A 57,671-nucleotide genomic window follows, 5' to 3' on the forward strand; every position below is an offset into this window, starting at 1 on the left:
CCGCAAATTCACAGTGGCTTGGGAATCCTGCGCCTAAAGTCCATCAAATTGAATCATGCAGGGAAAATATTCCAGATAATACGCTGCATTTCTAGCCGTTAAACTCGATTGCCCGGACCACACTTTTAAATTCAGCGAATTTTGGAAGAGTATGACGAATAAAAGGTCTGGCAATATGTGGAGTCACGGATTCAGGTATGTGACTTTGCATTACGTTAATGAAACCTATGATCACTGGTTGCTGGACTCGGCTAGTTCATTGGCCCAGGAAATCAAGATTAGGGATGCGAATGTTTTGATTGAATTACCAAATTCCACGCTGGAAATCGTTAGATGGGACGAACAAGATAAAACCTTTTTTAAAATTTTTTCGAAAAAAAGGGGGCTGTTGGCGGGTGATGTTTTCGTCCCCGAGTCTAGTGGGGGTAATGATTTTTCGAAACCCTTTTTTTATGAATCTTATATTGATCAAGAACCGGTTCGAGTAGTCTTACTGCGCGTACAAAGGGCCGATATTCAAGATACTTTTTATATTCACGTCGCTGAAACACTCAACAAGCGTCATGCGATGATGATCGACATTTTATTGGCTGACCTGATTCCACAGTTTTTAATGGTGATGTTTGCCAGTTGCTTTTTGGTATCGGGATTAACCAAAGGCCTACATCCATTGAAAGTCTTGGCCGATGAGATCACAAAACGTTCACCCCTTGATTTAAGCCCAATTGCCGATGCCAATGTTTTAGTCGAGGTCAAGACGCTAATCGATACTATCAACGGGCTGTTAGCCAGGTTATCCGCAGCCATCGTCGGCCAGCAAAGGTTTGTTGCCAATGCCGCGCATCAACTTCGTACACCGCTTGCGGGGTTTTCTGTGCAAGTCGAGCGCGCATTGAGAGAGGAAAACATCGCTGATATTAAACCTGCCCTGAGTCAAATGCGAAACTGCACGGAACGTCTATCGCATACGGTCAATCAACTCTTGGTGCTTGCAAAGACTGAACCGGTAGACGGGATGAACGAATTTCAGCCAATAGATTTATGCGACTTGGTCAGAAGTACCTGCATGGAATGGGCGCCGAGAGCGTCTTCCCATCATATGGAGCTCGGTTTTGAGAGCAGCGCGCCAGACAAGATGATTAGTGGAAACGAAACATTGCTACGGGAAATGCTGAGTAATCTATTGGACAATGCCATTTCTTATCGTAATCCGGACACCTACGGCCATATCACTGTAGAGTTAACCAATATCCCTTATCCGGTCTTAACAATCGAAGACGATGGGCTAGGAATTCCGGCGCATGAAATCGACAAGGTTTTTGAACGTTTTTATCGCATTCCGGGTAGTGGCGGGAATGGTTGCGGCTTAGGTCTGGCGATAGTAAAAGAAATCGCCGATATGCATGGCATCAGGCTAAAACTGACTGGCGCGACCGCATCGTCCGGTACTCGCGTAACGTTAAGCTTTCCTGAGCGTCAAGTGCAATCTGTTTATGCAGATCAAGCTTGACGCGGCTCAGGCTAACAATGACTTCCCGATTTCGAATGTGTAGAGATGGATCATCTAACAAGACGGGCCCTGATCCGGTGCATGCGGCTAACGGCCTTATCCACCCTACCGAATGCCCGCTGCAGGATAGGCTCGCTCGAGAGGCCTTTTGCTTTCGCTCGCGCCATATCCCCAAGAAGAATTCCCATCAACCCCAGTTTCCAAATTAGATTGCCTGTCCCGTTGCAGGAATGCAGCGCGACAAATTGTCGCAATTTTTCTGGACAGGACGAAATTTATCCCATAGAATGCGCCAACTTTGAAAAGGTAGCTCGATTTGCAAGAATCGTCATCTTTCAATGGGGAGGGAGGAAAGCGACCAGTCATCTGGTATAAAAACAGCAACAATCGCACAACATTCAAACTGTCATTTCTAATGACAGCGTCCAAACAATAAAAACAATATCAAACAGGACGAAGCCCGCATCCGCGGGCTTTTTTATATCCCTTGATTACGGTGACGGCGCCTCTCGCATTCATAGCAAATGCGTTATCCCCAAGCACTCCTCCTCGGTCAACTCAAACTCGAAAATCGCCAAATCCTCCGTCATATGCTGCGCGGAAGTGGTGCCAGTCAATGGCACGATGCCGATTTGGGTCAAATAGCGAAAAAAGATTTGAGCCGGACTGCGCCGATATTCCGCGGCCAAGTCCTCGATCGTTGCCGAGGCCAAAATCCGGGGATTGGCCGTTAGCGTCCAAAAGCTCTGATAGATAATGCCCTGCTGCCGGCAAAACTCACGGATGCCGGCATCAAAGCCAGTGTCCCGATAAAACCTGTTTTGAATAATGGCCGGCTTGACCGCGGCTTCGGCATAGAGGAATTTGAACAGGCCAAGGTCATAACAATTACTGATACCCAAATCCTTGGCGTTGCCTTCCAGAAATATGCCTTCCATCGCATGCCAAACCTCAAGCAATTGCTGCCGGTCCGGCAGCGGCGAATGCAAGATCAGACCGTCCAGATAATCAGTTTGCAAGTTTTTTAACGAAACCTGAAACGATTGCAACACTTGTTCCGCCAGTGGGGCTTTGGGATCGTAAGGAATCCGTTGCGGAGAATGGCCGTCCACGGGCGTGAATTTGGTCTGCAGATAAATCTGATCGCGGCTCAAGCCTCCCCGCGCAAAGCTGGCCTGCAATGCTTCGCCGACCCCGGCTTCATGATAATGCTTGGGCTGACATGCAGTATCGACACCCCGGAAGCCTAGCGCCAGCGCCTGCTCAACCAGTTGGGCGGTACGTTCTTTCTTCCAGGCCGTACCGTATAAAATCCTGGGTACCCTTACCCCATAATTGGAGGTGACATAGTCGATGTGAGTCATGGCTATTCCTCGAAACGAAATATCTGAAATATTGGAAAACCCTCCGAAAAATACCCACTGGAATACTGTCGTAACGGACAGGCTGGACTGAATGCAAAGAAACCCAATTCTGACTTTGCTGGATTATGCTGCGCCAACCAGGTTACAAGACAGCCTCCCGAGGGAAAAGGAGGTTATATTTACGGCATGACTCGGTCCTTGGCGATCGATTATGCGGGTAGCCCACGACAGCACCTCCAAGCAACTTGAGTCACTTTTGTTTAACAGTCAACGAAACATGAAAACCAACAAAGCAGGCTATCTCCAGCACTATGGTGCCTCGGTGGCCCCGCAAACCTTGGACGACTCACCCGCACGGCGAGAGTCTATCAGCGCCTCACAACGTAAACCAATGTCGTTGGCCTGTCTAGCGGGTGAAAACCCGGCGTATTTTTCTGCCAACGCCCCAGCCGCCTGTTTGCATGCAAAATTGGACAAAAGTTCGGAAATAGCGGCCCGATAGTTTGGCTTTTTGGTTTCGCTGGCAATGCATTTTCCAAAGCCCAAGGCCTCGACCTTCATCGCACTCAACCACTGCTCTAGTTGCATGGGCAATACCAGAACCGGTTTGCCGGATAACAGAAAACTTGAAAGGGTTGATACTCCGCCGTGACTGATTGCCAGGTCGCACTGTTGGCAAATGTCGGAAATTTTATAGGGATGCGGTGAAATATGCAGATTGGCGCTGTTATGTTTTTGAATGAACGCCGGCGTAACGCCGGGGATATGAATCAACACCGAGCAAGCCGTCGTGCGGAGCTGCTGCAGCAAGGTTTCTAAATTGGCATAATCCGTTCTTACATAGGCAAAAATTTTGCCGTCGCCAACCGATGGCCAGCGCGGCTCTAAACCTTCGCTTTGATACAGTGCAGGCCCCCAGTGACATGCATTGCTACGTTGCGGGTAATGATCCAGCTCAGGAAAGGTAAGCAAAAAATCCTCGTCCACGCTAAACAAATCCGCCAGCATTCCCAGTGTCGGACAGTTGAGTCTTTGCAGTACGCTATTGGCCGCCTGCAGCACCTCTGCCTCGGTTTTTATCAACTCTTTTTCCGGCACTTTCAGCATGGGGTGCAAGCCGGGCAATGGACTGAGCCGAGGAGGCGAAAAAAAACCATTGCCGAACAAGACTTTGGGGATGCTCAGCATCCGCGCCGCCAGCAAGGCCGTGGGCGCATGGTCGAATACGATCAAATCCGGTTGCAGGTATCGATATAGGGATAGCCAGGCGCGGGTACGGCCAAACAAGCCCGCCTCATCATTGAATCCTGCATTTTTCAGAATTCCAGGATAACTGCTGGCCGGCGGCATGGTTTGCATGCCCGGCCAGCGGATAGGTGCCTGCAGATAATCGAACCCATCCTTGCCCAACAAACTATCGGCATATTCAAGGTTTTTCAGCACAAAAATCACCTGATGTCCGCGCCGTTTCAACCACTGCGCAACCGCATGAAAGGCGGCGATGTGACCATACCCTGCGCCCAATTCCCAAACATAAAGTATTCTACTCATTCGCAATATTCGTCTCGGTGCCCGGAAACGTTGAAAAGCACGCATGCTTCGAAGCGAAAGCATTTGGGATTCAAGGCATTTTGGTTTGAACTGTTAATCGGTTCTCACTATACTCAATCTAAAATTGACTTCGCAATTATCGCGATTCGACATCCTTTCGCCGGCCGACACGCCCTTTCGATTCAGATTATGAAGCACACCTTTGCGTTTGACACCCTTGCCATGCCGCCGTTTTCAAAACGCCGCGACCAGGCCGAGGTGTTTTCACCACGGCTGCACGCCTCGAAACCTTTGTTATTGGCGGCTATCAGCCTGATGTCGATGACCCCGTTCGCGGTTGAGGCCTGGACGCTGGATTTTTCTCCGAACAGCTATAGCGTCAATGAAGCGGACGGCACGGCCACGGTAAATGTTCGCGTTGCCTCTGTCACCGGAGACTATGGCAGCTGTACCATTAGCGGTACTGTCGTCGCCACTGGCGGCTCGGCCTCTTCTGGCGAGGACTATACTATTTCGGGAGGAACGTTTTCGTTTAATGTACCTTTCGCTATTTACAACACATCGGAATATGTCGCTACGGCTCCCATCGGTATCAATATCGTCGACGATGCCTTGGTCGAAGGGGCGGAGACGATTAACTTGTCCATTCAATCCCCAACTATTATTTGCTCGGACTCCAACGATACAGTCTCCGTTGCAGGATCAGCCATAGTCAACATCAACGACAATGATACAGCGCCGCCACCAGAGCCGACTCCGCCGAACCCGACCCCCAATTTATTCGACAACCCCAATTTCACACCCAATCAACGCTCGGTGTACGAAGGCTTGCTCAGCGCCTGCGAAAATGCCACCGGTGAATTATTGGCGCGTTGCAATGAGGTGAGCAATGCCGATCTCGATAGTATCATCCCGGACGAAGTGGCGGCGCAGGGCACGATGGCGACGGATTTTGGCTTCAAACAGTTCTCGATCATTCATGGCCGTATCGTCAACCTGCGTAACAGCCAGCAACAAAACTCCACCCTGCTCGGCTACTCGACCATCAACATCAACGGCGAAAATATTCCGGTCGGCAAGGCCTTGATGACGGCCTTGGGGCCGGCGCTGGGCGGAGCCGCCGGTGATGATTCCTCAGCAGAACCCTTTAGGGACAGCCCTTTGGGTTTTTTCATCAAAGGCCAATTCAATGTCGGTGATAAAAAAGCCAGCCGAAATGAACAAGGCTTCGATGTAGAACGAAAGTCGATGACCGTCGGTCTCGATTACAGCCTTACCGACGACCTGGTGCTGGGCGCGGCGTTCGGCTACGGCGGCACCGAAAACACTTACTTCAACAATAACGGCCGCATGGAAACCGACGCCTTCGAGTTTTCCACCTACGGCAGTTATTTCCTGCCCAGCGATTTTTATGTCGACTGGGTTTTGAGCTATGCCCTGCATAATTTCGATACCAAGCGCCGCATTCAGTTGAATGGCTTGGACACGACGGCGGACAGCTCGCCGGACGGCGATCAGTACGGCGTCAGCCTGGGATTTGGCAAGGATATTGCGATACAGGACGTGATCATCAATCCTTATATCCGCCTGGAATACCTCAATACTCAAGTCGATGCTTATCGGGAAAATGGCGGCGCTGGACTGGGCCTGGAATTCGACAGCCAGGAAATAGAATCGACTTCCTCGACCGTCGGCGGACAAGCCAGCAAAGCGATTAGCCTGTCGTGGGGGATTTTATCTCCCAGCATTCGGTTTGAATGGGTCCATCAATACATGGATGATAGCCGCTTGATTCAGGCCAGATTCGCCAACGCCTCGGCAGGCGCGGGGAAATTTACCGTTCTGACCGACAATCCCGACCGCGACTATTTCAACATCGGCAGTTCCCTGGCCGTAAACCTGCCCGAGGGCCGGGCAGGATTTCTGCGTTACGAATACCGCTTGGGCCAATCGGACATCACCGACCATACGGTGGAATTGGGCGCCAGAATCCCGTTTTAAGGCAAAACGCACCACGGCTGATGCCAGGAAGACGCGGCCTCACTCACCATCTGTATTGCCGAAATGATATTGATAATCGGCCATCGAGCGCCTGATCACCTCATGCGCCTCTTCCCGGCCGTAGACGTTGGTGATTTCGCAGATGCTTTTTTCGCTCGGCAAATGTTTGTAGGTCAAGAAATAATGTTTCAAGCGGTTGATGTAGGATTCCGGGCAATCCGACACATCGCGCCATTGCCGGTAAAACTCGTCGCCCTTCATCACCGCGATGATCTTGTCGTCGGCCTCGCCGCCGTCCAGCAGGCGGAATCCGCCGATAGGAATGGCCTGAACCAGAATATCGCCATGGGTGACGCTACGCTCGCTCAGCACGCAGATATCCAACGGATCGCCATCGCCCTTGCTGACGGTTTTACCCGACATCAATTCCGCATATTCGGCGGTTCTTTCCGCGCAATAGGTTTGCGGAATGAATCCGTACAAGGTTGGGATCATGCTGGAAAACTTTTGCGGCCGATCGATCTTTAAGTAACCGGTGGCTTTGTCGATTTCGTATTTGACGGTATCTGAAGGAACGATTTCGATGAAGGCCGTGACGATATCCGGCGCGCTCTCGCCGGGTTGGATGCCATGCCAAGGATGAGCTTTGTGTTGAATATTCATGTGCAAGCGTTGATGACTAACGATGCGGCTAATTTACCACGGTTTCCGCGCCTGGTGACCGTAAAGTCTGTAAGCCGGGACTATCGCCGAGGATTTATTTAACCGCTGACCAGGACTTCCTTCATGATGCGGTTCCCCGGGAATGATTAATTCAATATCGAGCTAGCCTTGATCTGGACATAAACCGGCATGCCGATGCGTAAATCCAGCAACAGTTTGGATTTGCGGGTGATATACGCCAACAGCGGCGAATCGGCTACCTGATCCACGCTGCTTAGGCCCGACGGTGCTTCAGCATAACCAGACAGCCGCAACCGCACCACACAATGACCGCTGTCATCATCGGCGATACCGGTGATGACGGCCGGCAACACGTTCAGAATGCTGGTCGCGGTCGGCTGTTGCAGCGTGATGCTGACGTCGCGGGCATAGACTTGCAGCCGCAGCGTCGTGCCTGGATTGGCGGCCAGCCTCGGCAGGCTGAGTTCGCCGCCCGTGCAAGCCACCCGCGTCAATTGATAGTCCGCTTCATGTTCGACTACTTGTACTTGCCAAACCGTCGAGGCCTCCCTGTCCTGCGCCATAGACACATCCAGCCGGCTCAGGGTGTCCGACAAGGCGCCAGAAGCCAGCACCTTGCCTTCGTCCATGATTACCAGATGATCGGCCAGTTGCGCGACTTCCTGCCGAGAATGAGTCACGTACAGCACCGGAATCTGCAATTCACCATGCAGACGACTCAAAAACGGCAGGATGTCCTGCTTGCGCTTGAAATCCAGCGAAGCCAAGGGTTCATCCATCAACAGTATCTTCGGATTCAAGGCCAACGCGCGGGCAATCGCGACCCGCTGGCGTTCGCCGCCGGACAAATGCGCCGGCATTCTGTCCAATAAATGCTCGATGCCCAATAACGCCAGAATATGCGGCAAATCGGCTTGCGGGGCGGTTTTGACCATGCGTTTCAAGCCAAAGCGCAGATTGCCGGCGACGGTCAGGTGTGGAAACAAATTGGCTTCCTGAAACACATAGCCCAGTTCCCGTTTATGGGTCGGCAAAAATAGGCCTTGCTCACTGTCCTGCCAGACGTCGCCATTGATGCACAAAAATCCAGCAGAGGCTTTTTGCAGACCAGCGACGCAACGCAGCAAAGTGGTCTTGCCGGAGCCGGAGGGACCGAACAACACCGTGATGCCGCTGCCAGGCAAACGCAAATCCACGTTCAGCCGAAACTCGCCGTAGTCGAGATCGAATTTTGCGTTTATTGAAGTCGTCATTTTAGTTGATGGGCCACGGGATGGGTTTTCAGCGTGCTGTACAGCACCAGCAACACAGTAAAGGAAAACGCCAGCAGGCTGCCGGCCAGCCAATGCGCTTGTTCATAGTCCAAAGCTTCGACGTGATTGTAGATTTGCACTGACACCACACGCGTCCTATCCGGAATGTTGCCCCCCACCATCAACACCACGCCGAATTCGCCAACAGTATGCGCAAAGCCCAGGATCGTGGCGGTCAGGAAACCCGGCTTGGCCAGCGGCAGCACCACGTTAAAAAAGGTATCCAAGGGCCCCGCGCGCAAGGTAGCGGCGGCTTCCAGGGGTTGCTGACCAATTGCCGCAAACGACGCCTGCAAGGGTTGCACGACAAAAGGCAGGGAATAAAACACCGAGGCGACGACCAGGCCGCTAAAGGTAAACGGCAAGGTGCCCCAACCCAGTTCACTGGTCAGCCGGCCGATAGGGCCTTTTGGCCCCAGCACTACCAGCAGATAGAAACCCAACACCGTCGGTGGCAACACCAGCGGCAAGGCCACCAATGCATTGCAGATACCTTTGAAACGCGAGGTCGTGCGCGCCAGCCACCACGCCAGCGGCGTACCCAGCATCAGCATGATCACGGTGGCCAAACTGGCGACCTTGAATGTCAGCCACAGGGTGGCGATATCGGCTTCGTTCAACATGATGTCATCGCCCTACTCGGGTGAGCCGAAGCCGTATTTTCGGATGATGGCCCGCGCCGCCTCCGATTTCAGAAAAGCCACCAGAGCCCGCGCCGCCGGATTTTCGGCGCCGGTTTTAAGCAACACCGCTGTCTGGTTGAATGGCCCGTGCAGCTCGTCCGGTATCAGCCAGCCAGAACCGCTGCCGATCTTGCCAGTATTCAGATCGATCACCTGGGCCAGCGCCACGAAACCCAGTTCGGCATTGCCGGTAGTGACGAACTGGAAAGTTTGCGAGATGTTTTCACCCATCACACACAAAGGCCGCAGCTTGTCCAGCACGCCCAGGCTGGTCATGACTTCTTCCGCGACCACGCCGTAGGGTGCGTGAGAGGGATCGGCCAATGCAATGTGTTTGAAGCCGCCGGTTTTCAGGATTTCGCCTTTGTCATCTACCAAGCCCTGCGTCGCCGACCATAGAACCAGTTTGCCGATGGCATAGACAAAACGGCTTCCGGGCACGACCAGACCGGACTTTTCCAGTTCCTGCGGGTATTTTTCGCTGGCGGACAAATACACCTCGAACGGCGCGCCGCTCTCGATCTGGGCGAAGGCCTTGCCGGACGAACCGAACGAAAGCTTGGCCTCGTGGCCAGTGACTTTTTGGAATTCAGCGGCAATTTCGGTCATCGGCTTTGTGAAGTCAGCGGCGACGGCGACCAGCGTGGTTTCGGCGCACGCAATAGACGTCAGACAAAGCCCCTGGACGGCAAGCAGTAAAGTAAAAAGTGTTTTGATGCGCATGATGATCTCCCGATCCGGTGTTTAAAATCGCAGCTGGCTTTGGACGTAGAAATAATCCACATCTTGCGGATTTGGTGCGTTTTGGGTTTCCTTGGCAAACGCGCCCTTGAATAGATGCGCCCAAGCGGCCTCGAAATTCAAACTGCTGTTGAAGTCCCAGCGCGCGGTCATGTCCAATTGCTGACCGATGAAACTGTCGGTTTTACCGCTGATGTCGCGCAAGCTTGCCGTAGTCCAACTGTCCTTGTCTTCAGCCAGCCAATAAAACCGGTGTGCCAAGCCCAGTTGTACATCGTTACGCGGCGCGGCGGTGACCCGCAACCCTGGCGTATTGATATTGCTGCGGGCAAACGCACCATAAATACCGGTGGGGCCAAACTCGAATCGGCGGGCACCGTACAGCGTATCGAAGCGCTGATCCTTTTTGTCGTTGGGATCGTGGTCGCCGCTGGCGAAATCATATTCCAAATTCACATGCGGCGACCAAGGCATATCAATGGTATAGCCCACATCCAGGTGCTGATACCAGGCGGAATGGTCCAAATCCGCGCCATTGCCGGCATTGGTGTTCGAGCGCACCGTACCGAACTGGCCTATGGTTTCCGTGGAGAAATCAAACGCCCCCTTGGCCGGTTTCATGTAAAAACGCATACCGGGCGTGAAATAACGGCGATTGCGCGTCTGATTGCGTTGGCTATCGCCTTCGTCAAGATGATACAGATACAGTTCGCTGTTGATGCCCCAAGCCAGATCATAGACTTCCAAAAAACCGCCGGAGAACCAGGTATGGGTATCTTCCTCGTCGAATTCATGGGTTTCATCGAGAATATCCGCCGACGCGGTGGGGTAACGATTGACCGGCATCGTAATAAAGCCGTTGAATTGCCAATGGTTGTAATCCAATAAGCGAATCTTCACGCCGGTAAAGCTGTTGATAGTGTTACGCATCGCGTTTCTGGCTACCAAACGCCGGCTACCCAGATTGAGGGTTTGCCGGCCGGCCACGACTTCCGCGCCCAAACCGCTGTAAAACAGGTTTTGATCGGCCCACGCAGCATAACCTTGAATGAAATCGGCCTCGTCCGCATGGGTGTTATTGACACCGGAACCGCTATCGGCGCCTAGCGCCCGGGCATCCAGGAATTCCGCGCCGACTCGAAAGGCGCCCAAATTGGCTTGCAACCAAAAGTCGGTTTGCAACGGGATTTGCTGATCGCCGCCCTTACCGCTGGCCTTGAACTGCCCATCCTGCGATTCATAACGCGTGCGTTGTTCGACCGACATGGACAACCATTTCGGCAAGCCCAGCGCATCGTGCAGATTCCACACCGGTTTTTGGTATTTGTCGCCGCCCAGCAAAGCATCTTGCATCTGGCTTTCAAAGGCAGCGATGGGCGGCTTGGTATAGGTTTTGACTTCCGCGGCCAGTCCACTCGAAGCGCCCAGGGTAATCAAACCCGAAATGAACCATGTTAACGCGTGCGCGCCTTGCGGCTGTTTTGTTCGCATCGTTTTACCTTAATCAATGAGGAAACAAAGTCTATCGACGGTTTGCGTTGTGCCACCGATTCCAAGCACAGTTTAGTTCGTTATGAATCTTTGTAAATAACGATATGAGAACTGAGTTGTTTCCTTATGAAAGACAATCCCAAGAAAATCAGCCTATTTGCTGCTATTTATCCCGCCTTGACCAGCGCAGCCGACGCAGATTCATAATCAAGCCGGGGCGGATAAATCTCATTACGCTTTAGCAGATAATCGAGCGCTCGCGCCATGAAAGCCTGGTTGACTTCATAATTGATGGCGGGAACACAACGCACTGGTATCGGGTTTGCGTAAATCGTTGCGCGGAGAGTTCATTTGGGCCTTGGCTCAATAACACGTCTATCCCCTTGGCGGTAATTTCCTGCATCAGATTATTCCCTGGCCAGGAATGGCTATTCTTGGCTGAACGCTGGTTTACGTCCAATCGTTTGCAAATATGGCCGCAATAGCCTGCGGTCATCAAAGCGTAGCAATTTGGGGTTTGTAATCGGGTAGGCAGGATTTGCTGAGTAACGTTCATGAAGGCTAGGCATCGCCCCGGCAAATGAAAGATACTGCGCGGGAGGCGGCGGGTAGAGGTCGATCAAATTCTTAGCGACTTGATCCTGAACCAGTAACGTGACCCGTCAGACTAACTCGTACCCCGGCATAAATCGTAATAGATCGCAGAGTAATAAGACCTCGGACTGTTCAAGCCTGAAGGTGAATTTAGCCTGACATCCGCCGCCTCCCTGCACATCAAGTTTACACCCTGGGAGGCCATGATGGAATTAACGGCAGTCTATCGTTGTGTGGCGGCGCTGGATGTACACCAAGCCAAGCTGACCGTCTGTGTCTTGTATGAAAACGACCTGGGCGAGGTCGCCACCGAAGTGCGCGAGTTTGGTGGTTTCAAACGGGATCGGCGCGAAATGGCTGCGTGGGTAGCGTCCTTTCATCCGGAGCTCGTGGTGATGGAAAGCACGGGCATTTATTGGAAGAGTCCCTATGCGGCATTGGAGTGGTATGGCTTGAATTTGGCCGTGGTCAATGCTCGCCATGTCAAGCAAGTCCCTGGGCGCAAGACGGATATCAACGACGCGCAATGGCTGGCTATTCTGGCCCGAAGCGGTTTGTTGCGTGGCGGCTTCGTACCGCCTCAGCATTTCCGCGACTATCGCCTGATCGCCCGGCAACTGCAAAAGCTGACCGGCATCGCCGCCGGCGAGAAAACCCGTTTGCACAAATTGTTGACCGACGCCGGTATTCGCCTGTCCGTCGTGATCAGCGATTTGTCCGGCAAATCGGCCAAAGCCATGATCCAAGGCTTGCTGGACGGCGAAACACCCGAGCAATTAGTAGCCCATGCCGATCCACGCCTGAAAGCCACGCCCGATGAATTACGCGAAGCCTTGGCGGGGGAACTGTCGGACAGTCACCGCTTCGTCATTCGCGAACTCATGGCGCATCTCGACGAATTGGAAGCGCGTATCCTGCGGTTTCGCCAAACCTTGCTGAGCCATTTGCGTGACTATCAAGGGATACTGCAAAATCTGCAAACGATACCGGGGATCGACGAACTGAGCGCCGCGATGTTATTGGTCGAAATCGGCGACGACATGAGTGCCTTTGGCTCAGCCGACAAACTGGCTTCTTGGGCCGGCGTCTGCCCCGGCCAAAACGAGTCGGCCGGCAAACGAAAATCGGCCAGGACCCGCAAAGGCAATCCTTATCTGCGCCGCATTTTGTGCGAAGCTGCCAATGCCGCCAGTCGAACCCGATGCCGCTTACAAGACAAGTTCAAGGCTTTGCTGATACGACGCGGGCGTAAACGTGCCATTTTTGCCATCGCCCATAAGTTACTGAAAATCGTGTTTTTGTTGATCCAGCGCGGCGATTATTACCGGGATGCCGATACGGACTACGAAGCACTGGCTGTCCAGCGCAACGCGCCGCGTTGGATCAAAAAGCTCATTCAATACGGCTATATCACACCCTAACTGGCGTGTGACCCAACATCATTTTTTTCGGCCTGTTTAGGTCAGGCTCGCGCTCGCCTCCCGCGCTGGGTATCTTTCAGAGTAACCTGGCCTGAGTCTTCAGCGTATCAGGCGTTTAATCGATAGGGCTTGTCTCACCTTTGATTGGCTCAGTTCGGCCAATTCAAGACACTCAAGCTATCACAAAATCCCATATTTGAACGTCCGGTTTAACGTCCTGACTTGTCATTAGCAATATGCATCATTCTGCTTTTAACTATTCAACTATTGTTGTATAGTTGATTACATGAATAAAGAAATTGCCACCACATTGTTTGAATCACTAGCATCTGGCGTTCGGCTAGACGTGTTCCGTCTGCTGGTCAAACACGCACCGACCGGTCTGGTTGCAGGGGAAATCGCCACTGAATTGGCTTTGCCGCCGACTAATTTATCGTTTCATCTGAAAGCGATGACACATGCGGGCTTGGTCAACGTGACGCAAGAAGGACGCTATCAGCGTTACCGAGCCAATTTAACCGTGATGCAGGCGTTGATCGATTATCTGACGGCGGAGTGCTGCACAGGGCAACCCGAGCTGTGTCTTGATGCCGGCGGGGCATCGGCATGTTGCGACAGCGACTGATTTTTTTCATCCCTACCTTAAGAACTATCCACTATGAATATTTTATTTCTATGCACCGGCAATTCCTGCCGCTCTCTGATGGGCGAAGCGGTTTTCAACCACTTGGCCCCGGAAGGTTGGCATGCGATCAGTGCGGGCAGCAAACCCATCGGTCGCCTGAACAGCGGCGCCGTGGCGTTGTTGCAAGAGAAAGGTATCTCCACCGAAGGTTATTACAGCAAATCCTGGAACGACCTGCCGGTCACGCCGGACATCGTCATCAGCGTTTGCGGTAACGCCGCCAACGAAACCTGTCCTGCCTATCTTGGCCCGGTCATGCGCGCCCATTGGGGCGTGGAAGACCCTGCGCATGCCGAAGGCACGGAAGCAGAAATCAAAGCCGCTTTCGAGACCGCTTATGGCATTTTGCGTCATCGCATCGAAACCTTCCTGGCCCTACCGCTGGATGACTTGAAGAACGATCCGGCGCGCCTGAAAGCCGAACTGGACCGTATCGGCACCTTGTTACCTTGATTTTGGGAGTTTAGCCATGAGCACTATTCAAATTTTCGATCCTGCCTTGTGTTGCAGCACCGGTGTCTGCGGTGTGGACGTCGATCAACAATTGGTGGATGTTTCCGCGGATGTGGATTGGGCCAAGCAAAATGGCGCGCAAATCGAGCGCTTCAATCTGGCGCAGCAACCGATGGCCTTTGCGGAAAACCCGATTGTCAAAGGTTTTTTGGAGCGTTCCGGCGCAGAAGCCCTGCCGTTGATTCTGGTCGATGGCGAAGTGGCGCTGGCCGGTCGTTATCCAAACCGAACAGAACTGGCACGCTGGGCAGCCATCGATGCCGTTGCGGAAAAGCCAGCGTCCAGCTGTTGCAGCGGCAGCAAGTGCTGCTAAGGCTTAATCCATGAAATTCCTCGATCGACCGCCGCGCTTTTTGTTCTTTACCGGCAAGGGCGGTGTCGGCAAGACATCCATCGCCTGCGCCACGGCCATTCGTTTGGCCGATGCCGGCCGCAAGGTGCTGCTGGTCAGCACCGACCCTGCTTCCAATGTCGGCCAGGTGTTCGGCATAGCCATCGGCAACCGGATCACCGAAATGCCTTCGGTGGCGGGCTTATCGGCACTGGAGATCGATCCACAAGCCGCCGCTCAAGCCTATCGCGACCGCATCGTCGGCCCGGTGCGAGGCCTGTTGCCTGATACCGTCGTCAAAGGCATAGAAGAGCAATTGTCCGGCGCCTGCACCACTGAAATCGCCGCCTTCGACGAATTCACCGCACTATTGACCGATAGCGCGCTGACGGCGGGTTACGATCACATCGTCTTCGATACCGCGCCGACCGGTCATACGATACGTTTATTGCAACTGCCCGGTGCCTGGAGTGGTTTCCTGGAAGCCGGCAAGGGTGATGCGTCCTGCCTGGGGCCGTTGGCCGGATTGGAAAAGCAGCGCGAACAATACAGAGCCGCCGTCGACGCCTTGGCTGGTTCTCAGCGCACGCGCTTGATTCTGGTCGCGCGCGCCCAGCAAGCCACCTTGCGCGAAGTCGCCCGCACCCATGAAGAACTGGCGGCGATAGGACTGTTGCAACAACATCTGGTCATCAATGGCATCCTGCCACAGAACGAAACGGAGTCCGATCCCTTGGCCGCGGCGATTCACGAACGCGAACAAGACGCGCTGCAAAACTTGCCCGCCGTTTTGCAACCGCTGCCGTGCGATCGGTTGATGCTCAAGCCTTTCAATATGGTCGGTCTAACCGCATTGCGGCAATTATTCGACGGCACGACCACAACGACCGAAGTCGCCGTCGATTCGCCGCTGGAGCTGGACGAACCGAACCTGTCCGAACTGATTGATGAAATCGCCAAAGACGAACACGGTTTGATCATGTTGATGGGCAAAGGCGGCGTCGGCAAGACCACCCTGGCCGCCGCCATTGCGGTGGAACTGGCGCGTCGAGGATTGCCGGTGCACCTGACCACGTCAGACCCGGCGGCCCATTTGAGCGAGACATTGAATGGCACGCTGGACAATCTAGCCGTCAGCCGCATCGATCCGCAACTGGAAACCGAACGTTATCGCCAACACGTATTAGAAACCAAGGGCGCCAAGCTGGATGAACAAGGCCGCGCCTTACTGGAAGAAGATCTGCGCTCGCCTTGCACCGAAGAAATCGCGGTGTTTCAGGCCTTTTCCGCCATCATCCGCGAATCAGGCAGCAAGTTTGTGGTGATGGACACCGCGCCCACCGGCCATACCTTGCTGCTGCTGGATGCGACCGGCGCCTATCACCGCGAAATCAGCCGGCAAATGGACACGACTGGCATGCACTACACCACGCCGTTGATGCGACTGCAAGACCCGAAACGCACCAAGGTTCTGATCGTGACCCTGGCGGAAACCACGCCAGTGCTGGAAGCCGCCAGCCTCCAAGCCGACCTGAAACGCGCCGGCATCGAAGCCTGGGCCTGGATCATCAACACCAGCGTGGCAGCCACTTCAGCCAAGTCGCCTTTGCTGCGGCAAAGAGCCGCCAATGAACTGCGGGAAATCACTGCCGTCGCCACGCAACATGCCCAGCGCTATGCCGTTGTGCCTTTGCTGCAACAAGAGCCGATAGGCGTCGAGCGCTTGCAGGCTCTGGTCGGCGAGCAGCGGCTGCCAACCTGACGTTTTTCGATACCTGCCATTTCAATTTAAGGGAACTCATGACATGAAACGCCTGCATATCCATATCGCCGTCGACGATCTCGAGCAAAACATCCGCTTTTACAGTGCCTTGTTTCAAAGCCAACCGACGGTGTTGGAAAACGATTACGCCAAATGGCTGCTGGATGATCCGCGCATCAATTTTGCAATTTCCCAGCGTGGACGCAAGGCTGGACTGGATCATTTAGGTATCCAAGTGGAATCGGCCAGTGAATTGGAAGCCGTACAACAAGGACTGTCTCATGCCTCACTACCTGTTGCGGAACAAAAACAGGCGGCTTGCTGCTATGCCCAATCGGATAAATATTGGACCGTCGATCCACAAGGCATCGCCTGGGAAGCGTTTCATTCTTTGAGTAGCATTCCGATGTTTGGTGAAGATGATGTTATCCAATTACAGCCTGCATCGCCTTGCTGTAACCCGAAACAGGTCGGCTCTGACTGACGCGGCGCAGCCACTGCCTAATTTATAGGAGATTACCCATGAATACCCCGCTTTGTCCGCATCCACGCCTATCGTTCCTAGATCGATTTTTGACGCTATGGATATTTATCGCTATGGCAATTGGCGTTGCCATCGGTTTTGTATGGCCGGGCCAGGTCAATCAACTCAATGCCTTGGTGTCAGTCGGTACAACCAATATTCCCATTGCCATTGGTCTAATCCTGATGATGTACCCACCGCTGGCCAAGGTGCATTACGAAGAGCTGGGCGACGTATTCCGCAACTGGCGGGTATTGGGTTTATCGCTGATTCAGAATTGGCTGATTGGGCCGGTGCTGATGTTTGCGTTGGCCATTGTGTTTTTGCGCGATTATCCCGAATACATGACTGGATTGATCATGATCGGCTTGGCTCGCTGCATTGCCATGGTAATCGTTTGGAACGAACTGGCGCGTGGCGACAATCAATATTGTGCCGCTCTGGTCGCCTTCAACAGCGTGTTTCAAGTGCTGTTTTTCAGTGTCTATGCTTGGGTATTCATCACTGTGCTGCCTCCGATATTCGGGCTGCAAGGTAGCCTGGTCGCCATCACCATAGGCGAAATCGCCAAAACCGTGTTCATCTACTTGGGTATTCCCTTCATCGCCGGTTTCACCACGCGCTTACTGCTGGTTAAAGCCAAAGGCAAGGATTGGTATCAGCAGACCTTTGTGCCGAAAATCAGCCCGCTGACGCTGATTGCCTTGCTGTTCACCATCGTGGTGATGTTTTCCCTAAAAGGCGAGTTGATCGTGCAGTTGCCGTTGGATGTGCTGCGAATTGCCATGCCGCTGTTGATCTACTTTGTTGTCATGTTCTTGGTCAGCTTCGTGATGGGTAAGGTGGTCGGCGCTGATTACGGTCAAACCACTACATTGGCTTTTACCGCAGCCAGCAACAATTTCGAACTGGCGATTGCCGTTGCGGTGGCGGTGTTCGGCATCAATAGTGGTGCAGCTTTTGCGGCGGTGATTGGACCCTTAATCGAAGTGCCGGTGATGGTTGCACTGGTGAATGTGGCATTTTTATTCAGGAAACGCCTTTATGCGGAGAGGTAATGCACTACGGGGCTGATACCCGCTATGCGTTAGCTCAACACTTGGAAACAGCAATGAACCAGAGCGAAAAAGTCATCCGGGTTTTTCAACATGACGGTTGCGGCGGCATGGGCTATCTGGCGAGCTTTCTCGATGCTCGGCGCGTGTCCTACGAGATGATTCGTATCGATCAACAACAAGCGCTACCACAGGACATACTGGACAGTGCCGGCTTGATTTTTTTGGGGAGTAACCTCAGCGTGAATAGTGATCATCCCTGGATCGCCGATGAAATTGAACTGATACGGCAAGCTGCTGAAATCGATTTGCCGGTGTTGGGCATTTGTTTTGGTGGACAACTTATTAGCAAAGCCTTGGGCGGCCACATCAGCAAAGCTCCGGCCATGCAAATCGGCTGGTTTCGGGTAGAGAGCACAGCAGAAGCCTCGACGTTGATCGACGCCCAACTACCTTCCAGTTTTGAGGCGTTTGAATGGCATGAAGACACGTTCTCGGTGCCGACCGGCGGTATCCCGCTGTTTTATGGCGAATGCGTTAAACAGCAGGGCTTTCTGCACGGCCGCTGCCTGGCCTTACAGTTTCATTTGGAAATCACCCGACACAAGATACAAGACTGTTTGCTTCAGGCCCGCAAGCGTGTCGCCGACAGCTCGGCCTGTGTCCACCCCAGCGAGCAAATGCTGCACGATTTGGATGACAGGATCACGCGCTTACATGCCGTTTCCGACAGCTTGTTTCAATGGTGGCTGAAATTAGGGGGTGAGGAGAAAAATGACTCATCAAGCCATGAATACCAGCCTCCACAGTGAGAATGCAAAAACCAAAGCCCCGATGGCCTGCAACGCCACCGAATTTGCTTCTGCCTGCCCAGGCTATCAAATAACGCCCAAGAACTTCCTGATGCATCTGTATGCACTTAAATTAAAAGGCTTTTTATGAATGACAGAGTTTATAACGTTCTAATTTTATGTACTGGCAACTCGGCCCGTAGCATCATGGCGGAAGCGGCATTTAATAAGCTAGGCGCTGGAAGATTCAAAGCTTACAGTGCCGGCAGCCATCCTACCGGCACTGTTCATCCTTTGGCCATCGAACAAATTAAAACCCTGAATTATCCAGTCGAGGAATTGCGCAGTAAAAGCTGGGATGAATTTGCCGCACCGGATGCTCCCGTCATGGATTTTGTGATCACTGTCTGCGATAAAGCAGCTGGCGAGGTCTGTCCGGTATGGCCTGGAAGACCGATTACCGCCTATTGGGGATTTGAAGACCCAGCAGCAGTACAAGGTAACGCAGAAGAGCAGCGCCGCGCTTTTAAAAGTGTTTTCAATTTTATCCTGGCTCGCATCAGATATTTTTTAGTCCTGCCACTGGAAAAGCTTGATGCTCTTGCGATCAAGCGCGAGATGGACATTATTGGCCAACTTAAAAACGACTAGCCGCGTAGCATTAAAGATGCCGTCTATTTTCAACTCACCGTAAAACGAAAATTCGAGGACCGATTACGATGAACCCACACCAGGAAGCAAAGACCAAAGCCGCGATGACTTACAATGCCGCCGCCGATCATTTCGACCATCCGGTCAGTTCGTTCTGGCACCGCTTTGGCCGGCGCACTATCGAACGGCTCGATCTACAAGCGGGTGAGCGGGTGCTGGACGTTTGTTCCGGCAGCGGCGGCTCGGCACTGCCAGCAGCGGATAGGGTTGGCGCGGACGGCTATGTGGTGGCGACCGATCTTGCCGGACGCCTGATCGACTTAGCCAGAGCCAAGGCCGAAGCTCAGGGCTTGGCCAACATCGAATTTCGCATCGACGACATGCTGGCCTTGGGCTATCCGGATCACAGCTTCGACGCGGTGGTTTGCGTCTTCGGTATTTTCTTCGTGCCGGACATGAGCGAGGCGGCCAGGGAATTATGGCGCATGGTCAAACCGGGCGGCCGGCTGGCCATCACCACCTGGGGACCGAATCTGTTCGAACCGGCCAACGGCGCATTCTGGGATTCCATCGAGCGAGAACGCCCCGATCTGCATCGGGCATTCAATCCCTGGGACCGCATCTCGGAACCGGAGGGCTTAAGACAGATGCTGGCGGAAGCTGGTGTACACAATGTCGATATCCTGGCCGAATCCGACACACATCCTTTGAACGAGCCGGAAGACTGGTGGAAGATCGCGATGGGCAGCGGCTATCGGGGTACCTTGGAACAACTGAACATCGATGCTTTCGAGCAAGTGCGGCAGAGCAACTTGTCGCGTCTTTTTGAAAAGCGCGTGACGGCGATCGAGACCAACGTCATTTACGCAATCGCCACGAAGAAATGAGCCCATGAATCCGCAAGCGCTCGAGCAATACCTACATGAGCATATTCCGCTGTCAAAAGCCATGCAGGTCTGCGTGCTCGAAGCCGTGCCAGAAAGGGTTATTGTGAGTGCACCGTTGGCGCCCAACATCAATCACACAGAATCCGTGTTCGGTGGTAGCGCCTCGGCAGTCGCCACCCTGGCGGCATGGTCACTGGTGCATGTCCGCCTGAAAAGCGCAGGTATCGCCAGTGGCATCGTGATTCAAAACAATACCATGAGCTATGAGCAGCCGATTCATGGATCATTTACGGCACGTTCGTTCATCAAGCAGCCGGAAGCGTGGGATGTTTTCATGCGGACGCTCTCCCGTAGAGGCCGCGCCCGAATTGCGGTTTCAGCCATCCTTGACTACGAGGGGCAGCCGGCAGGCAATTTTGAAGGAAATTTCGTGGCAATCGTAAAAGAGCCAGGCATCCGATAATTTGCAAAGCACCACACCAGAGAATGCATTTAAACCCAAACACCCGACAGCGTGTTTTTTAACCAATCAAAGGAGATAGGACATGACCGACACAGTGAAAATCGAGATTCTTGGAATGGGCTGCAATAAATGCCATCAACTAGAGGCCAACGCGCGGGAAGCCATAGCGTCACTTAACTTGACCGCCGAAGTTGAGCACATCACCGACATGATGCAAATCGTCGAACGCGGCGTGATGGCGACACCGGCCTTGGTCGTCAACGACGAGGTAGTCAGCCAGGGCAAGGTCATTACAGCCGAAGAAATCGCGCGACATTTGCGATGAAAACCAATCGGCCGAGTTGAAATCGGCTGGCTTGAATTCGTTTCTGACTTCGCCCTTAGTCCGTCGTTATTCCGGACATACCCAATGCCCCTTCAACAGGTAGGAGAAACACCATGAACAACCCTTCATTTTGGCATAACGAATGGAAGGCGCTATTACTAATTGTCGCCGGATTCTTGGTCTGTTTTTACCTGCCGGTGGAAGCCTTGCAAAGCTGGGAGCGCTTGCACAATGCTTTCTGGGAAGCCTTGTATCTGGTGCGCTGGTACGCCGAAGAACATGTATTGCTGTGTTTGATTCCGGCCTTCTTCATTGCCGGTGCCATCGCGGTCTTCGTTAGTCAGGGCGCGGTGATGAAATATCTCGGTGCGACTGCGCCCAAGGGTTTGGCCTATGCGGTGGCGTCGGTATCGGGCACCATCCTGGCAGTGTGTTCCTGTACCGTGTTGCCGTTGTTCGCCGGCATTTACCGGATGGGCGCGGGGCTGGGTCCGGCGATAGCCTTTTTGTATTCCGGGCCTGCCATCAATGTGTTGGCGATCATTTTGACGGCAAGAATTCTCGGCATGGAAATGGGCATTGCTCGCGCAGTTGGGGCTGTACTTTTCAGCGTGGTGATCGGCCTGATGATGGCCTATTTGTTCCGTAAGGAAGAACTGGAAAAGATCAAAAAACAAGCGGCATTGCCGGAAGAAGAACCCAAACGGCCGCTCTGGCAAAACAGCTTGTTTTTGGCCACGCTGGTATTGATTCTGGTGTTTGCCAACTGGGCTAAATCGGATAACACCGAAGGCCTGTGGCATGCGATTTATGAGGGCAAATGGTGGCTAACCGGATTATTCGGCGTCGCCTTGGCGGTCATCTTGAGTCGCTGGTTTCAACTGCCGTCTGGTCGTTTGGCATTGGTGGCCGTGCTGACTGCCGCGGCGGCGCTGCTGTTCGGCAGCCAACCCTTGCTGCCTTTTGCAGTGGCCGTCATCGGCCTGTCCTGGATCACCAGCAACGACGCAGCCGAAGGCGGCGCGTGGTTTGCCGCCGCCTGGGATTATGCCAAACAGATTTTGCCGTTGCTGTTGATCGGCGTGTTGATCGCCGGCGCCCTCCTCGGCCGCCCGGGCCACGAGGGTCTGATTCCGTCGGCATGGGTATCGTCGGCGGTGGGCGGCAACTCCATCGGCGCCAACTTCTTTGCCGCTTTTGCCGGCGCCTTCATGTATTTTGCCACCCTGACCGAAGTCCCCATCGTGCAAGGCCTGACCGGCAGCGGCATGGGCGAAGGCCCGGCGCTGGCCTTATTACTGGCCGGGCCGGCTTTGTCGCTGCCCAACATGCTGGTGATTCGCAGTATTTTGGGCACCACTAAAACCGTGGCGTTTGTCTCTCTGGTGGTAGTAATGGCGACTGGGTGCGGGTTGATGTATGGTGCGCTGATCACTTCTTGATCGTTTCAAATCACTTTCGATTTAAAGCGCGCATGATCTGGAAATCGTCATAAAAAACCATTTCTCCACCTAGAAGACCTTCAAGTTGAATGTATCAAGTTAAAACACATGAGCAACAGCCACATAGAGGCCAATACCTAGCCATGTCGTTATCAATAATGTCCACGGCAGCCAGTGCTGGCGATATACGATGATTTCACGTACTTCTTCGTCATCCTGCTCCCTGAGTGGCGCCTGCTGATTCGCCAACTTTTTCCGTTGTTTGTTCAGCTCACGGGCTTTTTCTTTCTGCTGTCGTTTGTAAAGATCTATGCCCTGCTGGATGCCTTGGGTAATCAGTTTGGTCTGTTCTTTGGTTTGAGCGGGACGCTGAATACGCTTAGCGATTTTTAACGCCTCGTCTTGTGTCTGCGGGGAGGGCTTTTGGTAACTGTTTTTGCTCATGATCGCGCGTTAATCGTTATAGTGATTGCGTTTGCTATGTAAGGAGTCAGTATGTCTAAATCGAGGATCATTGTCATCACCGGTGTAACACGCGGCCTAGGGCGAGCCATGGCCATTACGTTTGCCAGTTTGGGTCACACAGTGATTGGCTGCGGCCGCTCGCAAGCGGCGATAGATGTTCTCAAGACCGAGTTGGGCACGCCGCATCGGTTTGATGTCGTTGACGTGACCGTAGACAATGACGTGGCGATATGGGCAACATCGGTCATCCAGGATTTTGGACCACCTGACCTGCTGCTCAATAATGCCGCGATGATCAACGAGGTCAAACCTCTTTGGCAAATTTCGGCACGAGATTTCGATGCGGTCATCGATGTGAATATCAAAGGCGTGGCCCATGTGCTTCGTCACCTTGTCCCTGCCATGATCGAACGGCAAGAAGGTGTTATCGTCAATTTCAGCTCGGGTTGGGGTAGAAGTACGGATGCTGGCGTCGCGCCCTATTGCGCGTCGAAATGGGCCATCGAAGGCCTGACACGCGCATTGGCCCAGGAAGTCCCGAAATCCATGGCCGCCATTCCGTTAAATCCCGGCATTATCGATACCGATATGCTGAAAATCTGCTTTGGTGATGAGGCCAAGCAGTACCCCACTGCAGCACGCTGGGCCGAAACGGCTGTACCTTTTCTGCTTGCGTTGAGTGCTCGTGATAACGGCAAACCGCTATCGGTGCCGGGTTATTAGGCGTTAAGATAGGTTTTATTTCAGATGCATTCTTTAAACCTTACCGAACAAGCTCCTTTGGTCAATGTCGTCATTGAGACGCCTCGCGGCAGTTTTTTAAAGCGGGGCACGGCTGGAAAACTGGACTTTATCTCGCCGTTGCCCTGTCCATTCAACTATGGTTCGATTCCGGCCTATATCGGTTCGGATGGCGATTTTTTGGATGCGGTCGTGCTGGGGCCGCGGCTTCCTTTAGGAGCATCGGTTTCAGTTTATGCGTGGGGTTCAATCGGAATGATCGACGGCGGCGTGTATGAAGACAAGCTGATATGCGCCCCAACCCCCCTTTCCGAGAAACAGCAACGGCTGATTTTGTGGTTTTTCATAATTTATGCCAAGGCCAAATATCTGCTGAATTTAATCAAGGGGCGCAAAGGACACAACAACTGCGAAGGCTGGCACGATGCGGCCAGTGCGCTGGCCAGAGCAATACCCTGTAGTTCTGAGGATAAGAATGCAGGTTAAACCTGTCGGAAGGGGCATTTGCTAGCTTAAGCAGGTTTGGTCTCTGTTCCAGGCGCATTTCGCCATTAAGCCAGGCTTGCTTCGTCAATGATCGTGACAGCCGCCCCAATTGAGGCTGCTAACGAACATGGACAAGATTACCTCAAGCGGGTACGGCCAAAATTACCGCGCCAGCCTTGAATGTGGCCGTGACGGCCTGCCCTTTGCGCAGCCCCAGGGTTTCGACGCTGTCGTTGGTCACCGTCGCCGCGACTTTGTCGCCGCCGGCCAGCTCGATGTCGATTTCGGAATTGACCGCGCCGGGTTTGACCTCGGTGACCGTGCCCGGCAGTTGGTTACGCGCCGAAATCTTGTAACCGCCAAAATCGGTGATGATGATGACTTGCGGCGCCTTGACCAGAGCCACGACCTCCAGCCCGGCCTTGATGCCGAGTTTTTCCACCGACTCCTTGGTGACCGAGGCGACGAGGGTTTCGCCGCCTTTCAAACCGACATGCACTTCGGCATTGACGGCCCCGATGATGACTTCGCTGACGGTGCCGCTAAATTGGTTACGCGCGCTTGCTTGCATGACTATACCTCTCGGATTGGCTTATTAGGGATTGGGATTTGCCGGTTCGCATGCCCCGAAGCGGGCCGCTAAACGGCAACCCAGTTTATACCGCTATTCCCCAAATTAAATAACGTTTTTCCGAAATGCAGCATTGCGCTTGGCGAAACAAGCACGTCACAGCGAGCGTAAAAACGCCAGTAATGCCTCGCGTTTGGCGGATGGCAAATCAATGAAGACTTGCCGGCTGGCTGCCGCTTCGCCGCCATGCCAAAGCACCGCCTCGGTCAGATTTCTGGCTCTGCCGTCGTGCAAGAATTGACTGTGTTCGTTGATCGCTTCGATCAGCCCGATGCCCCACAGCGGCGGCGTGCGCCAATCGCGGCCGCCGGCTTCATAATCCGGCCGGCCATCCGCCAAGCCTTCGCCCATGTCGTGCAGCAATAAATCGCTGTAGGGATGAATGGTTTGCCCCGCCAACACCGGCATTTGCGGAAAATCGCCGGTGGTCAGGGTTGGAACGTGGCATACGGCACAACCAATTTCAGCGAAGATCTTTTCTCCGGTTTGCACTACAGGATCGTCGCTACGGCGCCTAGCGGGTACTTGCAACAGGCGCAGATAGGTCAGCACGGATTCCAATCGTTCGTTGTTCAGTTCCGGCTGCTGTAACGTTGGCGCTTGCCGGCAAGCGACTTGGACAGTGGTGCAATTTTCCTGCGGATGCAGCGGCGAGGTGATGCCCATATCGCCAATGAAGGCGCCGGCGGCTTGCTGTTTCAATGTCGCGACGTTGGCCTTGAGGCCGAAACGGCCGACGACGGTCGCGCGTTTTTCCGCGTCCCAAACTCGATTCGGCCGGCCCTGGATGCCAAACGGCTTGGCTTTGCCCGCCAAATCGATCAGGGTTTGTTCGTCCACCGCCTCCAGCAATCCCATCCCGAATACCGGTGGACCAACGCGCGGAGAAAACAGCGCATCGGCCGGCATCGGATCGTAATGCAAATCGGTAAATCGATACGCCGGCATACGCAGCTTTACGCTTTCGCCTCCCGCCAATTTAATTTCGCTTTCGCTATAGCTAACCGACACTCTGCCTTCGCCCGGCACGCCGGGAATGCCTTGTTCGTTCAGTTGATCGCCGTAAGCCGTCACCGGCAGCGGGCCACCGTGAGGCCCCTTGCCCGGCGCGCTCAGACGCACCAGCATCGAGCGCATGGCTTGCTCCGGCGTATCCGGGGCTTTGCCGCGGCCGTTTTTCGGATGGCAGGAAAGGCAGGACAGTTGGTTGTAAATCGGCCCGAGTCCGACAATGTCGCTGTCTGCGGCGGGCGGAATCACCCAACTGGCGCGGAACAAACCACGCCCCCGCAGCGCTTGCTCGCGAATCGATGGCGAAACGCCGGCATACAGGCGGGAAAACGCCTCGCGACTGGCGTCGGCGATTTCAAAACCACTGGCATCGGCTGCCACGGCCTCGAACGCGCCCAAAAACAGCAATGCACCGGCGAGCGTTCTCATAGCTGCGCGGCGGCATTCAGCAACTGTTCGGCTTCGTCGTAGCGCTTGCGCATCGCTTCAAACCACTGCCTGTCTTTTGCTTCCGTGTTGGCATCGCCGCCGCGCTTGGCGAACAGGGCTTGCAAATCTTGTTCATGCGCCTGTTCGGCGCTGATCGGCGCGCCGGTCAACAGTGCCCGAATACGCTGGGCCTTAGCCACGTCGCCGCCCCGCGCTTCCCATTGGCGTAAGCGATCAAATAATGCCTGAACACGGGGCCAATGTTCGGTAAACATCGCGTCGAATACCGCATTGTTCAAACCCAGGCGCGGCAAGGCCGTTTCCGGGTCATAAATGACGGGATGGGCCAGCGACGCGGCAAACGGATCGAAATAGTCCGCCGGTTTGGCACCGTAGACATCGGACCGTACCGGCAATTTACGAATATCGGCATGAAACAGCAGCTTTTGTCCCGCCTCCGATAACACGAAGGCCAAGAATTGTCTGGCCGCATCGCTATGTTTGCTGGCTCGGGTAATGGCGATATGGGCCGGCGAATACGCCACCGGTTGCGCGTAACTGAATTGCAACGGCGCACCGTTGGCAATCGCCGACGCGGTGAAAAAATCGATGGTCGGCGCGATGCCGCGCTCGCCTGCCCCGAGAATGTCGGTGACGAAGGTCGAGCCGGCTTCGACCGGCCTGGCATTGGCGACAATCTCCGCCAGCAGCGCCCAACCCTGGTCCCAACCGTATTGTTGCAACACGCTGTCTATCATCATCGGTGCAAAACCCACCTTGGACGGCACCGGCAAAGCCAGATGGCCTTGGTAGCGTTTATCGGCCAGATCTTGCCAGGTGCCGGGAAGCGGCAAACCGTGCATTTTGAGATACCTCGGATTGACAGCGAAGCCGTAGCCGGCCATCTCCGTGGCCCGATAGAAACCGTCCCGGTCCGCTAACGGCAGCGCGCCCAAATGCGTGGGCAGGCCCTGATCGGCCAAGACCAGCTTCTGCCAGGCGCCTTGCCGCTTGAGCGCTTGAAAAGTGCGCATCGTCGCTGACCAATACACATCGACACCGCCTTGTTCCGGCTGGCTTAGATACGGTAAGGCATCGTGCGGCATGCGCCAAAGGATTTGTACGTCGATATCAGGGTGCGCCTGTTCGAAAGCGGTTTCGAAACGGGATACCACCTCTTCCGGATAAGCCGTCAGCACGGTCAAGCTTTCCTTGGCTTGCGCAACAACGCTCCACAGCGCGACGATCAAAACATAGGCTAAGCGCATTTTCTCTCTCCTTGGGCTCAATAGCGCAGATTCAGGTTGGCAAAATAATTGCGGCCTTGCTCGGGAAAGCCTTCCTGATAGGCATAGTTTTCGTCGGCCACGTTATTGACGCCAAATTCCGCATTGAAGTCATCGCGCACTGGAAATGTCGCTTTCAGGTTGGCCACGACGAAATCGCCCGCCACCCGCGCGCCAATGGTGTCGCTGAAGCGCGCCGAATTGTATTCCGCGCTGGCCAGCAGCCTCAGGTATTTCAACGGCTGGTACTCGACCGAGGCGAAGACTTTGTGCTTGATGGTATCCAGCGGCAGGATGTCCGGGTTGGTAATGTTGTTGCGGTCCAGCCAGGTGTAATTGGCATGCAGGCGCCATTGTTCGTCGATGCTGGCCGTGGCGAATAGTTCGATGCCCAGGTTTTCCTGCTCGCCAATGTTTTGTTGCTGAAAACAGCGCGCATTGAGCCCTTGCGACTGACAGAAATTGCTATCCAGCGTGACCTCTTCGATTGCGCTGTCGATTTGGTTGAAGAACAAGGCACTACCGTAATCGAGCATGCCCCATGCCTTGCCGTCGAAACCGATTTCATAGTTCAAGGCTTTTTCCGCTTGCAAATCGGGACTTGGTAACGCGGTGCCCAAACGAAACGAGTAGCGGTCCTTGATGGTAGGGAAACGGGTCTTGTGAGCCAGGCTGGCGTGTATGACAAAATCCTTGAACCATTCGTAATACGCGGCGCCCTGGGCGTTGTAAGCATCCTTGTTGCTGAGCGGAAAAGTCTGCATCGAAGTACCGGTCCAGTTTTCGGCTTGCAGCCTGTGCTGACGTTCGTAACTGGCGCCCACTACGAAACGCAAGGCGTCGGTCGGCGTGTAGCTGTCCTCGATGGCATAGGAAAAGTATTCGTCGGCGGAACGTTCTTCCGGCGATTTGGGCCGGGTGTTGACGTAATCCGGCGTATTCCGGTTGTCGAACTCGCGGTGTACATCCTGCTTATAACTGAATCCCAGCTTTAGCTCGTGCTGGTCGAACCAGGTGTTGATGTATTCGAGGCCGGCGCCGAAGGTGTAATCGTTGTATTGGCTGTCGAACGCATACGGCCGGGTGATGCTGTTGTAATTTGGGTTATCGAAAGACATCAGGCCGTTCTTGAAGGTATCGTGATACGCGCGCAGTTTGACCGTATGCACATCTGCGAATTGCGTGCGCGAGACGAAGAACACGCTTTCTTTGTCCCAATAAGGCCAGCGCCAATAGCGGGTTTGTACGCTTCTATCCGTGCCGGTGTAGGGCGGCGTGTCTTTTTCCCCTTTTTGGGTATTGAAACCGACCGCGTATTCGTCTGTGTCGTTGGGGGTAATGCCTACCTTGACGCTGCCCTTGTAATCGGTGTTTCCGGAATTTTCCCGAATGCCTCCGTCTTCGTAAGCCGTGAGACTGAAATCCTCGGATAAACGCCAAAACTGTCTGTCCAGGAAAGAAAAACCACCTTGAATGTAGCCCCAGCCTTGGTTCGAGCCGATATTCAGCGCGGTTTGGTAATAGTTGTCGTCGAAGCGGGAATCCATACCCATGCCAACCTTCAAATCGGCTTCCAACACTTTGGTCGGACGCCGGCTGATCAAATTGATGCTGCCGCCCAAGGTATTCGGGCCATACATGACCGAGGCGTTACCCTTGCTGACGTCGATTTGCCCGATGTCGAAGGTCGTGAATCGATTCAAGTCGACATTGCCGTCGTAAGGCACGTAAACCGGTATGCCGTCCATGAACAACGGCACCTGCCGGGAATTGAAGCCGCGAATGAAAATCAGGCGCTCGTTGCGTTGACCGAGATTTTGAATGGATACGCCCGGCAAAAGATTCAACGCCGAAGCCACGTCGTTGCGGTTGTAGCGGCTGATGTCCTCGGCGGAGATGACTTCCTTATCGACGTCAAGCGTCTGATTGGCGCCGCCATTGACTTCGACGATACCTAATTGAAAACTGTCTTCTTCGGCCACGGCAAAGGGCGGCAAGGTTGCCAGCGTGAAAAATAGCAAAGGGATACGCATGAATTTACCTGCTAATCGGTTTCGATGCGGATGCGCTGTTGCCAAGGTCGCTCGGACATAAATGCCCTATAATCCTGAACGGCTTCCGTATCAAAGGTTCCGGGTTGAATGAACAGGACTGGACAGCCTTGCCCTGTGACAGAAGGGATTTTAATTTCGTTATGTATTCGTGTAAATAACGATACAGGAAACAGCTTATTCACTGATCGAGCACTAAATTATCCAGGAGCGCCGTGCTTATTACTGACCGCATCACTCAACACACTGCCCCCATGGCCTTGGTCGAAGCGGAATTGCGCCTGGCAGGCGTGCTGGACACTCGCATGATCGGCTTATTGCAAGCCATAGACCAAACGGGCTCGATCAACCAGGCGGCGAAACAGATGGGCTTGAGTTACAAGGGCGCCTGGCAAATCATCGAGCGCGCCAACAACCTGGCGCCGAAAGTGTTGATTGCCACCGCGATTGGCGGCAGCAAGGGCGGCGGCACCTGCCTGACCGAAGCCGGCAAATCCTTGGTGCATTTGTTTGCCCAACTGGAACAACAACATCAGCAGTTTCTGGCGGAACTGAATCGCAGCCTGGCTGCCGACCCCGATACTTTATTGTTGTTGCAGCGTTTGGTCGTAAAAACCAGCGCCCGCAACCAGTTGTTCGGCACCGTGACGGCCATCGAAACCGGCGCGGTTTACGCCAAAGTGATCGTCGAGCTCAAAGGCGGCGAACACGTTGTCGTCAATATCGGCATGACGGACTTACAAGCGATGGGATTGCGGGTAGATGCCGATGCGGTAATTTTGCTGAATCCTGCCGATATTTTATTAATCACTGACGCCGAACAGCATTACCTCGTCAGTAACCGCTTGCCCGGCCGCGTCGTTCGGATACGGCAGGATGAAGTCAGCGCCGAGGTGATGTTGGCGTTAAGCGGCGGCGAGATGCTGAGCGTCTCCCTCACGGCACAAAGCCTAAAAAACATGTCCATAACAGAAGGACTAAACCTGTGGGCGATATTCAACAGCCAGGCCCCTATAGTAGGAATCGATCAATAAGGATAGGGGCAAAAATACCGTCCCTGTTTATCCCTGCATCCCCGCCCGTGAAGCGAAAGGGCTTTTACGCCCTCTACAGAGCGAAGGAACAAAATATGAGCGCAACAGAATAGCCGCGTAATTTTGTGCACTTCTTCAAAAAACGCTACACTCTTGATTGACAAATCACTTTCCAACACGCATGGACGCATGGAACCGCTTTGCAGGTAATCTGGAGACCTTTTGATAATGCACACGATCTAGGGCTTCGAATCCAACCGGCTTGGCAATTGATACCAGAGGTGTTTCATGAATAACTCCCTGTTCGCGCTCGCACTTGTAATGTCCTGCCTAATAGCCACTTCGGCGTCGGCCGCCAATCCTCCACCCGCCCAGCTAACCGCCGAAGCCCAACAGCAAGTCTATGGCCTGCGCGAAGCTCTGGGCCTCGATGAGAGCAGCACCTTCCAAGTACAAAACATGCGACAGGATGCCCTTGGGCAAACCCACGTCCGCATGCAGCAACTTTACAAGGGTATCCGTATCTGGGGCGGCGAAATCATCACGCACACTCAGGCCAACCGGATGGCACAGCCGCCTACCTCCTCACTGAAAAAGGACATTCGGCTAGACACCCAACCCAAACTCTCGACAACGGACGTACTGGCCGTTGTCGAAAAAGACCATGCCCCCAGCCCCCGTTTTCTCATCCAGCCGACAACCGAGCTGGTCATTTACCCGGAAACCGAACGGCGCGCCTTAGTGCGCAAGGCCCTGTCGCACGGCAAGGAAGCAACCGCCGAAGATTTCGTGACCGAAGTAACAGGCTACCGGCTCGCCTACCATGTCCATACCGAACGCGAAAATCCGGGCGACACTCAACACATCGACTATTTGATCGATGCACAGACGGGCGCGATCATCGAAAAGTGGGATAGTTTGATGACCGCCAATACCCTGGGCACCGGCAAAAGCCAATACAGCGGTACCGTGCAGCTCAACACCAACAGCACGGCCACAGGTTTCGAACTGCGGGATTTGACCCGGCCCTTCAGCGGCGGCAACGTGGTTTACAACCTGGATCACTCGACTTCCGGCACAGGCACTATTTATCAGGACGCCGACGACGACTGGGGCGATGGCGCCAATTTCAAGGAAGAACCCGAACCGACCACCTCGGCCAACGGCCAAACCGCGGCGGTCGATGCCGCTCATGGCCTGCAAATCACCTGGGACATGTTTAAAAATGTATTCGGGCGCAACGGTATCGATGACCAAGGCAAACCCACCTACGCTCGCGTGCATTATGATTATGCCTACGACAATGCCTTTTATTCAGACTATTGCATGTGCATCACCTATGGCGATGGCACCAAGTTACAAACCTTGACGTCAATTGATGTGGCCGCCCACGAATTCGCGCATGGGGTTTGTTCGACATCGGCGAATCTGATTTACAGCAAGGAATCCGGTGGACTGAACGAAGCCAATTCGGACATCATGGGAACCATGGCCGAATTCTACGCGCGCGGCGCCAACGGCAAAGGTAGCATCATTCCCGACACGGGCGGAAACTGGACCCACGGCGAACAGATCACCACGCCCGCCTATCCATTGAAAATGCGCTTCATGTATAAACCCAGCAAGGATGGCAAGAGCGCCGATGCCTGGAGCCCGACCTTGCAAAACCTGGACGTGCATTACAGCTCGGGACCGATGAATCGCGCGTTTTACTTCCTCAGCCAAGGCGCCACCACCAGCGGCGAAACCTCGTCTAACTATCTGCCGCAAGGCATGAAAGGCATAGGCAACGACAAGGCGGCCAAGATCTGGTATCGCGCGTTGACGACTTATATGACCTCCTCCACCGATTATCTGGGCGCGCGAATTGCCAACATCCAGGCGGCCCGGGATTTGTTTCCAGCTGGCGGAGCGGAGGAAATCGCGGTTTGGAACGCCTTTGCCGCGATCAATGTCGGCGGCGCCTGGAGCGGTCCGGACAGTCCGCCGACCGTCAGCGCCCATGTCGTCGGTGACAAAGGTATGCTGACCTTCAATGCTTCCGCCAGCGACGACAAGGGTATCGTCAAGATGGATTTTCTGGTGGACGGTAAATTGGCCGGTACGAAAACCGCGGCACCCTACACAATGACTTACGATTCCATCATGGAAGACGATGGCCTGCATACCCTGGTTGCCAAGGCCACCGATACCACCGGTCAATACACCAATGCCACGGTGCCGTTTACCATTGCCAACGGCCAATTGATCAAAAATGGCAGCTTCGAAAAAGGCTACGGCGTGGGCTGGTCCAACACCAATGGCATGCAGATTGGCGCGATTTTGCGGCAAACGCCTTACGACGGCACCAAGATGGCCAAGTTTTGCGGCATGGGCTCGCAAATGAGCGTGGCGCTTTTTCAGTCCGTCATGCTCCCAGCCACTGCCAATTCGGCCACGTTGAGCTATGCACTTCACATCGACACCCAGGAATCGACCAAGACGGCTGCTCGCGACACCCTGACAGTACAGATTCGCAACGCCGCCGGCACGATTTTGAAAACCCTGGCGACACACAGCAATCTGGATGCTGCGGTGGGTTACAAATTGTTCAGTCATGATGTTGGCGCCTACAAAGGGCAAACCCTTCAGGTTTATTTCCTGGGGGCGGAAGACTCGGGCGCAGCCACCGGCTTCATATTGGACAAGGTCAATCTGAACATCAGCGGCGATAGCGAAATTGACGACATCCCTCCCAGCGTGAACGCCAGCGTCAGCGGCAGCAGCGGCATGATTACCTTGTCTGCCCAAGCCACCGATAACGTCGGCGTCGTAAAAGTGGAATTTTATGTCGATGACATGCTAAAAGGCAGCGATACGTCCGCCCCCTATGCGGTGCAGCTGGATAGTACTTCGTTAGCCGATGGGAACCATAGGCTGAAAGCCAAAGCCTATGACTCGGCAGGAAATATCGGAAGCTCGGACAGCGTGATTTTTAACATCGACCATAGCGTCATCGACACAGAGGCACCGACCATTACCGTCAGCCAAACCGGCAACAGCGGCTCCATCACGTTAAATGCTTCAGCGTCCGACAATATTGGCGTGACCAAAGTGGAGTTCTATGTAGATGGCGCCCCCAAAGGCACGGACACCAGCGCGCCATTCAGCATGGTTCTGGATTCTCTGACGCTGAGCAATGGCAATCACCAGTTACAAGGCAAGGCCTACGATGCTGCCGGCAATGTCGGCAGCTCCAACGTCGTCAGTTTTAACATCGATAACGGCGGCGGAACCGATAACAGCTATACCGAAATGGAGAACAACGGCACGACCAAAACCGCCAACATCGTTGGAGACTCGGTAACCAAGATCACTGGCTTTATCGGCACAGCCACGGACCATGATGTGTTCGCCATCAATGTTGCCCCCGGTCGCACGTTGACGGTGAACATGAAGGGTCCGGCCCGGGATTATGACTTATACTTGCTCAGCAGTGCCGGTAAGACCCTAAAAACCAGCGCCAATGTCGGTTCCACCGAAACGGTGACCTATAAAAATGCCAGTACATCGTCTGCCCGTTTTTATATCAAGGTCGTCGCTTTTGGTGGCGCCAATAGTGCTAGTGAGCCCTATATGCTTAGCCTGAATCGATGATTTGGGATATCTCGAAGGGCTGGGTTGGATGAGTCTTTCGAGCATCGCGCTTTATATTTTGAGGCCATAAAAATGTTGGAGGCAAAATGATGCAATCCTTGAAATATCCCTTTGTCTTGCTGGCCTTTATCGCTTTTGGCGTCATGGCGGCGGATCTTGGCAAGAGCGGCATGATCGATCGTGATTTTTCACTGGCTATCGGCAAGACCGTCGAGGTGGAGGGCGAGGATTTTTATATTCGCTTCAAGGCCGTGCTGGAAGACTCGCGCTGCCCTGCCAACGCGCTTTGTACCAGCCAAGGCAACGCTCAAGTCCAACTCGAGATACTCGGCACCTACGATCAACATCAAACGATCGTCTTGAATACCGACAATGAACCCAAAGCGATGACCGTCAAAGGACACAGGGTGATATTGATCGCCCTGAACCCCAGCAGAATCGACGGCGAATCGATTTCCGCGGGCGATTACGCCGTGACCCTGCGGGTCGAGAGTCCTGCCGATTAAAGACGCGGCCGCCATGCACCGGGTTTTCGTCGATTCCGGAGTCGATTTCGGAAACCGGTAGATTGCAGCGGCAGCCGGCAAGCAAGCCTAAAGGAAATCCATTTTGCAGGTTCCCGCATTTCCAGTTGCTTCGACGAGGCGGGAGGGCGCATAAAATAACGTCCTCAAGTGCGCGGATGAACTTCCGGCGATCGGCTCGGATTTATCCGCACAGCGCGAATGAATTCGCACCTACACCCTGATCTATTCCATGCTCATTACATGGCGAACGCGATCGTCAACCGGCTCGTATGCAAGCTGTTATTCGCCGCCAATTCGGCAAGTTGAACCGGGCCCGGTTTAAACATGGACACCCTTATCGATAAGCGTATAATTCGCGCAATCGTCGCTATCGACTGAGCAGCCCTCCCCTCGCCTTCCGAGTCATTTTCACCTATCTTGCTGATTTTTCCATGAAAATTGTCATTCTTGGCGCCGGCGTGACCGGTTCTTCCGTTGCTGGCGCGTTGGCCAGCGAAGAAAACGATATTGTCGTCATAGACAAAAAACCGCATCTGCTATCGGCGCTGAAAGGTCGATTGGACATCGCCACGATCGAAGGCAACGCGGCCCACCCCAGCGTATTGGAGCAGGCCGGCGTCAGCACGGCCGACATGGTGATTGCGGTCACCGACAGGGACGAAACCAACATGCTGGCGTGCCAAGTCATCAACACCTTGTACGAAAAACCCAAGACTATCGCCCGGGTACGCGCCATCGACTTCCTGAATCATCCTGAATTATTCAGGCCGGGCGGCATAGACATCGTCATCAGCCCGGAACAGGTCGTGACCGAAGCCATACACAACCTGATCAAATATCCCGGCGCACTGCATGTATCCGAATTCGCCGACGGCCTGGTGCGCCTGTTTTCGATACGCGTGGCACCCTCGGGCTTCCTGACCGGCAAGCGGATTCATGCGGTCAAGGAAAAACTGGCCGACAGCATGATTCGAATAGCGGCCATTTTCCGCGACGGCAAAGCCATCGCCGTCAATGGCGAAGCCGTGATCGCCACTGGCGACGAAGTGTTTTTCGTCTGTCCGCGCGACAAGGTCCGCAAGACGCTGGTGGATTTGCACAAACTGGAAGCACCGATCAAAACCATCATGCTGGCCGGCGGCGGCCATGTCGGCAAAAGATTGGCGCTGGCACTGGAAAACAATTACCACGTCAAGATTATCGAGCAGGATACGGTCCGGGCAAAGGAAATCGCCAACGACTTACGCCATACGATGATCCTGCATGGCGATTGCACCGACGAGTCCTTGCTTCAGGAAGAAATGATCGAAGACGTGGATTTATTCTGCGCCATCACCAACAACGACGGTATCAATCTGATTTCAGCGGGCCTTGCAAAAAAACTGGGTGCCAGAAAAGCCATTTGCCTGATCAACAACAACTCCTATCTGAAATTATTGGACGGCACCGAGATCGATCTGGCCATACAGCCCAAGCTGGAAACCTTGGGCGGCATCTTGAAACATGTCAGAAGAGGCGACGTGGTCGGCGTAAGCTCGGTCTGCGGCGGCAGTGCCGAAGCCATAGAGGCGATTGCCCACCGCAGTAAAAATGCGCCTTCGGTAGTGGGACTGCGCGTCGACCAGATCAATTTACCCAACGGCGTGGTATTGGGTGCATTGATCCGCGAGGGCGAAGTGATTCCCGTCCATCACGACACGGTTTTTGCCGAAGGCGATCACGTGGTGATGTTTGCGCTGGAGAAAAAATTGATCAAAGCCATCGAAGGCTATTTTCAGCCGATTTAGACCTCGCCCTCGATGAAGGCCAGCGTCTTTTGCGGCAAGGTCCCCTGGCCGTCGCGTTGAAGAGAAGACAGGCTGTCCTCGTGTACGGCGGTCATGAACTGGATCAACTGCATCTCGATCTTCAGCTTTTCCTGCGGGTCCTGTTCATCCCACATGCGATTCAGCAGCTGCTTGGCATGATGGTGTATCGTAAAGGCCACAGCTTCCGGTAAATGCGCGTAGCTGGTTTGCAGCGAACGTTTCAACTTGTCCAGCGAATCGAGATATTGTTGGTAATCCTTCAACTCCTGTTTGCACTGAATCTTGACCATCTCCAGTTCATTGCGGTTTCTGGCTTCGTTGAGTTCCAATTCGTGCGCCAGCTGCTGCGACTGCTTTTTCAATTGCGCCAGCAAGGCTTGTTCCGCCAGCACTCTGGCCCGATGCAATTCGGCGACGTCTTGCTGCCGTGACAAATGCCAGCGCAAATCTTCATCGCGTTTGCTGCGCCAGAAATTCAATGCTTCTTTCAGCCAGCGACTTACGACCGACATGGCAACTGCGCGCGCAAAGCCAGCATCGCTTGCGGATTGGATTGTTGGTGATGGTGTTTTAGATCTTTTTCCAGCGCTTTACGCTTGCCTGGAGCCGCATGATGCTGCAATTCGGTGCTGATGACCTTAAACAGCTGGCTGCGGTGCTTTTTATCATTGGCCGCCAACAAGCGCTGCCTTTTCAAATGCATCTGGTAATGCAGTTGGCGCTTTTCCAAAAACAGGCGCTGTCTGGCATCCTGTTGCCGAATTTGCAACATCGACACGCGCCTCATCGCCACGGCTTCCCGGCGAAAATAAATCGACAAACCGCGCCCCATCGCCTGCAGCAACAAGGCTATCAGCACAACCAGCATCGATGCGAACGCCAGCAGAATGACCTTGCCGGCTACCGGATAGACAAATCCCGCCACCGCCATCATGCCCAGTTGCCACCCGGCAAAGCCGGCGACGAACAACAGCATCCCCAGGGCAAAAATGCCCAATATGGCATACAGCATTGCTTTCAGCATGATGTTCAGGCCGGGCGCTCGATGAATTCCAGCGCGTTGCCATCGCGGTCTCGGCAGAATAACGCCTTGCGCCCGGACACGCTGGTCGTGTAGGACATTCCGGCTTTCTCGAGCTCTTCCCGCAAAGCATCGACCGAACTGCAATGCAACGCAACGTGCCTGTCCCGGCCGCCATGGGCCGGACGGCCGATGGTAGGGTCTGGATTGTCCAGTTCCAGCAGATGAATTTGTTGCTCGCCGATTTGCAGCCAGGCCCCCGGAAAAGGCAAATTCGGCCGCTCGGTAGGTTGCATGCCCAGAACATCCCGATAAAACAGCAAGGACTGCTCGGTGTCGGACACGATCAAGCTGGCATGATGAATGGTGAGATTGAATTTGGACATGAGAGCGACCTGTGGTTTTAAGCGTGCGCATTATAACGCGGCCGAAGCATTGGCTTAATGAGTTTTCATCCAGGCAAAACTGTCGTAGCTCGTGCCGGCCGGCTTGTACTCGGCCCCCATCCAGCCACGATAAGGCGATCCGGCGATCAGGCCGAACAAGGTATCAAAGTCGACCGAGCCGGTACCGGGCTGGCCCCGCCCCGGGCAATCGGCAAACTGGATGTGGCCGATTTTGTCGATATGTTGTGTTAAAAAAGCGGCGCAATCTTCCCGCATCCGGCTCATATGATAAATGTCGTATTGCAGACCTAGCTTCGGATGGCCAACCTCGTTCAGAAGGGACAGCATTTTGGCGCTGCTGTCCACGATGAAACCCGGCATATCGTGGCTATTGACCGCCTCAAATACCGTCGTCACGCCAGCGGTGGCAAAAGTCTCCGCCGCATGGCGCAAATTGTCCCTCAAGGTTTGCAGATACTGTTCCAATCGTTGCGGCGCCAAGCAACGCCCCGGTAATACGTTGATCACGTCCGGCTGTAAAAGCCTGGCGTACTCGAGCGCTATCGCCACGGCCTCGCGAAACTGCGCCCGCTTTTCCGGCACTGCCGCCAGCCCTTCGCCACCTTGTAACAAGGTATCGGCATCGACATTGAACAACACCAGTTTCAAAGCGTGGCGTTGCAGCTGTTCCAGAATTTGCTCGGCCGGCAATTCGTATGGAAATTGGATTTCCACGGCTTCGAATCCTTGCTGTTTCGCGGCCTCGAAACGCTGCAGCAACGGCAGCTCGGTAAACAATAGACTCAGATTGGCGCTAAAACGCAGCATCAAGCTTCCCTATACAATTTGATCAAGGTCGAAGGGTCTTGATCGAGAAAGCCTTGGCTGCCGTGCAATTGCATCAACTGCGCGGCCAAGGCGGACATCGGTATGGCGCTATGCTGCCCTCTAGCCAGATCGGCCGCCATGTTCAAATCCTTCAACAGCGTTTTGACCCGCCATTTGATTGGTTCGAATTGATTGGCCGCCATTTCCGGACCAACAATCTGCAAGGGTTTGGAATCGGCAAAGCCGCCAGCCAGCGCTTCCGGAATTTTTGCGCCGTCGACGCCCGCTTGCTTGGCCAAAGCCATCATTTCAGCGATGACCAGCACATTACAGCTGACGATCATTTGATTGCAGATCTTGGTGATCTGACCGCTGCCGACGGGCCCCATGTGCGTCAAACGGCTATACAGCGGCTGCAAAACTTGCCTTGCGATCGCAATGTCATCCACTTCGCCGCCAGCCATGATCGCCAGCGTGCCTTGCTCGGCGCCGGCGGTGCCGCCGGAAACGGGGGCATCGACCCAGCGCATGCCACAGCGTTGTTCAAGCTTGGCGGCCAATTGCCGGGTAGTATCCGGGGCGATGCTGGATAAATCGATCACCAACTGATCTTTACGACCGTGCGGCAACACGTAACCGTTGACGATGCCCTCGACCACCGCAGTATCGGCCAAACACAGCACTATCACGTCGGAAGTCTGCACCAAATTGACGATGCTGCTGCAAACGCGCGCGCCCGCTTGCTCGACCGCCGTCAGTTTTTCCGGACTACGGTTCCAGACGTTGACCTGAAATCCGGCCCGTAGCAATCGAAGCGTCATCGGCTTGCCCATCAATCCAATGCCGATGAAGCCGAGCGTATAGTTTTGTGCGGTCATGATTTATCCTAGAAAACTCATTTTGTCCGCGAAACACACGAAAATCACGAAAAGTTTCATACCGTTATCAAACCTGAGAGCAGCACAGAACAGGTGAATCGATAAGCTTCATAACGCAATGATTGCTTTCGTGTATTTCGTGATTTTCGTGGACTTGCTGCCGTTTTCAGGTTTATTCGTAGAGCGCGTCGCTCAAATCCGGCGCTTCCGGCAAGGTTTCCTTGGCGATGCGTTGAGCATAATCATGACCGGCACTACCGCTACTGGTGCTGCTGCGCAGCAAATTGTCATGCACCATGTTGAATGCCTTGTCGAAATCCGCGTTGATGAAGCCGCGCGTCAATTGCTCGCAAATATTGTACAGCGCCGAATAATGAATGCTTTCGCCCGACGAGCAGTTGTTGATTTTGTCGGCCAAAACCCGCATCACCGACAATACCGAACCGTCCTGACGCCAATTTACAGAAGTAGCGATGACGTCGTCACCGCGGCAGGCGATCGCGGCCAAGGCGTTGTAGGCCAAATCGACCAAGCCCGCCAGAATCTTGGCCAAATCGCCCGAAGTGATGGCCTTGAAGGTTTCGCTGCCGCAGTCCATCAACAAGGCTTGGCGCATGACGATGTCCATGTCCGATAAATGCGCGGTCTCTGGATACTCGGGCTGCTCGATACCGAAGCGTTGATGAAATTCTCTGACTTTTTGTAGATGTTTGTTCATGGCATCACCCCTCAATTAGAACAAATGATGAGGCATGGTACAGGGCGAAGCGAAAAAGCGCAAAAAGGATGACCGGGCCCGAGGCGCCGGACAGGGGGCGTAAAGCAAGCCTCTGTTTTATAGGCCCTGATCCTAACCTTCTCCTGGAGAGAGAAGGTTAGGATTTAACTTTTACGCCCTCATCAAGGGCAGGTGATTCGTCACGAGACCTAGATATCGAAATCCAGTTCGAAACCGCCATAGGCGAATAACGGCATGCCCGGGCGCGGACCGTAAGGCTGGCGGGATACGATGTACTCTTCATTCGAGGCATTCTGCACGCCGCCCAGGATTTTCACGCCTTTGGCCACCTTGTAATAAGCCGATACGTCCATGATGGCGTATTCGTCGGTGGTGCCGAAACGTGAATCAGGCACACCCACACCGTTGACTTGCTGCTCGGTGTTGCTGGCACTGGTAAAGCTCGAACTGACATAGTTGGCCGCCACATCGACACCCCATTGCTGGAAATGTAAACCGGTGCCGAAACTCAACGCAAACTCTGGAATATAAGGCACTTTGTTGCCTTTTTTGCCATAACTGAAAATCGATTCGGCATCGGTTGAGGTGGCATCGTTCAACTGCTCGGTATCGGTATAGGTGAACGACACGAAATAAGGATTGCTAAAGCCCCAGCCAAAATCCTCACCGGCGTCATAATTCATCGCCACCTCTACGCCGCGAGTATCGACTTTGCCGAAATTTTCGCTCTGCCCCGTACCGGCACCGCCGATATTGTTCACGACCAGCAGATTTTCAAATTGGGTATAAAAACCCGTCACTTCCGCGCTGAACGCGCCGTGGGTATATTTGGTGCCCAATTCATAAGCATTGCTGGTCTCTTCACCCAACTGGTCAATGACCGAGTTTTGCGGACTCGGCGGCGAAAAACCGCGATGCGCACTGGCAAATACCATTACATCATCGTTGAAACGGTAATCCAGGCTACCGCCGCCGGCATACATATCCAGCGAGCTTCTGCCGTTGGTGTTTGGATTGAGATTATTCACATACTCTTGATTCAAATGCTCATAGCGAATACCCGGCGTGAATCCCCATTTGCCCCATTCCATGCGGTCTTTCAGGTAAAAAGCATAGGCGTTGGTCAGACCATAGCGGTCATCCTGACTACCTGGAGCACCCTCGACCACATTGGTAATGACACCTTGGTTGTTTTGGGTGTAACGGGTATCGTGCTGAAAACGCGCTTCCCGGTCTTCGTGATAGCGCATGCCACCGTTCAATTCATGGTGTACCTCGCCTGAATCGAAGCGGTAAGTCGCGGCGGTTTCCACCCCGCCCGCATAATAACTGCGGTTGTTATCCCTAACCCGTAAGCGGCAAGTCAAATCGCCTTTCAAACACGCCAACCCCGTGCCACCATAATCGCCGGCCAGGGAGCGCGCCAAATCCCGATTCACACCATTTATGCTGATGTCCTGCAATTTACTCCAATTTCTATCGAACTCTTTGTAATACGCCGTAGTGACGATATCCAGATTATCGGTCGGCGAAACGAAATAACGGGCAAAGCCGCCGAATTGTTCACTGTCGATATTGTCGAACCGGGTCGACGAATAGCGTCTATAGGGATCGTTACGAAAATCGGCTTCGCTCAAGCCCAGATAGGTTTCGTCGGCGTCCATGCTGGAATAACCGAATTTGACCTCCAATTTCTGATACATCGCCGTATTTGGCTCCCAGGACAAGCGCACCATGGGCTCGACCTGCTGGAACCCTGTTTGGTCGCTGTCTTTGAAATCGGGCGTGGTATCGATGCTTTTGAAACCGTCCGAACCGCGATAAAAACCCTCGACCAGATATCCCACCTTGCCGTGCGCGGTATCCAGGGTATCGCCGACAAAGCCCTGGGTACGGAATTCGCCGTAACTGCCGTAAATCGATTTCAGATAGGCCTTGCCTTCCAACGGAATCGGGGTCGACAAATAGTTCATCACACCGCCGGTGATGTGCGGGCCGTATTTGATCTGGCTGCCGCCTTTCAGCACTTCTATGCCGCTCATGCGCCCGGCCGCCGGATTGTAATAAGCCGCTGGCGCAGAGTAAGGCGCCGGCGCGACCATGACACCGTCTTCCATCACGGTGATCTTGGCGCTACGCGTGGTATCGACACCGCGAAAGCTGATATTCGGGAATAAGCCGAAACCGTCTTCCTCGCGAATATTCACGCCCGGCGCCTTGCGCAACATTCTGTTGACGTCGCCGTAACTTTGGTCGCGAATGTCTTCGGTGCCAAGGTATGTCGCGGATGCAGGCATATCCTTGGCATCTTCCGCGCTGCCAACCACGCTGACCATATCCAAAGCTTCCGCCTCGACCCTGTTCCCGTCCGCCTGCTTCATGTCGACAGTCGATTCCTCGGCCCGCGCCGCTCCCGCCGACAGCCAGACTAGCGACATCGCGGCTACCAATCGTTTAGGTTCAAACATATTTCATCCCAATAAATCAAATGTAAAGCCATGTAAAAATGGCTACATGATACATTTGACACCAATGAGAATCAATTTCATTTTCATGAAATAAAAACGACTGCCCGCTGCCTCGCCTTCTCGGCCGACACACCCAATAAACAAAAAACTACTTCAAGAACAAGACACTACCAACAGGCAAGCAAGCATCATCCATGACGCTCAAGCAACTTCATATGCACCAATTTGCTGAAAAAGCTTTGGTTTTTTTTGATGTGTAATTGTTGATGGTCAATATTTTCGAATATCACGACGGAACGCGCATCGACCCAATAGACGTCCTGCTCCAGCGGCTTTTGCAACTCGAGCGGAATGATGTCATCCGGTGAGTTCAGCGAAGTATCCACGGCCAAACACCAGGTTCTTTCCTCGATACTAGGCAAGTGCAGTTTATGTTTGTCGTCCGACATGTTCAGCATGACATGCAAGTCGGCATCGTTCTTGCCCACTCCGGCCAGGGTGAATATCAAGATACGACTGCCCGGATTGTCCCACTCCGGCGGCTGGCCCGGTTGCAAGCCATGCCAGGTGATATCGGCAATTCCCCTCTCCTCCAGAATAGCCCCGGTCAAAAAATTACGCCGCATCAGCGACGGATGCCGCTTCCTGAGCTTGATCATCGTCTGCACAAAACGCAACACATCGGCATTTCGCTCGCTATCCGCCCAGTTCAGCCAGCTTAGTTCATTATCCTGACAATAACAGTTGTTGTTGCCTTGCTGGCTGTGCAAAAACTCATCGCCGGCCAGCAGCATGGGCACACCATGACTCAGCAGCAATAACGCGAAAGCATTTTTGGCTTGTTTGCGACGCAGCGCCAATATGGCCGCATCATTGGTTGGGCCTTCGACGCCACAGTTATAGCTCAAGTTGTGATTGCAGCCGTCACGGTTTTGTTCTCCATTGGCCGCGTTATGTTTTTCGTTATAGCTGAATAAGTCGTTTAAGGTGAAGCCATCATGACAGGTAATGAAATTGATGCCGCTAATCGGCAGACGGCCTTGGCGTTCGTATAAATCACTACTACCACACAAGCGGGTTGCCACTTCGTTGATCACGCCGCCATCGCCGCGTAAAAATCGGCGCATCGCATCTCGATACAAACCATTCCATTCCCCCCAGCGGTAACCGGGAAAACTCCCCACTTGATACAAACCCGATGCATCCCAGGCCTCGGCGATCAATTTGGTTTTGGCCAGCTGTTGCGACAGCTCTATCCCCCAAACCACCGGCGGATCCTGCATGACGCGCCCGCCCTCCCCGCGCGCCAGCGCGCTGGCCAGGTCGAAACGAAAACCATCGACATGCATTTCCCTAACCCAGTATTCCAAACTGCTGACAATGAAATGACTGACCAGGGGGTGATTGGCGTTGACGGTATTACCGCAGCCGGTGTAATCGTGAAAGATGCGTTTATCTTCGCTGTCGGTCAGATAAAAGGTGTTGCCGTGTATCCCTTTGAAATTGATCACCGGGCCTTCCGCACCCGCCTCGGAGGTGTGATTGAATACCACATCCATGATCACGCCTATGCCGGCTTTATGCAGCGCCTTGACCAGATCGCGAAATTCCCGGATGTGCGTAGCCTGCTCCGGCGTGACGCAATAGCCGGGATGAGGGCTGAAAAAACTATGCGTGCTGTAGCCCCAATAATTTTTCAAGCCCAAATCCGCGGTATGCGGCGGCACGTCCTGCTCATCAAACGCCATCACCGGCAACAATTCCACATGGGTAATGCCCAATTGCTGCAAATACGGGATTTTCTCGATTAATCCGGCAAAAGTTCCCGGATGCTTCACCTTGGACGATGGATGCCGAGTAAAGCCGCCGACATGTAATTCATAGATGATGGCCTTTTCACTACGAATCGCCAGCGGCGTATCCCCTTCCCAGTCGTAATGATTGTCCGTCACCACAGCGGCTCTCATCGCGCAATGAACATTATTACCCGGCACGCAAGCCGCGCTGCGCTGCCAAAGTTTGTCGCTCACGGCTCTGGCCCAAGGATCCAATAGCAGTTTTTCCCGGTCGAAGCGCAAGCCGGACTCGCTGGTCATCGACGGCCCATCTATTCGCCAGCCATACCAGGTGCCCAGCGGCAATTGTTCGACGAAGACATGCCAGGAAAAGAACGTGTGATTTTTGTCTTTTTGCAGCGGAATGACTTGAAAGGGCTGCGGACTATCGGCACGCGCGAACAGCAACAACTCGACATAAGTAGCATGCCGGCTGGAAATGGAAAAATTGACCCCCTCGTCGCTGACATGTATGCCATGCGGATATGGATTGCCAGATCTTAATGTGTACTTTTTTTGCATGAGCGGTGCCGTAGGCGTTTGGTTACCGGCAATTTTACTGCAAACAGGGAAATAAGCCTTAATCTTGCGCAAATAATCCACAGCGGTTAGAGTTTAAGCAAATCCCTGCGCGGTATCGTCGATATAAGATCGCGTCTTTTTTCAGGGTTGTGCAAAAATCGGCTAATCCAACCAACAATCCATAATGCCCCTGACATCCGCCAATTTCCCTAACCGTATCACACTATCGCGGCAGGAAATGAGCATGATCAGTCAGAGCATCAGCCGCGACTTTTCTCCCCGCCTTTACGCCAGCCGGTCCGCGCCCAAGATCGAAGCACCGTTTTCCGCCCAGGAATTACTGGAAATCAGCCGACATATCAGCCGTGAATACGCGCCCAGCAGGGCAAGCCAGCAATCACGACTCGTACTGCTAGCCGTATCCCCCGAAAAGCTGCACGCCTATTGGCATATCGCCAAGCGCCGCCTGACTCAGGCCTTGAAACGCCTCGAACAGCCGGTGCCCATGACGCTGAGAATTTATACCGAAGCCAAGACGGAAGCGCAGACCGACACGGAAGCAAACCAGACTTCTCCTTCGGCAAACCAGGCGCAATGGTTCGACCTGACGATCAATCAAGTCACAGGTCAACAGGATATTTACCTGCCCGCACTACCCGATACGTCCACCCCGGTTCGCTATCGTGCCGCCCTGGGCGAAAGCCTTGGCGATAAGGTTTTCATTCCATTGGCCTATTCGAACATTGCCTCCGCCCCGCATTCGATACCGCAGGAAGAGTATCATGAGCTACCCAACGCGATTACAGAGTCTATAATGCAAGGCACACTCCCCGCGTCATCCAGCGGACAATCCGGCTTCGGTCAAGGAAAATAATGTTACGATGAACAAAGGTTACCTCGCCATCGTTCTCCACGCTCATCTTCCTTATGTGCACCATCCAGAGCACGATAGTTTTTTTGAGGAAAACTGGCTGTTCGAGGCCATCACCGAATGCTACCTCCCGCTGATCGCCATGCTGGAACGCTTGCGACACGATCAAATCCGCTATCGCTTGACCTTGTCGCTCTCGCCCACGCTTATCACGATGCTGCAAGACGAATTACTGCAAACGCGTTATTTACGGCATTTAAACCGGTTACTGGAGCTGGCGGAAAAAGAAGTAGATCGTACCGTCGATCAGCCCGAATTTCATGATTTGGCCAGGCGTTACCACAACGACTTCACCGAAGCACTGCACTGCTATCGGGACTGTTATCGTTGCGATCTGCTGGAAGCCTTGGCCCAGCATCAGCGTAGCGGCGACCTGGAATTGATCACCACGGCGGCGACACATGGTTTTTTGCCGCTGCTGAACGTCAGCGAGACAGCGGTACAAAATCAGATCAAAGTGGGCCTGAATACCTTCAGCGCGCGGTTCGGCTTCTCCCCCGAAGGTTTTTGGTTGCCTGAGTGCGCCTACTATCCGGGGCTGGAAACGATACTTAAGGACAACGGCATTCAATATTTTTTCGTCGATAGCCACGGCCTGATGGATGCCAGCCAATTACCACGTTATGGCGTGTATGCGCCGCTAGACTGTGGCAATGGCGTGATGGCCTTCGGCCGGGACCCGGCTTGTTCAAGGCAGGTCTGGAGCGCGAAAGAAGGCTATCCTGGCGACCCGGATTACCGAGAATACTACCGTGATATCGGCTTCGACTTGCCTTTGGACTATATCGGCCCGTACATTCTCGATGGCACCACACGCATCAACACCGGGATCAAATACCACCGCATCACCGGAAAACCGAGTCGGGAAAAAGAGATTTACATACCCGCCAAGGCCCAGGCCAAAGCCGGGACACATGCCACGGACTTCATTGCCAGGCGCCAGCGGCAAATACAGAGCCTGTCGGCGGAAATGGCTCAACCACCCATCATCGTGGCGCCTTACGATGCGGAATTATTCGGCCATTGGTGGCATGAGGGCCCGTTATGGCTGGAGCAGGTTCTACGTCTGGCCAGCCAAACCAGCGGCATTGAAACCGTCAGCTGTGGCGATTACTTGCAGCAATATCCCGAACAACAACAAGCGACGCCATCGGCCTCGACTTGGGGGGATCGGGGCTATTCCGATTTTTGGCTGAACGACAGCAATGCCTGGATTTATCCGTTATTGCATAAAGCCGGCAACGAAATGGAAAGACTGGTCGCGGATTTGCAAGGCTTGAAAATCAACGAATTGCAACAGCGGGCCCTGAACCAGGCCTTGCGTTCGTTACTGCTGGCGCAAGCGTCGGACTGGCCATTCATCCTGAAATCCGGCACAACCGCCGAATACGCCAGAAAGCGTGTGACCGATCATCTGGCACGCTTTAATTATTTACACGACTGCATCCGGAAAAATCGTATTGACGAGCGTTATCTCACCGCACTGGAAGTCATGGACGATATTTTTCCGGAGATTGATTTTCGCGATTACCGCGTTCCCGAACGCAAGGGGTAGCAATGGCCAACGTTGAATTACTGGCGGTGGAAAACACCGTAAATCGAAAGAAAACCGGCAGCCAGCAGGTATTACAGTTTTTGATGTCCATCGAAAATACCGACTGCCACAAGCAAGTCGATGTGATCTGGGCCGGACATGACGGGGTCTGGCACACCTTACCGGCCAAATACCAGGGGCGTCGCGGCGACCGCCACGAATTCTGGCAGGCGCGCGTTACGCTGAGCGCCAAATCGGACAAAAAATTACCCGGCGACATTCGTTTTGCCGTGCGCGCGCGCTGCAATACCGACGAACTCTGGGATAACAATCAAGGCTGGAACCACCATAGCCGCCACGGCAGCGGCTTGACCCTGGTTGGCGATTTACTGCTGCAAAATCTGACGTTCAAACATCGTTTGGATGAAGGGCAACAATTCGTGCAAATCAAAGTTGCCCTGAATCCCGCCCTCAATGCCGACAGCGTTTTCATACGCTGGACTAGCGACAACTGGAGACACAGCCACGAAACGCCCTGCCACCGCGAAAAACGGCAGAAACAAGAAGGCGCGCAGATTTGGAGCGTCCGCCTGAAAACAGCCGATATATTCGCGCTGGAATACAGTGTTTACTGCAAAACGCGTTATCAAGAACTGTGGGACAACAATCTCGGAAAAAACTATCGCATCAGCCGCGACCCACTGAAAGTGATGATTCTGAACTTGCATTGCTATCAGGAAGAGCGGCAAGACTACAAATTATCCCAAATCGCCACAGCCATCGACGAACTAGCCGTCGATGTCGTCTGTCTTCAGGAAGTCGCCGAACATTGGAACGACGGCCATGGCGATTGGGCATCGAATGCTGCCAACATCATCAATCAGCGCCTGAACCAATCCATGTATTTATATACCGACTGGTCGCATCTGGGTTTTGACAAATACCGCGAGGGCGTGGCGATACTGAGCCGTTATCCGCTGGAACAGACAGAGTCGCGCTATGTTTCGGAAAACCAGGACCCATACAGCATTCATTCGCGCAAAGTCGCAAAGAGCCAAATTCAGGTGCCTTATATGGGCGCCATCAATGTGTTCTCGGCCCATTTGAGCTGGTGGGAAGATGGCTTCAAACAACAGTTCGAGCGCTTGTGCCAATGGGCTGAAAGTCAACTGAACGACGAGGTAAAAACGACGTTGCTGTGCGGCGATTTCAACATCGCGGCCGGATCGCTGGGGTACCAGCAAGTCGTCAATGGCAACCGATACGAGGACCAATATCTGGCCGCCAATCATCACGGCCTGTTCGAACAGATCTTTCGCGTCAACGATCCGCACTGGGGCAACATGCTGGCCGACGACTACCGTATCGATTACATTTTCATGAACAAAGACAGCGACTTGCGAGTCACATCGGCCAGAGTGTTGTTCACCGACGGGGACTATGGCCAAGTTTCGGATCATTGCGGTTATTTGATGACCTTCGAGCCGAAATAGCTCTCCCGGCGTTGACCAACCTGCCTCATGCAAACTGACGCATAAGTTTGTTATTTGGCACTATCGACCGATTGTGTCGCCAACGCGATTTCGCGCAGAAAACTGGCCAGTCCGCAAATCAAGCTCAGCATCGCCGCGATGAACAACATCGCCACCACGTCGGACAAGTCCACGGCCAGTTGCACCGCGATGAACAACGAGGCGATCGAAAGGCAGACGCATAAGGCCGACAGCGTGCAGAGCGTAATAGCCCTGCGAATCCAGAGGGTGCGCTTGGACAAATTGCGGACTTCCCGCTTGCCCGTCTCGCCAAGAGACCCGCTATCCATCTCGTTGAGCCGGCGCATCCTGTCGATCGCCCGCCCCAACCTATTGGTCAGTACGGCCAGAATAGACCCGATGCCGGTCAGCAAAAATACCGGCGCCACGGCTTGCTGAATCGCCAGCGCCACGGTGGGCACGTCATTCAAGGACGAAATAGCCATTCAATAATCGGATGATGAAAGTCTATTGCGCTGGTTTTTGCATGCGTTTCAGCGTAATGGAAACCAAGCCGTCGCCCTTGATCAAGGTATCGTCGTCTTTGATCTTCCAGGCTTCTTCAGAATCGTCTTGTTTTTTCAGGACCAGGTATTTCTGGCTGCCCGACTCGCGCACGAAAATGTCTTGGTAGTCGGTGCGAATGCCATCCGAATCGATGTAATCGGGGCCTATGTAAACGGTTTTGCTACCCGCGACTTGGGCAAAGGTGTTCAATATTTCGACAGAAGATCCGACTTGCTCGGTATATTCCCCTTCGTAGCCGTGGTCACAGCCCGCCAAAATCGCCGCCAATCCCAATATCAAAAGTTGTTTTAGCTTCATGTGATCTCCTGTTTTGAGGGATTTTCGGTAATTTTGGGGTTTAGTGCAATTGGGAGGGAGATTTATTTATATTTTGGGGGAGCGTTGAGTCGCTATCGCGACGGATGTATTTAAAGTCGGTTCTCGGACCGACAGCCGAGGTACTTTTCTTTGCTTGTCCAAAGAAAAGTACCCAAAAGAAACGACACCCGGATGCCGCGTTAATCCTGCGCTCCTCAGGTTTGAGCGGGGTTTTCCGAAGGGGCTTCCCAGCCCCTACGTAAAACGCGATGCATCCCTGCATCGCCCCTATCGGGCTAATCCGCTCAAACCCTCCGGTACTCGGCGCGGCATAACGGGAGATAGCCGTCACGGAGCCAAAGCTAATTTGCATAAATTCACCAATCAGCTTACGCCTGCCGGGTTGCATAAGCATGAAAAACAACGCTGGCTATTTGCTTCGGTACACTCGCGACCTATTTTTGTGCATACCGTTTGACCCACGCAAAACGCCTATGATCTTTTGCCAACAAATGCTGAATGATCTCCTGGCGTTCTTTTCCTTTTTTCTTCTGCAGAATGCGCTTGATCTCAGAATCTTGATCGTTGGGTTTAGCGCCGCGTTCGATAGCCTTTTCGAACCATTCGTCACCTTCTCCGTAACGCCCCGTGTCATAACAGAGCGCGCCCATCAAAGTGTATGGGTTATGGCTATTCGGATAATGATTGATCGCTTCCAGAGCACACTGTTCGGCTTCGCTCAGCCGATCAAGATCGCGTAATGCGCCGCCACGAGTGGTGAACAACGCAGACCTTAATTTAGCTTCTTTCAACGAACGCAGTTGTTGCTGGTTATTGGTCAATTTTAAGGCCGACTCAGGTTGGTTGGCCTTGCGCCAATCAGCACTGGCATTAACGATATTCCAAAAGCCTTTTGTTCGCTTGAATTCGGCTTCAGCATGCAACGCTTCGAGACGATGATAAGTGACAAATATTTGGGTATTCGGACGGAATAGCTCTTCCGTTTCGAGCCAAGCCACCTCCTGGCCAGACAGTCGCTGACTGGCATTTAGTTTGACGAGTATCGAATACAGTGGGCTTTCAATGCTGTCGTTACGCTGGCGGACTTGGTAATCAATCTTTAAAGACAGAAAAATGATCTCTTCAAAATTGTGTTCCTTACACCAAACAATGTCATCGTCGGTTAAGCCATGGCCTTGTTTGACTTTGCTGGTTAGCGCGTCTGCTTTTGGTTTATAGATAAACTTGAGCGTCTCGATCAGCTTTCGCTTTTTTAAATAGTTGATATCCGGTTCAGTCAACGGTTTTTCATCGCGAAGCTTTCGCAAGACTTTAAACAAGTGTTGGCTTGGGTCATCCGATGCAAATTGGGTTGCGCGAAACTGCTTTTTGAGGGCGATAAATTCGAGTCTTTGAGCTGATTCCAATGCCGAAATGCACTGATATTTGACTAAAAACTCTTGTTCGATTTCCGCTGGTACTGAACCTTCCTCAAGTTTTTGCAGGATCAAACATAACTGGAAAAAATCCTCTACTGCTAATTCGGAGGCATTGCATTGATATCGACTAAATAATGACTTGGCACGCGGCTCTACGTAGTGAAATACTGAAAAGACCCTGTTCTGAACAATCCATAAATAGTCGATTACCGACAAGGACTGCTCCAAAGTGATTTTATTCAAGCGCTTGACAGAATTTTGATCAAACGAAATATCTTCGGTAATACCAAATTTTTCCTTGACTCTGATGAACGATAGGAAAAGCTTATAGCCCTTATCGATCAATGCTAATTCATTTTCTTCCAAGACCTCTCGGTTATGGACTTTAAAGAATACCAAAGCCCGCTCGGACTCTGGCGTTGGAACAGTTAAGACATGCGATCGTACGAATCGATTATGACGAAGTGATGCCAAATCATTCCGAACGGTTTCTGCAATTGCGACCCTGTAAGTTTCGATAATTTTCCGATTTTCTTCTTGGGTCTTAATGAGCGAAATCGTGTCATCAAGTTTTTGAGAATCAAGCCAGTCCCATTCGTTGCTGGTCAAGTTTTTAGCCAGTTCAGCTTTACGAAGAATAAAGTACAACGTACCAAGCGGGTCTTTGGGTAATTCAGCAGGAATCCGGTATTTCTCGAAAATGCTATCAATCATGTGTTGTCCATAAACGCGTTAAATGGGCTGAGCCGGTAGGCTGGGTAGAGCAAAGCGAAACCCAGCTTTAAATCTAGCATCACTGGGCTTCATTGTTATTCGACCCAGCCTACATCCACGATCGGTTTTCCTCCCGTTATGCCGCGCCGAGCACCGGAGGGTTTGAACGGACTAGCCCGTTAGGGGCGATGCAGGGATGCATCGCGTTTTACGTAGGGGCTGGGAAGCCCCTTCGGAAAACCCCGTTTAAATCCTTCGGCGCGCAGGATCAACGCGGCATCCGGGTGTCATTTCTTTTGGGACCTTTTCTTTGGACAAGCAAAGAAAAGGTTCTCGGCTGTCGGTCCGAGAACCGACTTTAAAATATCGTCGCGATAGTGACACAATTTATGCAGGAAACGCCTAACGGCTTATTCCGGCCTACCTATCTCAATAAGGCCGTAAGGCGGAAGCCGATAGGTGTTCCGCCGAATGATCGCCACTATGACAATTGGTGGATCGCCTATCGGCGTGCACCCTACAAACCTCACAATTATCTAAAAGGTTCAAAATTTACGATGGGTTTTCCTCCCGTTATGCCGCGCCGAGCACCGGAGGGTTTGAGCGGACTAGCCCGTTAGGGGCGATGCAGGGATGCATCGCGTTTTACGTAGGGGCTGGGAAGCCCCTTCGGAAAACCCCGCTCAAACCTGAGGAGCGCAGGATTAACGCGGCATCCGGGTGTCGTTTCTTTTGGGTACTTTTCTTTGGACAAGCAAAGAAAAGTACCTCGGCTGTCGGTCCGAGAACCGACTTTAAATACATCCGTCGCGATAGCGACTCAAAAACTATGAGCTCGATAAAGTTAGTTGCCGGCAAACGCCAAACAGGCCCTGATATCCTTCTCTTCCAATTCCGGAAAATCCTCCAATATCTCGGCTTCAGTCATGCCATCGGCCAACCATCCCAATACATCGTAAACGGTAATTCTGAGCCCTCGAATGCAGGGTTTGCCTCCCCTTTTTCCGGGCTCCAAAGTGATAATGTCACGGTAGTCAATCGCCATGGCAATAAAACCCTCAAAAAATTCGTAGCGACTAGGGTACAAACGATTTGTACCCCATTGCAATTAACCCTTCAACTTCGCGACAAGCATTTTGTTCACTTCCCCAGGATTCGCCTTACCTTGAGACGCCTTCATGACCTGGCCGACCAAGGCCATCAGCGCCTTGTCTTTACCGGACAGGTATTGCTCGACCGGCACGGGATTGGCGGCGATCACTTCGTCGACGATGGCTTCGATGGCGCCGGTATCGGTGATTTGTTTAAGACCTTCGGTTTCGATGATTTCATCCGCCGTCGCGCTGCCGTTCCACAGCTTGTCGAATACCTGCTTGGCAATTTTGCCTGAGATGGTGTTGTCGGCGATGCGTTTCAAAAGCCCAGCCAGACGGGCCGCATCGACCGGGCAATCGCCGATTTCGAGACCGGCTTTGTTCAGCGCGCCGAGCACGTCACCGGTCATCCAATTGGCCGCTAGTTTGGCTTCGCCGCCGGTTTCCGCGACGACTTTTTCGTAAAAGTCGGCCAGTTCGCGCGACGAGGTCAAGGTCGCGGCGCTTTCGCCATCCATGCCGTATTGTTCGATGAAGCGGCGCTTCTTCGCATCCGGCAATTCCGGCAATGTCGCGCGGATTTCTTGTTTCAAGGCTTCTTCGATTTCGACCGGCAGCAAGTCCGGATCGGGGAAATAGCGGTAGTCGTTGGCTTCTTCCTTGCTGCGCATCGAACGGGTTTCATCTTTATTGGCGTCGTACAGCCTTGTTTCCTGCACGATCTTGCCCTTGTTCTCCAGGATGTCGATATGTCGCTCGATCTCGTAGTTGATGGCTTTTTCGACGAAGCGGAAGGAGTTGATGTTCTTGATTTCGGTGCGGGTGCCAAATTCTTGCTGGCCTTTGGGGCGCACCGAGACGTTGGCGTCACAGCGGAAAGAACCTTCCTGCATGTTGCCGTCGCAAATCTCCAGATAGCGTACCAGTTCGTGCAGCTTGCGCATGTAGGCGACCGCTTCCTTGGCCGAACGCATGTCGGGTTCAGAAACGATTTCCAGCAGCGGCGTGCCGGCCCGGTTCAGGTCGATGCCGGTCAGGCCGTGAAAATCTTCGTGCAGCGATTTGCCGGCGTCTTCTTCCAGATGGGCGCGGGTGATGCCGACACGTTTGGTCACGCCATCGACTTCGATGTCCAGATGGCCGTTGCCGACGATGGGCAGTTCGTACTGGCTGATCTGATAGCCCTTGGGCAAATCCGGATAAAAGTAGTTCTTGCGGGCGAACACCGAGTACGGCGCGATCTGGGCATCGATCGCCAGACCGAAGGTCACGGCCTTGCGCACGGCGTCTTTGTTCAAGACCGGCAATACGCCGGGCAAGCCCAAATCGACCGCGCAGGCCTGGGTGTTGGGTTCGGCGCCGTAGGCGGTGGATGCGCCGGAAAAGATTTTGGATTTGGTGGATAACTGGGTATGGATTTCCAGGCCGATGACGGCTTCCCATTCTGAGTTCATTGATGATTTCCTTTAAAGCTTATTCGGCAAAAACGTCATTTAAATCGATTTGCAGTTCGGGGAATAAATACGGGGCGACAATTTCGTTTCCGGGGTACAAAGCGTGTAATTGATATTTACCGTTCTCGTCGAGCACAAACTGCTGCACGATTTGTTCATAAGGAAACACCAGCCAATATTCGGTCACGCCGCTTTCCTGATACAAATCGTATTTCAGACGAACTTCCTTACGGCTATTGCCGGGAGAAAGAATCTCGATAATCCAATCCGGCGCGCCGTCGCAGCCTTGTCCGGTGAGTTTTTCCTTGTCGCAGATCACGCATAAATCCGGCTGGACGACGCTGAAAACTTCGCGGTCTTTGCGCAAGGATTTGCGACGGTCGTAGAGTTTGACATCGAAGGGGGCAAAGTAGACATTACATTGCTTGTGTTTAAAGTGACTGCCCAGACTCAAAAACAAGTTACCGGCGACAGTTTGATGCCTCCTGCTCGGCGCCGGCGACATCGCCATGATCTTGCCTTTGATCAGCTCGACCGATTCTTCGAGCCGCCAGGTCAAGTAATCAGCATAGCTGTAAGTACCATTGGGATCGAGTTGCGACAGTTGCGTGATCGGCGCCATGTTGCCTCCCGCTATTCAAAGCCTTGGGGTATTTGTTGATGCCAATCGGTGACCTGCTGGTAACGATGGCCGATGTTCAGTAACTTGGCTTCGCCAAAGTAATTACCTATCACCTGCATACCAACCGGCAAACCGCCGACGAAACCGGCCGGGATGGCCAGCGCCGGCAGCCCCGCCAAGTTGATCGCAATCGTGTAAATATCTTCCAGATACATCTGTACCGGATCGCTGGTTTTTGCACCGATGCGGAACGCGGTGTCCGGCGTTACGGGCCCCATCAGCACGTCGACTTCCGCCAAAGCGCGTTTGAAGTCGTCGCTGATCAGCCGGCGCGCTTGCTGCGCTTTCAAATAATAGGCATCGTAATAACCGGCCGACAGCGCATAGGTGCCCATCAGGATGCGGCGTTTGACTTCGGCGCCGAAGGCCTCGCCGCGTGAGCGCGTGTAAAGATCGGTCAGATCGGCCGGATTTTCGCAGCGGTAACCGAAGCGCACACCGTCGTAACGCGACAGGTTGGACGAACATTCGGCCGAAGCGATCACGTAATAAGCCGGAATCGCCAGTTTCAGATTCGGCATCGACACTTCCTTGACCTGGGCGCCCAATTTTTCGAATTCGGCTACGGCAGCTTGAATCACGGCGCCGATGTGGCCGTCCAACTCGCCGCTAAAAAATTCCTTGGGCAAGCCGATTTTGAGGCCCTGCAAGTCATCGTTCAAACTGGCGCTGTAATCCGGAATGGGCTGATCGACGCTGGTCGAGTCTTTGGGATCGAAACCCGCCATGACCTGCAGCAACAAAGCCGCATCTTCGGCGCTACGCGCCATCGGCCCGCCTTGATCCAGACTGGAGGCATAGGCGATCATGCCGTAGCGCGAAACCCGGCCATAGGTCGGTTTCAAGCCGGTGATGCCGCAAAACGCCGCCGGCTGGCGAATCGAGCCACCGGTATCGGTGCCGGTCACGGCCGGCGCCAGACGCGCCGCCACGGCGACAGCCGAGCCGCCGGAGGAACCGCCGGGCACGCAATCCGCATTCCAGGGGTTGCGGGCCGGGCCGTAATAGCTGGTCTCGTTGGAAGACCCCATCGCGAATTCGTCCATGTTCAATTTGCCCAGCATCACCGCGCCGGCCCGGTTGAATTTGTCGACGACCGTAGCATCGTAGGGGGCGATGAAATTGTCCAGCATTTTCGAGCCGCAGCTGGTTTTGGTACCCAGGGTGCAGAAAATATCCTTCTGCGCAATAGGGATGCCGGTCAAGGCCGAAGCATCGCCTGCAGACAATCTCTGATCCGCCGCTTGCGCTTGTTGCAGAGCGCCCTCCTCGCTGACCGTGATGAAGGCGTTCAAATCCTGGTGCTGACGTACACGATTCAGAAACGCCTGTGTCAACTCCACGCTGGAAAATTCTTTACTGCGCAGCCCGGCTGCCAGCTCACTCAAGGTAAGGTTATGCATATTCGTTCTTATTCGATGACTTTGGGAACCAGATACAATCCAGCTTCGGTTTGCGGGGCAATAGCCTGAAAGTGATCGCGCTGATCATTTTCCGTGACGACATCTTCACGTAAGCGTTGCATTTGATCGAGCGGGTGAGCCATGGGTAGCACACCGGTAGTGTCGGTCTGCCCCATTTGCGTCATCAAATCCAAGATGTTAGACAAATCACTGGCGTACCCGCCTATTTGCTGTTCGTCAATACCCAACCTGGCGAGGTGGGCGATTTTTTTCACGTCACTGGCCGTCAACGACATCTGTAAGCTCCATGTTAAGTAATTCAAATATCATACTTTATATCTTGCTCAACTGCCCGCTTGATTGATAAAGTAGCGGGATTTTCTGTGCGCTTTGGTGTAATCATGTTCAAACGAATTCGCGGCCTCTTTTCTAACGATTTATCCATCGATTTAGGTACGGCAAACACGCTTATCTACGTTCCAGGCCAAGGCATCGTCCTC

At 53.5% G+C, this 57,671-nt stretch carries 54 protein-coding genes (1 of these 54 cut by a window edge); 26 read left to right on the plus strand and 28 right to left on the minus strand.

The window, feature by feature from the left end:
* Nucleotides 1-199 precede the first annotated feature (199 nt).
* A complete protein-coding gene (locus NM686_RS16490) occupies nucleotides 200-1,510 on the plus strand; it encodes a sensor histidine kinase N-terminal domain-containing protein (protein ID WP_255188943.1) in 1,311 nt (436 codons plus the stop codon).
* A 515-nt stretch (nucleotides 1,511-2,025) separates the two neighbouring features.
* Here the strand turns inward: NM686_RS16490 and NM686_RS16495 are convergent.
* Together NM686_RS16495 and NM686_RS16500 are read right to left on the minus strand one after the other, a co-directional pair.
* Nucleotides 2,026-2,874, minus strand: a complete 849-nt coding sequence (locus tag NM686_RS16495) for an aldo/keto reductase family protein (RefSeq protein ID WP_255188944.1) — start codon at nucleotides 2,872-2,874, stop codon at nucleotides 2,026-2,028.
* A gap of 309 nt (nucleotides 2,875-3,183) precedes the next feature.
* Nucleotides 3,184-4,425 carry a glycosyltransferase gene (locus tag NM686_RS16500; protein ID WP_255188945.1) on the minus strand — a complete coding sequence of 414 codons (1,242 nt, stop codon included), beginning with the start codon at nucleotides 4,423-4,425 and terminating at the stop codon, nucleotides 3,184-3,186.
* Between the two features lie 189 nt (nucleotides 4,426-4,614).
* Between NM686_RS16500 and NM686_RS16505 the strand changes: the two genes are divergently transcribed.
* Nucleotides 4,615-6,426 carry an autotransporter family protein gene (locus NM686_RS16505; protein WP_255188946.1) on the plus strand — a complete coding sequence of 604 codons (1,812 nt, stop codon included), beginning with the start codon at nucleotides 4,615-4,617 and terminating at the stop codon, nucleotides 6,424-6,426.
* A 39-nt stretch (nucleotides 6,427-6,465) separates the two neighbouring features.
* Here NM686_RS16505 and NM686_RS16510 read toward each other — a convergent pair whose 3' ends face one another.
* From NM686_RS16510 to NM686_RS16530, 5 genes are all read right to left on the minus strand, one after another.
* Nucleotides 6,466-7,089: an inorganic pyrophosphatase gene (locus tag NM686_RS16510; RefSeq protein WP_255188947.1), complete on the minus strand. Its 624-nt coding sequence runs from the start codon at nucleotides 7,087-7,089 to the stop codon at nucleotides 6,466-6,468.
* Between the two features lie 146 nt (nucleotides 7,090-7,235).
* Entirely contained in the window at nucleotides 7,236-8,363 is a 1,128-nt protein-coding gene (gene modC, locus NM686_RS16515; protein ID WP_255188948.1) for a molybdenum ABC transporter ATP-binding protein, read from the minus strand.
* Complete coding sequence (gene modB, locus NM686_RS16520) at nucleotides 8,360-9,046, minus strand: molybdate ABC transporter permease subunit (protein ID WP_255188949.1); 687 nt, start codon at nucleotides 9,044-9,046, stop codon at nucleotides 8,360-8,362. Before modB ends, modC begins: the two co-directional genes overlap by 4 nt.
* A gap of 12 nt (nucleotides 9,047-9,058) precedes the next feature.
* A complete protein-coding gene (gene modA / locus NM686_RS16525) occupies nucleotides 9,059-9,829 on the minus strand; it encodes a molybdate ABC transporter substrate-binding protein (protein ID WP_255188950.1) in 771 nt (256 codons plus the stop codon).
* 21 nt (nucleotides 9,830-9,850) lie between these two features.
* Nucleotides 9,851-11,338: an alginate export family protein gene (locus NM686_RS16530; RefSeq protein ID WP_255188951.1), complete on the minus strand. Its 1,488-nt coding sequence runs from the start codon at nucleotides 11,336-11,338 to the stop codon at nucleotides 9,851-9,853.
* 800 nt (nucleotides 11,339-12,138) lie between these two features.
* Here NM686_RS16530 and NM686_RS16535 point away from each other — a divergent pair.
* The 14 genes from NM686_RS16535 to NM686_RS16600 all read left to right on the plus strand — a co-directional run bounded on the left by NM686_RS16535 (nucleotide 12,139) and on the right by NM686_RS16600 (nucleotide 22,781).
* On the plus strand, nucleotides 12,139-13,353 hold the full coding sequence (locus NM686_RS16535) for an IS110 family RNA-guided transposase (RefSeq protein ID WP_255188952.1): 1,215 nt from the start codon (nucleotides 12,139-12,141) through the stop codon (nucleotides 13,351-13,353).
* Nucleotides 13,354-13,639: 286 nt separating this feature from the next.
* Nucleotides 13,640-13,978, plus strand: coding sequence for an ArsR/SmtB family transcription factor (locus tag NM686_RS16540; protein WP_255188953.1), 339 nt, complete (start codon nucleotides 13,640-13,642; stop codon nucleotides 13,976-13,978).
* Nucleotides 13,979-14,011: 33 nt separating this feature from the next.
* A complete protein-coding gene (locus NM686_RS16545) occupies nucleotides 14,012-14,491 on the plus strand; it encodes an arsenate reductase ArsC (protein ID WP_255188954.1) in 480 nt (159 codons plus the stop codon).
* 16 nt (nucleotides 14,492-14,507) lie between these two features.
* Nucleotides 14,508-14,864, plus strand: coding sequence for an arsenite efflux transporter metallochaperone ArsD (gene arsD, locus NM686_RS16550; protein ID WP_255188955.1), 357 nt, complete (start codon nucleotides 14,508-14,510; stop codon nucleotides 14,862-14,864).
* A 10-nt stretch (nucleotides 14,865-14,874) separates the two neighbouring features.
* Nucleotides 14,875-16,644 (plus strand): arsenical pump-driving ATPase, encoded by a 1,770-nt coding sequence (arsA, locus tag NM686_RS16555; RefSeq protein WP_255188956.1) that lies wholly within the window; start codon nucleotides 14,875-14,877, stop codon nucleotides 16,642-16,644.
* A 43-nt stretch (nucleotides 16,645-16,687) separates the two neighbouring features.
* Nucleotides 16,688-17,128, plus strand: coding sequence for an ArsI/CadI family heavy metal resistance metalloenzyme (locus NM686_RS16560; protein ID WP_255188957.1), 441 nt, complete (start codon nucleotides 16,688-16,690; stop codon nucleotides 17,126-17,128).
* 38 nt (nucleotides 17,129-17,166) lie between these two features.
* Entirely contained in the window at nucleotides 17,167-18,225 is a 1,059-nt protein-coding gene (gene arsB, locus NM686_RS16565; RefSeq protein ID WP_255188958.1) for an ACR3 family arsenite efflux transporter, read from the plus strand.
* Nucleotides 18,225-19,034, plus strand: coding sequence for a type 1 glutamine amidotransferase (locus tag NM686_RS16570; protein ID WP_255188959.1), 810 nt, complete (start codon nucleotides 18,225-18,227; stop codon nucleotides 19,032-19,034). The genes arsB and NM686_RS16570 overlap by 1 nt, the downstream gene beginning before the upstream one ends.
* Complete coding sequence (locus tag NM686_RS16575; RefSeq protein WP_255188960.1) at nucleotides 18,997-19,164, plus strand: hypothetical protein; 168 nt, start codon at nucleotides 18,997-18,999, stop codon at nucleotides 19,162-19,164. The genes NM686_RS16570 and NM686_RS16575 overlap by 38 nt, the downstream gene beginning before the upstream one ends.
* Nucleotides 19,161-19,664 carry an arsenate reductase ArsC gene (locus tag NM686_RS16580; RefSeq protein WP_255188961.1) on the plus strand — a complete coding sequence of 168 codons (504 nt, stop codon included), beginning with the start codon at nucleotides 19,161-19,163 and terminating at the stop codon, nucleotides 19,662-19,664. The genes NM686_RS16575 and NM686_RS16580 overlap by 4 nt, the downstream gene beginning before the upstream one ends.
* Nucleotides 19,665-19,732: 68 nt before the next feature.
* Nucleotides 19,733-20,551 (plus strand): class I SAM-dependent methyltransferase, encoded by an 819-nt coding sequence (locus NM686_RS16585; protein WP_255188962.1) that lies wholly within the window; start codon nucleotides 19,733-19,735, stop codon nucleotides 20,549-20,551.
* 4 nt (nucleotides 20,552-20,555) lie between these two features.
* The gene (locus NM686_RS16590) at nucleotides 20,556-21,014 is read left to right on the plus strand and encodes a thioesterase domain-containing protein (protein ID WP_255188963.1); all 459 of its coding nucleotides are present in this window, start codon (nucleotides 20,556-20,558) and stop codon (nucleotides 21,012-21,014) included.
* An 82-nt stretch (nucleotides 21,015-21,096) separates the two neighbouring features.
* Complete coding sequence (locus tag NM686_RS16595) at nucleotides 21,097-21,339, plus strand: thioredoxin family protein (protein WP_255188964.1); 243 nt, start codon at nucleotides 21,097-21,099, stop codon at nucleotides 21,337-21,339.
* Nucleotides 21,340-21,452: 113 nt separating this feature from the next.
* A complete protein-coding gene (locus NM686_RS16600) occupies nucleotides 21,453-22,781 on the plus strand; it encodes a permease (RefSeq protein WP_255188965.1) in 1,329 nt (442 codons plus the stop codon).
* A gap of 99 nt (nucleotides 22,782-22,880) precedes the next feature.
* Here NM686_RS16600 and NM686_RS16605 read toward each other — a convergent pair whose 3' ends face one another.
* Nucleotides 22,881-23,225, minus strand: a complete 345-nt coding sequence (locus NM686_RS16605; protein ID WP_255188966.1) for a DUF2956 domain-containing protein — start codon at nucleotides 23,223-23,225, stop codon at nucleotides 22,881-22,883.
* 51 nt (nucleotides 23,226-23,276) lie between these two features.
* Between NM686_RS16605 and NM686_RS16610 the strand changes: the two genes are divergently transcribed.
* Together NM686_RS16610 and NM686_RS16615 are read left to right on the plus strand one after the other, a co-directional pair.
* Complete coding sequence (locus NM686_RS16610; RefSeq protein ID WP_255188967.1) at nucleotides 23,277-23,969, plus strand: SDR family oxidoreductase; 693 nt, start codon at nucleotides 23,277-23,279, stop codon at nucleotides 23,967-23,969.
* A 24-nt stretch (nucleotides 23,970-23,993) separates the two neighbouring features.
* Entirely contained in the window at nucleotides 23,994-24,473 is a 480-nt protein-coding gene (locus NM686_RS16615) for an inorganic diphosphatase (RefSeq protein WP_255188968.1), read from the plus strand.
* Nucleotides 24,474-24,615: 142 nt separating this feature from the next.
* On the opposite strand, the gene NM686_RS16620 is transcribed toward NM686_RS16615, so the two are convergent.
* The 4 genes from NM686_RS16620 to NM686_RS16635 all read right to left on the minus strand — a co-directional run bounded on the left by NM686_RS16620 (nucleotide 24,616) and on the right by NM686_RS16635 (nucleotide 29,863).
* A complete protein-coding gene (locus NM686_RS16620; RefSeq protein ID WP_255188969.1) occupies nucleotides 24,616-25,044 on the minus strand; it encodes a TOBE domain-containing protein in 429 nt (142 codons plus the stop codon).
* Between the two features lie 156 nt (nucleotides 25,045-25,200).
* Nucleotides 25,201-26,544, minus strand: a complete 1,344-nt coding sequence (locus NM686_RS16625) for a di-heme oxidoreductase family protein (protein WP_255188970.1) — start codon at nucleotides 26,542-26,544, stop codon at nucleotides 25,201-25,203.
* Nucleotides 26,541-27,812, minus strand: a complete 1,272-nt coding sequence (locus tag NM686_RS16630) for an ABC transporter substrate-binding protein (RefSeq protein ID WP_255188971.1) — start codon at nucleotides 27,810-27,812, stop codon at nucleotides 26,541-26,543. Before NM686_RS16630 ends, NM686_RS16625 begins: the two co-directional genes overlap by 4 nt.
* Before the next feature lie 17 nt (nucleotides 27,813-27,829).
* Nucleotides 27,830-29,863, minus strand: a complete 2,034-nt coding sequence (locus tag NM686_RS16635) for a TonB-dependent receptor plug domain-containing protein (RefSeq protein ID WP_255188972.1) — start codon at nucleotides 29,861-29,863, stop codon at nucleotides 27,830-27,832.
* Between the two features lie 233 nt (nucleotides 29,864-30,096).
* Here NM686_RS16635 and NM686_RS16640 point away from each other — a divergent pair, with 233 nt between their 5' ends.
* The 4 genes from NM686_RS16640 (at nucleotide 30,097) to trkA (ending at nucleotide 36,865) form a co-directional block, all read left to right on the plus strand.
* Nucleotides 30,097-30,915: a TOBE domain-containing protein gene (locus NM686_RS16640; protein ID WP_255188973.1), complete on the plus strand. Its 819-nt coding sequence runs from the start codon at nucleotides 30,097-30,099 to the stop codon at nucleotides 30,913-30,915.
* Nucleotides 30,916-31,203: 288 nt separating this feature from the next.
* Nucleotides 31,204-34,551 carry an Ig-like domain-containing protein gene (locus NM686_RS16645; protein WP_255188974.1) on the plus strand — a complete coding sequence of 1,116 codons (3,348 nt, stop codon included), beginning with the start codon at nucleotides 31,204-31,206 and terminating at the stop codon, nucleotides 34,549-34,551.
* 86 nt (nucleotides 34,552-34,637) lie between these two features.
* Complete coding sequence (locus NM686_RS16650) at nucleotides 34,638-35,057, plus strand: hypothetical protein (protein WP_255188975.1); 420 nt, start codon at nucleotides 34,638-34,640, stop codon at nucleotides 35,055-35,057.
* Nucleotides 35,058-35,509: 452 nt separating this feature from the next.
* On the plus strand, nucleotides 35,510-36,865 hold the full coding sequence (gene trkA / locus NM686_RS16655; RefSeq protein WP_255188976.1) for a Trk system potassium transporter TrkA: 1,356 nt from the start codon (nucleotides 35,510-35,512) through the stop codon (nucleotides 36,863-36,865).
* Here the strand turns inward: trkA and NM686_RS16660 are convergent.
* The 8 genes from NM686_RS16660 to glgX form a co-directional block, all read right to left on the minus strand.
* Nucleotides 36,862-37,398, minus strand: a complete 537-nt coding sequence (locus tag NM686_RS16660) for a hypothetical protein (protein WP_255188977.1) — start codon at nucleotides 37,396-37,398, stop codon at nucleotides 36,862-36,864. The genes trkA and NM686_RS16660 overlap by 4 nt on opposite strands.
* Nucleotides 37,386-37,910: an ABC-2 transporter permease gene (locus NM686_RS16665; protein WP_255188978.1), complete on the minus strand. Its 525-nt coding sequence runs from the start codon at nucleotides 37,908-37,910 to the stop codon at nucleotides 37,386-37,388. Before NM686_RS16665 ends, NM686_RS16660 begins: the two co-directional genes overlap by 13 nt.
* Nucleotides 37,911-37,915: 5 nt before the next feature.
* Nucleotides 37,916-38,293: a VOC family protein gene (locus tag NM686_RS16670; protein WP_255188979.1), complete on the minus strand. Its 378-nt coding sequence runs from the start codon at nucleotides 38,291-38,293 to the stop codon at nucleotides 37,916-37,918.
* A gap of 54 nt (nucleotides 38,294-38,347) precedes the next feature.
* Entirely contained in the window at nucleotides 38,348-39,121 is a 774-nt protein-coding gene (locus NM686_RS16675) for a hydroxypyruvate isomerase family protein (protein WP_255188980.1), read from the minus strand.
* A complete protein-coding gene (locus NM686_RS16680) occupies nucleotides 39,121-39,999 on the minus strand; it encodes an NAD(P)-dependent oxidoreductase (RefSeq protein ID WP_255188981.1) in 879 nt (292 codons plus the stop codon). Before NM686_RS16680 ends, NM686_RS16675 begins: the two co-directional genes overlap by 1 nt.
* Before the next feature lie 172 nt (nucleotides 40,000-40,171).
* Nucleotides 40,172-40,717: a nucleoside triphosphate pyrophosphohydrolase family protein gene (locus NM686_RS16685; protein ID WP_255188982.1), complete on the minus strand. Its 546-nt coding sequence runs from the start codon at nucleotides 40,715-40,717 to the stop codon at nucleotides 40,172-40,174.
* Between the two features lie 209 nt (nucleotides 40,718-40,926).
* Nucleotides 40,927-43,206 carry a TonB-dependent receptor family protein gene (locus NM686_RS16690; protein ID WP_255188983.1) on the minus strand — a complete coding sequence of 760 codons (2,280 nt, stop codon included), beginning with the start codon at nucleotides 43,204-43,206 and terminating at the stop codon, nucleotides 40,927-40,929.
* Between the two features lie 188 nt (nucleotides 43,207-43,394).
* Entirely contained in the window at nucleotides 43,395-45,563 is a 2,169-nt protein-coding gene (gene glgX, locus NM686_RS16695; RefSeq protein ID WP_255188984.1) for a glycogen debranching protein GlgX, read from the minus strand.
* A gap of 244 nt (nucleotides 45,564-45,807) precedes the next feature.
* Between glgX and NM686_RS16700 the strand changes: the two genes are divergently transcribed.
* The 3 genes from NM686_RS16700 to NM686_RS16710 are packed head-to-tail and all read left to right on the plus strand — an operon-like array spanning nucleotide 45,808 to nucleotide 49,521.
* Entirely contained in the window at nucleotides 45,808-46,437 is a 630-nt protein-coding gene (locus NM686_RS16700) for a DUF4912 domain-containing protein (protein WP_255188985.1), read from the plus strand.
* A 7-nt stretch (nucleotides 46,438-46,444) separates the two neighbouring features.
* A complete protein-coding gene (locus tag NM686_RS16705) occupies nucleotides 46,445-48,049 on the plus strand; it encodes a glycoside hydrolase family 57 protein (RefSeq protein ID WP_255188986.1) in 1,605 nt (534 codons plus the stop codon).
* Nucleotides 48,050-48,051: 2 nt separating this feature from the next.
* On the plus strand, nucleotides 48,052-49,521 hold the full coding sequence (locus NM686_RS16710) for an endonuclease/exonuclease/phosphatase family protein (protein WP_255188987.1): 1,470 nt from the start codon (nucleotides 48,052-48,054) through the stop codon (nucleotides 49,519-49,521).
* 50 nt (nucleotides 49,522-49,571) lie between these two features.
* Here NM686_RS16710 and NM686_RS16715 read toward each other — a convergent pair whose 3' ends face one another.
* The 8 genes from NM686_RS16715 to gatC form a co-directional block, all read right to left on the minus strand.
* The gene (locus NM686_RS16715; RefSeq protein ID WP_255188988.1) at nucleotides 49,572-50,006 is read right to left on the minus strand and encodes a DUF2721 domain-containing protein; all 435 of its coding nucleotides are present in this window, start codon (nucleotides 50,004-50,006) and stop codon (nucleotides 49,572-49,574) included.
* A gap of 22 nt (nucleotides 50,007-50,028) precedes the next feature.
* Nucleotides 50,029-50,385, minus strand: a complete 357-nt coding sequence (locus tag NM686_RS16720) for a hypothetical protein (protein ID WP_255188989.1) — start codon at nucleotides 50,383-50,385, stop codon at nucleotides 50,029-50,031.
* Nucleotides 50,386-50,840: 455 nt separating this feature from the next.
* On the minus strand, nucleotides 50,841-52,538 hold the full coding sequence (locus NM686_RS16725) for an O-fucosyltransferase family protein (protein ID WP_255188990.1): 1,698 nt from the start codon (nucleotides 52,536-52,538) through the stop codon (nucleotides 50,841-50,843).
* An 844-nt stretch (nucleotides 52,539-53,382) separates the two neighbouring features.
* The gene (locus tag NM686_RS16730) at nucleotides 53,383-53,583 is read right to left on the minus strand and encodes a DUF433 domain-containing protein (RefSeq protein WP_269021868.1); all 201 of its coding nucleotides are present in this window, start codon (nucleotides 53,581-53,583) and stop codon (nucleotides 53,383-53,385) included.
* Nucleotides 53,584-53,646: 63 nt separating this feature from the next.
* Entirely contained in the window at nucleotides 53,647-55,086 is a 1,440-nt protein-coding gene (gatB, locus tag NM686_RS16735; protein WP_255188991.1) for an Asp-tRNA(Asn)/Glu-tRNA(Gln) amidotransferase subunit GatB, read from the minus strand.
* A 19-nt stretch (nucleotides 55,087-55,105) separates the two neighbouring features.
* Nucleotides 55,106-55,708 (minus strand): Uma2 family endonuclease, encoded by a 603-nt coding sequence (locus NM686_RS16740; protein ID WP_255188992.1) that lies wholly within the window; start codon nucleotides 55,706-55,708, stop codon nucleotides 55,106-55,108.
* An 11-nt stretch (nucleotides 55,709-55,719) separates the two neighbouring features.
* Entirely contained in the window at nucleotides 55,720-57,171 is a 1,452-nt protein-coding gene (gene gatA / locus NM686_RS16745; protein WP_255188993.1) for an Asp-tRNA(Asn)/Glu-tRNA(Gln) amidotransferase subunit GatA, read from the minus strand.
* 8 nt (nucleotides 57,172-57,179) lie between these two features.
* Complete coding sequence (gene gatC, locus NM686_RS16750; RefSeq protein WP_255188994.1) at nucleotides 57,180-57,467, minus strand: Asp-tRNA(Asn)/Glu-tRNA(Gln) amidotransferase subunit GatC; 288 nt, start codon at nucleotides 57,465-57,467, stop codon at nucleotides 57,180-57,182.
* A 105-nt stretch (nucleotides 57,468-57,572) separates the two neighbouring features.
* Here gatC and NM686_RS16755 point away from each other — a divergent pair, with 105 nt between their 5' ends.
* Nucleotides 57,573-57,671, plus strand: the start of a protein-coding gene (locus NM686_RS16755; protein WP_255188995.1) for a rod shape-determining protein. It continues 945 nt past the right edge of the window; only the first 99 of its 1,044 coding nucleotides appear in the window; its start codon is at nucleotides 57,573-57,575; its stop codon lies beyond the right edge, outside the window.

It is taken from the genome of Methylomonas rapida, from assembly GCF_024360925.2.
In the GTDB taxonomy this organism is placed as follows: domain Bacteria; phylum Pseudomonadota; class Gammaproteobacteria; order Methylococcales; family Methylomonadaceae; genus Methylomonas; species Methylomonas rapida.

Excerpts from the sequence above, each read along its gene's own strand:
- NM686_RS16505 (WP_255188946.1), top strand. The coding sequence starts at position 4,615 with ATGAAGCACACCTTTGCGTTTGACACCCTTGCCATGCCGCCGTTTTCA.
- NM686_RS16635 (WP_255188972.1), bottom strand. The coding sequence starts at position 29,863 with ATGCGTATCCCTTTGCTATTTTTCACGCTGGCAACCTTGCCGCCCTTT.
- NM686_RS16545 (WP_255188954.1), top strand. The coding sequence starts at position 14,012 with ATGAATATTTTATTTCTATGCACCGGCAATTCCTGCCGCTCTCTGATG.
- NM686_RS16670 (WP_255188979.1), bottom strand. The coding sequence starts at position 38,293 with ATGTCCAAATTCAATCTCACCATTCATCATGCCAGCTTGATCGTGTCC.
- NM686_RS16575 (WP_255188960.1), top strand. The coding sequence starts at position 18,997 with ATGACTCATCAAGCCATGAATACCAGCCTCCACAGTGAGAATGCAAAA.
- NM686_RS16625 (WP_255188970.1), bottom strand. The coding sequence starts at position 26,544 with ATGAGAACGCTCGCCGGTGCATTGCTGTTTTTGGGCGCGTTCGAGGCC.
- NM686_RS16715 (WP_255188988.1), bottom strand. The coding sequence starts at position 50,006 with ATGGCTATTTCGTCCTTGAATGACGTGCCCACCGTGGCGCTGGCGATT.
- NM686_RS16510 (WP_255188947.1), bottom strand. The coding sequence starts at position 7,089 with ATGAATATTCAACACAAAGCTCATCCTTGGCATGGCATCCAACCCGGC.
- NM686_RS16725 (WP_255188990.1), bottom strand. The coding sequence starts at position 52,538 with ATGATTGATAGCATTTTCGAGAAATACCGGATTCCTGCTGAATTACCC.
- NM686_RS16730 (WP_269021868.1), bottom strand. The coding sequence starts at position 53,583 with ATGGCGATTGACTACCGTGACATTATCACTTTGGAGCCCGGAAAAAGG.
- NM686_RS16600 (WP_255188965.1), top strand. The coding sequence starts at position 21,453 with ATGAACAACCCTTCATTTTGGCATAACGAATGGAAGGCGCTATTACTA.
- NM686_RS16590 (WP_255188963.1), top strand. The coding sequence starts at position 20,556 with ATGAATCCGCAAGCGCTCGAGCAATACCTACATGAGCATATTCCGCTG.
- gatA (WP_255188993.1), bottom strand. The coding sequence starts at position 57,171 with ATGCATAACCTTACCTTGAGTGAGCTGGCAGCCGGGCTGCGCAGTAAA.
- NM686_RS16530 (WP_255188951.1), bottom strand. The coding sequence starts at position 11,338 with ATGCGAACAAAACAGCCGCAAGGCGCGCACGCGTTAACATGGTTCATT.
- modC (WP_255188948.1), bottom strand. The coding sequence starts at position 8,363 with ATGACGACTTCAATAAACGCAAAATTCGATCTCGACTACGGCGAGTTT.
- NM686_RS16675 (WP_255188980.1), bottom strand. The coding sequence starts at position 39,121 with ATGCTGCGTTTTAGCGCCAATCTGAGTCTATTGTTTACCGAGCTGCCG.
- gatB (WP_255188991.1), bottom strand. The coding sequence starts at position 55,086 with ATGAACTCAGAATGGGAAGCCGTCATCGGCCTGGAAATCCATACCCAG.
- NM686_RS16535 (WP_255188952.1), top strand. The coding sequence starts at position 12,139 with ATGGAATTAACGGCAGTCTATCGTTGTGTGGCGGCGCTGGATGTACAC.
- NM686_RS16710 (WP_255188987.1), top strand. The coding sequence starts at position 48,052 with ATGGCCAACGTTGAATTACTGGCGGTGGAAAACACCGTAAATCGAAAG.
- NM686_RS16560 (WP_255188957.1), top strand. The coding sequence starts at position 16,688 with ATGAAACGCCTGCATATCCATATCGCCGTCGACGATCTCGAGCAAAAC.
- NM686_RS16570 (WP_255188959.1), top strand. The coding sequence starts at position 18,225 with ATGCACTACGGGGCTGATACCCGCTATGCGTTAGCTCAACACTTGGAA.
- trkA (WP_255188976.1), top strand. The coding sequence starts at position 35,510 with ATGAAAATTGTCATTCTTGGCGCCGGCGTGACCGGTTCTTCCGTTGCT.
- NM686_RS16685 (WP_255188982.1), bottom strand. The coding sequence starts at position 40,717 with ATGAACAAACATCTACAAAAAGTCAGAGAATTTCATCAACGCTTCGGT.
- NM686_RS16580 (WP_255188961.1), top strand. The coding sequence starts at position 19,161 with ATGAATGACAGAGTTTATAACGTTCTAATTTTATGTACTGGCAACTCG.
- arsA (WP_255188956.1), top strand. The coding sequence starts at position 14,875 with ATGAAATTCCTCGATCGACCGCCGCGCTTTTTGTTCTTTACCGGCAAG.
- NM686_RS16660 (WP_255188977.1), bottom strand. The coding sequence starts at position 37,398 with ATGTCGGTCGTAAGTCGCTGGCTGAAAGAAGCATTGAATTTCTGGCGC.
- NM686_RS16605 (WP_255188966.1), bottom strand. The coding sequence starts at position 23,225 with ATGAGCAAAAACAGTTACCAAAAGCCCTCCCCGCAGACACAAGACGAG.
- gatC (WP_255188994.1), bottom strand. The coding sequence starts at position 57,467 with ATGTCGTTGACGGCCAGTGACGTGAAAAAAATCGCCCACCTCGCCAGG.
- arsD (WP_255188955.1), top strand. The coding sequence starts at position 14,508 with ATGAGCACTATTCAAATTTTCGATCCTGCCTTGTGTTGCAGCACCGGT.
- modA (WP_255188950.1), bottom strand. The coding sequence starts at position 9,829 with ATGCGCATCAAAACACTTTTTACTTTACTGCTTGCCGTCCAGGGGCTT.
- NM686_RS16680 (WP_255188981.1), bottom strand. The coding sequence starts at position 39,999 with ATGACCGCACAAAACTATACGCTCGGCTTCATCGGCATTGGATTGATG.
- NM686_RS16690 (WP_255188983.1), bottom strand. The coding sequence starts at position 43,206 with ATGTTTGAACCTAAACGATTGGTAGCCGCGATGTCGCTAGTCTGGCTG.
- arsB (WP_255188958.1), top strand. The coding sequence starts at position 17,167 with ATGAATACCCCGCTTTGTCCGCATCCACGCCTATCGTTCCTAGATCGA.
- NM686_RS16740 (WP_255188992.1), bottom strand. The coding sequence starts at position 55,708 with ATGGCGCCGATCACGCAACTGTCGCAACTCGATCCCAATGGTACTTAC.
- glgX (WP_255188984.1), bottom strand. The coding sequence starts at position 45,563 with ATGCAAAAAAAGTACACATTAAGATCTGGCAATCCATATCCGCATGGC.
- modB (WP_255188949.1), bottom strand. The coding sequence starts at position 9,046 with ATGTTGAACGAAGCCGATATCGCCACCCTGTGGCTGACATTCAAGGTC.
- NM686_RS16620 (WP_255188969.1), bottom strand. The coding sequence starts at position 25,044 with ATGCAAGCAAGCGCGCGTAACCAATTTAGCGGCACCGTCAGCGAAGTC.
- NM686_RS16650 (WP_255188975.1), top strand. The coding sequence starts at position 34,638 with ATGATGCAATCCTTGAAATATCCCTTTGTCTTGCTGGCCTTTATCGCT.
- NM686_RS16645 (WP_255188974.1), top strand. The coding sequence starts at position 31,204 with ATGAATAACTCCCTGTTCGCGCTCGCACTTGTAATGTCCTGCCTAATA.
- NM686_RS16665 (WP_255188978.1), bottom strand. The coding sequence starts at position 37,910 with ATGCTGAAAGCAATGCTGTATGCCATATTGGGCATTTTTGCCCTGGGG.
- NM686_RS16720 (WP_255188989.1), bottom strand. The coding sequence starts at position 50,385 with ATGAAGCTAAAACAACTTTTGATATTGGGATTGGCGGCGATTTTGGCG.
- NM686_RS16630 (WP_255188971.1), bottom strand. The coding sequence starts at position 27,812 with ATGCGCTTAGCCTATGTTTTGATCGTCGCGCTGTGGAGCGTTGTTGCG.
- NM686_RS16700 (WP_255188985.1), top strand. The coding sequence starts at position 45,808 with ATGATCAGTCAGAGCATCAGCCGCGACTTTTCTCCCCGCCTTTACGCC.
- NM686_RS16705 (WP_255188986.1), top strand. The coding sequence starts at position 46,445 with ATGAACAAAGGTTACCTCGCCATCGTTCTCCACGCTCATCTTCCTTAT.
- NM686_RS16495 (WP_255188944.1), bottom strand. The coding sequence starts at position 2,874 with ATGACTCACATCGACTATGTCACCTCCAATTATGGGGTAAGGGTACCC.
- NM686_RS16540 (WP_255188953.1), top strand. The coding sequence starts at position 13,640 with ATGAATAAAGAAATTGCCACCACATTGTTTGAATCACTAGCATCTGGC.
- NM686_RS16610 (WP_255188967.1), top strand. The coding sequence starts at position 23,277 with ATGTCTAAATCGAGGATCATTGTCATCACCGGTGTAACACGCGGCCTA.
- NM686_RS16585 (WP_255188962.1), top strand. The coding sequence starts at position 19,733 with ATGAACCCACACCAGGAAGCAAAGACCAAAGCCGCGATGACTTACAAT.
- NM686_RS16615 (WP_255188968.1), top strand. The coding sequence starts at position 23,994 with ATGCATTCTTTAAACCTTACCGAACAAGCTCCTTTGGTCAATGTCGTC.
- NM686_RS16500 (WP_255188945.1), bottom strand. The coding sequence starts at position 4,425 with ATGAGTAGAATACTTTATGTTTGGGAATTGGGCGCAGGGTATGGTCAC.
- NM686_RS16595 (WP_255188964.1), top strand. The coding sequence starts at position 21,097 with ATGACCGACACAGTGAAAATCGAGATTCTTGGAATGGGCTGCAATAAA.